The organism is Falsiroseomonas sp., assembly GCF_051860665.1.
Lineage (GTDB): Bacteria > Pseudomonadota > Alphaproteobacteria > Acetobacterales > Acetobacteraceae > Falsiroseomonas.
This window is the reverse complement of the sequence record NZ_JBHYDM010000020.1, coordinates 1-53,461: the sequence shown is the minus strand read 5'-3', so window position 1 is coordinate 53,461 and position 53,461 is coordinate 1. Positions and strand designations below refer to the sequence as shown.

At 71.4% G+C, this 53,461-nt stretch carries 58 protein-coding genes and 2 tRNA genes (1 of these 60 cut by a window edge); 33 read left to right on the top strand and 27 right to left on the bottom strand.

The window, feature by feature from the left end; translation table 11 throughout:
- Together ACTIF1_RS18370 and ACTIF1_RS18365 are read left to right on the top strand one after the other, a co-directional pair.
- On the top strand, positions 1 to 1,216 hold the 3' portion of the coding sequence (locus ACTIF1_RS18370; RefSeq protein WP_439597905.1) for a cytochrome P450. 185 nt of this gene lie to the left of the window's left edge; 1,216 of the gene's 1,401 nt are visible here — the last part of the coding sequence; its start codon lies beyond the left edge, outside the window; its stop codon occupies positions 1,214 to 1,216.
- Positions 1,209 to 2,174: a lysophospholipid acyltransferase family protein gene (locus tag ACTIF1_RS18365; RefSeq protein ID WP_439597904.1), complete on the top strand. Its 966-nt coding sequence runs from the start codon at positions 1,209 to 1,211 to the stop codon at positions 2,172 to 2,174. Before ACTIF1_RS18370 ends, ACTIF1_RS18365 begins: the two co-directional genes overlap by 8 nt.
- Here the strand turns inward: ACTIF1_RS18365 and ACTIF1_RS18360 are convergent, their stop codons facing one another.
- The 8 genes from ACTIF1_RS18360 to ACTIF1_RS18325 all read right to left on the bottom strand — a co-directional run bounded on the left by ACTIF1_RS18360 (position 2,175) and on the right by ACTIF1_RS18325 (position 7,918).
- Positions 2,175 to 2,681 (bottom strand): cupin domain-containing protein, encoded by a 507-nt coding sequence (locus ACTIF1_RS18360; RefSeq protein ID WP_439597903.1) that lies wholly within the window; start codon positions 2,679 to 2,681, stop codon positions 2,175 to 2,177. It lies immediately after the preceding gene.
- Positions 2,682 to 2,714: 33 nt separating this feature from the next.
- Complete coding sequence (locus ACTIF1_RS18355; RefSeq protein ID WP_439597902.1) at positions 2,715 to 3,644, bottom strand: CHAP domain-containing protein; 930 nt, start codon at positions 3,642 to 3,644, stop codon at positions 2,715 to 2,717.
- A 336-nt stretch (positions 3,645 to 3,980) separates the two neighbouring features.
- On the bottom strand, positions 3,981 to 4,331 hold the full coding sequence (locus ACTIF1_RS18350) for a RidA family protein (protein WP_439597901.1): 351 nt from the start codon (positions 4,329 to 4,331) through the stop codon (positions 3,981 to 3,983).
- 72 nt (positions 4,332 to 4,403) lie between these two features.
- Positions 4,404 to 4,727 carry a hypothetical protein gene (locus ACTIF1_RS18345; protein ID WP_439597900.1) on the bottom strand — a complete coding sequence of 108 codons (324 nt, stop codon included), beginning with the start codon at positions 4,725 to 4,727 and terminating at the stop codon, positions 4,404 to 4,406.
- A 29-nt stretch (positions 4,728 to 4,756) separates the two neighbouring features.
- A complete protein-coding gene (locus tag ACTIF1_RS18340; protein WP_439597899.1) occupies positions 4,757 to 5,746 on the bottom strand; it encodes a Gfo/Idh/MocA family protein in 990 nt (329 codons plus the stop codon).
- Between the two features lie 14 nt (positions 5,747 to 5,760).
- The gene (locus tag ACTIF1_RS18335; protein WP_439597898.1) at positions 5,761 to 7,014 is read right to left on the bottom strand and encodes an MFS transporter; all 1,254 of its coding nucleotides are present in this window, start codon (positions 7,012 to 7,014) and stop codon (positions 5,761 to 5,763) included.
- 6 nt (positions 7,015 to 7,020) lie between these two features.
- Positions 7,021 to 7,380, bottom strand: coding sequence for a hypothetical protein (locus ACTIF1_RS18330; protein ID WP_439597897.1), 360 nt, complete (start codon positions 7,378 to 7,380; stop codon positions 7,021 to 7,023).
- A gap of 22 nt (positions 7,381 to 7,402) precedes the next feature.
- The gene (locus ACTIF1_RS18325; protein WP_439597896.1) at positions 7,403 to 7,918 is read right to left on the bottom strand and encodes a hypothetical protein; all 516 of its coding nucleotides are present in this window, start codon (positions 7,916 to 7,918) and stop codon (positions 7,403 to 7,405) included.
- Positions 7,919 to 7,980: 62 nt separating this feature from the next.
- Here ACTIF1_RS18325 and ACTIF1_RS18320 point away from each other — a divergent pair, with 62 nt between their 5' ends.
- Positions 7,981 to 9,252: an amidase gene (locus ACTIF1_RS18320; RefSeq protein ID WP_439597895.1), complete on the top strand. Its 1,272-nt coding sequence runs from the start codon at positions 7,981 to 7,983 to the stop codon at positions 9,250 to 9,252.
- Between the two features lie 85 nt (positions 9,253 to 9,337).
- The gene (locus ACTIF1_RS18315; RefSeq protein ID WP_439597894.1) at positions 9,338 to 10,804 is read left to right on the top strand and encodes a methyl-accepting chemotaxis protein; all 1,467 of its coding nucleotides are present in this window, start codon (positions 9,338 to 9,340) and stop codon (positions 10,802 to 10,804) included.
- A gap of 3 nt (positions 10,805 to 10,807) precedes the next feature.
- Here ACTIF1_RS18315 and ACTIF1_RS18310 read toward each other — a convergent pair whose 3' ends face one another.
- A complete protein-coding gene (locus ACTIF1_RS18310) occupies positions 10,808 to 11,590 on the bottom strand; it encodes a helix-turn-helix domain-containing protein (RefSeq protein WP_439597893.1) in 783 nt (260 codons plus the stop codon).
- A 111-nt stretch (positions 11,591 to 11,701) separates the two neighbouring features.
- Here ACTIF1_RS18310 and ACTIF1_RS18305 point away from each other — a divergent pair, with 111 nt between their 5' ends.
- Entirely contained in the window at positions 11,702 to 12,085 is a 384-nt protein-coding gene (locus tag ACTIF1_RS18305; protein WP_439597892.1) for a hypothetical protein, read from the top strand.
- On the top strand, positions 12,082 to 12,882 hold the full coding sequence (locus ACTIF1_RS18300) for an alpha/beta fold hydrolase (RefSeq protein WP_439597891.1): 801 nt from the start codon (positions 12,082 to 12,084) through the stop codon (positions 12,880 to 12,882). Before ACTIF1_RS18305 ends, ACTIF1_RS18300 begins: the two co-directional genes overlap by 4 nt.
- Positions 12,883 to 12,884: 2 nt before the next feature.
- Here ACTIF1_RS18300 and ACTIF1_RS18295 read toward each other — a convergent pair whose 3' ends face one another.
- Complete coding sequence (locus tag ACTIF1_RS18295) at positions 12,885 to 13,820, bottom strand: LysR family transcriptional regulator (protein WP_439597890.1); 936 nt, start codon at positions 13,818 to 13,820, stop codon at positions 12,885 to 12,887.
- Positions 13,821 to 13,902: 82 nt separating this feature from the next.
- Between ACTIF1_RS18295 and ACTIF1_RS18290 the strand changes: the two genes are divergently transcribed.
- Both ACTIF1_RS18290 and ACTIF1_RS18285 read left to right on the top strand, forming a co-directional pair.
- Positions 13,903 to 14,547, top strand: coding sequence for a DsbA family protein (locus tag ACTIF1_RS18290; RefSeq protein WP_439597889.1), 645 nt, complete (start codon positions 13,903 to 13,905; stop codon positions 14,545 to 14,547).
- Between the two features lie 26 nt (positions 14,548 to 14,573).
- Positions 14,574 to 15,455: an MBL fold metallo-hydrolase gene (locus ACTIF1_RS18285; protein WP_439597888.1), complete on the top strand. Its 882-nt coding sequence runs from the start codon at positions 14,574 to 14,576 to the stop codon at positions 15,453 to 15,455.
- A 24-nt stretch (positions 15,456 to 15,479) separates the two neighbouring features.
- On the opposite strand, the gene ACTIF1_RS18280 is transcribed toward ACTIF1_RS18285, so the two are convergent.
- Genes ACTIF1_RS18280 through ACTIF1_RS18255 form a run of 6 tightly spaced genes read right to left on the bottom strand, consistent with a single transcriptional unit; the run spans position 15,480 to position 20,955 of the window.
- A complete protein-coding gene (locus ACTIF1_RS18280) occupies positions 15,480 to 17,141 on the bottom strand; it encodes an NTP transferase domain-containing protein (protein WP_439597887.1) in 1,662 nt (553 codons plus the stop codon).
- Positions 17,138 to 17,830, bottom strand: a complete 693-nt coding sequence (locus tag ACTIF1_RS18275) for an XdhC family protein (protein ID WP_439597886.1) — start codon at positions 17,828 to 17,830, stop codon at positions 17,138 to 17,140. Before ACTIF1_RS18275 ends, ACTIF1_RS18280 begins: the two co-directional genes overlap by 4 nt.
- Positions 17,827 to 18,150, bottom strand: coding sequence for an XdhC family protein (locus ACTIF1_RS18270; RefSeq protein ID WP_439597885.1), 324 nt, complete (start codon positions 18,148 to 18,150; stop codon positions 17,827 to 17,829). Before ACTIF1_RS18270 ends, ACTIF1_RS18275 begins: the two co-directional genes overlap by 4 nt.
- The gene (locus ACTIF1_RS18265) at positions 18,147 to 19,370 is read right to left on the bottom strand and encodes a vWA domain-containing protein (RefSeq protein ID WP_439597884.1); all 1,224 of its coding nucleotides are present in this window, start codon (positions 19,368 to 19,370) and stop codon (positions 18,147 to 18,149) included. Before ACTIF1_RS18265 ends, ACTIF1_RS18270 begins: the two co-directional genes overlap by 4 nt.
- The gene (locus ACTIF1_RS18260; RefSeq protein WP_439597883.1) at positions 19,367 to 20,266 is read right to left on the bottom strand and encodes an AAA family ATPase; all 900 of its coding nucleotides are present in this window, start codon (positions 20,264 to 20,266) and stop codon (positions 19,367 to 19,369) included. Before ACTIF1_RS18260 ends, ACTIF1_RS18265 begins: the two co-directional genes overlap by 4 nt.
- Complete coding sequence (locus tag ACTIF1_RS18255; RefSeq protein ID WP_439597882.1) at positions 20,263 to 20,955, bottom strand: CoxG family protein; 693 nt, start codon at positions 20,953 to 20,955, stop codon at positions 20,263 to 20,265. The genes ACTIF1_RS18260 and ACTIF1_RS18255 overlap by 4 nt, the downstream gene beginning before the upstream one ends.
- A gap of 187 nt (positions 20,956 to 21,142) precedes the next feature.
- On the opposite strand from ACTIF1_RS18255, the gene ACTIF1_RS18250 reads away from it, so the two are divergent.
- Genes ACTIF1_RS18250 through prpB form a run of 3 tightly spaced genes read left to right on the top strand, consistent with a single transcriptional unit; the run spans position 21,143 to position 23,956 of the window.
- On the top strand, positions 21,143 to 22,564 hold the full coding sequence (locus ACTIF1_RS18250) for a sodium:proton antiporter (protein ID WP_439597881.1): 1,422 nt from the start codon (positions 21,143 to 21,145) through the stop codon (positions 22,562 to 22,564).
- A complete protein-coding gene (locus ACTIF1_RS18245) occupies positions 22,564 to 23,007 on the top strand; it encodes a nucleoside deaminase (RefSeq protein ID WP_439597880.1) in 444 nt (147 codons plus the stop codon). Before ACTIF1_RS18250 ends, ACTIF1_RS18245 begins: the two co-directional genes overlap by 1 nt.
- A 31-nt stretch (positions 23,008 to 23,038) precedes the next feature.
- Positions 23,039 to 23,956, top strand: a complete 918-nt coding sequence (gene prpB, locus ACTIF1_RS18240) for a methylisocitrate lyase (protein WP_439597879.1) — start codon at positions 23,039 to 23,041, stop codon at positions 23,954 to 23,956.
- Positions 23,957 to 23,977: 21 nt separating this feature from the next.
- On the opposite strand, the gene ACTIF1_RS18235 is transcribed toward prpB, so the two are convergent.
- Together ACTIF1_RS18235 and ACTIF1_RS18230 are read right to left on the bottom strand one after the other, a co-directional pair.
- Positions 23,978 to 24,652, bottom strand: a complete 675-nt coding sequence (locus tag ACTIF1_RS18235) for an HAD hydrolase-like protein (RefSeq protein ID WP_439597878.1) — start codon at positions 24,650 to 24,652, stop codon at positions 23,978 to 23,980.
- A gap of 114 nt (positions 24,653 to 24,766) precedes the next feature.
- A complete protein-coding gene (locus ACTIF1_RS18230; RefSeq protein ID WP_439597877.1) occupies positions 24,767 to 25,645 on the bottom strand; it encodes an ABC transporter substrate-binding protein in 879 nt (292 codons plus the stop codon).
- Between the two features lie 149 nt (positions 25,646 to 25,794).
- Here ACTIF1_RS18230 and ACTIF1_RS18225 point away from each other — a divergent pair, with 149 nt between their 5' ends.
- Positions 25,795 to 26,775: a Bug family tripartite tricarboxylate transporter substrate binding protein gene (locus tag ACTIF1_RS18225; RefSeq protein WP_439597876.1), complete on the top strand. Its 981-nt coding sequence runs from the start codon at positions 25,795 to 25,797 to the stop codon at positions 26,773 to 26,775.
- Between the two features lie 36 nt (positions 26,776 to 26,811).
- Here the strand turns inward: ACTIF1_RS18225 and ACTIF1_RS18220 are convergent.
- A tRNA-Asn gene (locus ACTIF1_RS18220) sits at positions 26,812 to 26,886 on the bottom strand.
- A gap of 88 nt (positions 26,887 to 26,974) precedes the next feature.
- Positions 26,975 to 27,045 (bottom strand) — tRNA-Cys (locus ACTIF1_RS18215).
- A gap of 205 nt (positions 27,046 to 27,250) precedes the next feature.
- Here ACTIF1_RS18215 and ACTIF1_RS18210 point away from each other — a divergent pair.
- From ACTIF1_RS18210 to ACTIF1_RS18200, 3 genes are all read left to right on the top strand, one after another.
- Complete coding sequence (locus ACTIF1_RS18210) at positions 27,251 to 27,973, top strand: protein-L-isoaspartate O-methyltransferase family protein (protein WP_439597875.1); 723 nt, start codon at positions 27,251 to 27,253, stop codon at positions 27,971 to 27,973.
- Positions 27,974 to 28,136: 163 nt separating this feature from the next.
- Entirely contained in the window at positions 28,137 to 29,534 is a 1,398-nt protein-coding gene (locus ACTIF1_RS18205) for a TolC family outer membrane protein (protein ID WP_439597874.1), read from the top strand.
- 3 nt (positions 29,535 to 29,537) lie between these two features.
- Complete coding sequence (locus ACTIF1_RS18200; protein ID WP_439597873.1) at positions 29,538 to 30,143, top strand: DUF2497 domain-containing protein; 606 nt, start codon at positions 29,538 to 29,540, stop codon at positions 30,141 to 30,143.
- 9 nt (positions 30,144 to 30,152) lie between these two features.
- On the opposite strand, the gene ACTIF1_RS18195 is transcribed toward ACTIF1_RS18200, so the two are convergent.
- A complete protein-coding gene (locus tag ACTIF1_RS18195) occupies positions 30,153 to 31,127 on the bottom strand; it encodes a tripartite tricarboxylate transporter substrate-binding protein (protein WP_439597872.1) in 975 nt (324 codons plus the stop codon).
- 98 nt (positions 31,128 to 31,225) lie between these two features.
- Here ACTIF1_RS18195 and ACTIF1_RS18190 point away from each other — a divergent pair, with 98 nt between their 5' ends.
- Complete coding sequence (locus tag ACTIF1_RS18190; RefSeq protein ID WP_439597871.1) at positions 31,226 to 33,907, top strand: valine--tRNA ligase; 2,682 nt, start codon at positions 31,226 to 31,228, stop codon at positions 33,905 to 33,907.
- 2 nt (positions 33,908 to 33,909) lie between these two features.
- On the top strand, positions 33,910 to 34,098 hold the full coding sequence (locus ACTIF1_RS18185; RefSeq protein WP_439597870.1) for a hypothetical protein: 189 nt from the start codon (positions 33,910 to 33,912) through the stop codon (positions 34,096 to 34,098).
- Between the two features lie 2 nt (positions 34,099 to 34,100).
- Here ACTIF1_RS18185 and ACTIF1_RS18180 read toward each other — a convergent pair whose 3' ends face one another.
- Positions 34,101 to 34,619 (bottom strand): Uma2 family endonuclease, encoded by a 519-nt coding sequence (locus tag ACTIF1_RS18180; protein ID WP_439597869.1) that lies wholly within the window; start codon positions 34,617 to 34,619, stop codon positions 34,101 to 34,103.
- Between the two features lie 137 nt (positions 34,620 to 34,756).
- Here ACTIF1_RS18180 and ilvD point away from each other — a divergent pair, with 137 nt between their 5' ends.
- Both ilvD and ACTIF1_RS18170 read left to right on the top strand, forming a co-directional pair.
- Positions 34,757 to 36,475 carry a dihydroxy-acid dehydratase gene (gene ilvD / locus ACTIF1_RS18175; RefSeq protein WP_439597868.1) on the top strand — a complete coding sequence of 573 codons (1,719 nt, stop codon included), beginning with the start codon at positions 34,757 to 34,759 and terminating at the stop codon, positions 36,473 to 36,475.
- A gap of 139 nt (positions 36,476 to 36,614) precedes the next feature.
- Entirely contained in the window at positions 36,615 to 36,890 is a 276-nt protein-coding gene (locus tag ACTIF1_RS18170; protein ID WP_439597867.1) for a hypothetical protein, read from the top strand.
- A gap of 57 nt (positions 36,891 to 36,947) precedes the next feature.
- Here ACTIF1_RS18170 and ACTIF1_RS18165 read toward each other — a convergent pair whose 3' ends face one another.
- Both ACTIF1_RS18165 and ACTIF1_RS18160 read right to left on the bottom strand, forming a co-directional pair.
- The gene (locus ACTIF1_RS18165) at positions 36,948 to 37,724 is read right to left on the bottom strand and encodes an exodeoxyribonuclease III (protein ID WP_439597866.1); all 777 of its coding nucleotides are present in this window, start codon (positions 37,722 to 37,724) and stop codon (positions 36,948 to 36,950) included.
- A gap of 33 nt (positions 37,725 to 37,757) precedes the next feature.
- Entirely contained in the window at positions 37,758 to 38,093 is a 336-nt protein-coding gene (locus ACTIF1_RS18160) for a HesB/IscA family protein (protein ID WP_439597865.1), read from the bottom strand.
- A 124-nt stretch (positions 38,094 to 38,217) separates the two neighbouring features.
- Between ACTIF1_RS18160 and ACTIF1_RS18155 the strand changes: the two genes are divergently transcribed.
- The 11 genes from ACTIF1_RS18155 (at position 38,218) to serS (ending at position 49,097) form a co-directional block, all read left to right on the top strand.
- Positions 38,218 to 39,387 carry a deoxyguanosinetriphosphate triphosphohydrolase gene (locus ACTIF1_RS18155; protein WP_439597864.1) on the top strand — a complete coding sequence of 390 codons (1,170 nt, stop codon included), beginning with the start codon at positions 38,218 to 38,220 and terminating at the stop codon, positions 39,385 to 39,387.
- Positions 39,388 to 39,581: 194 nt separating this feature from the next.
- A complete protein-coding gene (gene argS, locus ACTIF1_RS18150; protein WP_439597863.1) occupies positions 39,582 to 41,357 on the top strand; it encodes an arginine--tRNA ligase in 1,776 nt (591 codons plus the stop codon).
- Positions 41,354 to 42,112 (top strand): SPOR domain-containing protein, encoded by a 759-nt coding sequence (locus ACTIF1_RS18145; RefSeq protein ID WP_439597862.1) that lies wholly within the window; start codon positions 41,354 to 41,356, stop codon positions 42,110 to 42,112. The genes argS and ACTIF1_RS18145 overlap by 4 nt, the downstream gene beginning before the upstream one ends.
- A gap of 7 nt (positions 42,113 to 42,119) precedes the next feature.
- Positions 42,120 to 43,136: a beta-N-acetylhexosaminidase gene (nagZ, locus tag ACTIF1_RS18140; protein ID WP_439597861.1), complete on the top strand. Its 1,017-nt coding sequence runs from the start codon at positions 42,120 to 42,122 to the stop codon at positions 43,134 to 43,136.
- On the top strand, positions 43,133 to 43,831 hold the full coding sequence (locus ACTIF1_RS18135) for a site-2 protease family protein (RefSeq protein ID WP_439597860.1): 699 nt from the start codon (positions 43,133 to 43,135) through the stop codon (positions 43,829 to 43,831). Before nagZ ends, ACTIF1_RS18135 begins: the two co-directional genes overlap by 4 nt.
- Complete coding sequence (locus tag ACTIF1_RS18130; protein ID WP_439597859.1) at positions 43,828 to 44,598, top strand: segregation and condensation protein A; 771 nt, start codon at positions 43,828 to 43,830, stop codon at positions 44,596 to 44,598. The genes ACTIF1_RS18135 and ACTIF1_RS18130 overlap by 4 nt, the downstream gene beginning before the upstream one ends.
- Positions 44,582 to 45,247, top strand: coding sequence for an SMC-Scp complex subunit ScpB (gene scpB, locus ACTIF1_RS18125; RefSeq protein ID WP_439597858.1), 666 nt, complete (start codon positions 44,582 to 44,584; stop codon positions 45,245 to 45,247). Before ACTIF1_RS18130 ends, scpB begins: the two co-directional genes overlap by 17 nt.
- Entirely contained in the window at positions 45,244 to 46,311 is a 1,068-nt protein-coding gene (locus ACTIF1_RS18120) for an ABC transporter ATP-binding protein (RefSeq protein ID WP_439597857.1), read from the top strand. The genes scpB and ACTIF1_RS18120 overlap by 4 nt, the downstream gene beginning before the upstream one ends.
- Before the next feature lie 87 nt (positions 46,312 to 46,398).
- Positions 46,399 to 46,941: a Sec-independent protein translocase protein TatB gene (gene tatB / locus ACTIF1_RS18115; RefSeq protein ID WP_439597856.1), complete on the top strand. Its 543-nt coding sequence runs from the start codon at positions 46,399 to 46,401 to the stop codon at positions 46,939 to 46,941.
- 57 nt (positions 46,942 to 46,998) lie between these two features.
- On the top strand, positions 46,999 to 47,751 hold the full coding sequence (gene tatC / locus ACTIF1_RS18110) for a twin-arginine translocase subunit TatC (RefSeq protein WP_439597938.1): 753 nt from the start codon (positions 46,999 to 47,001) through the stop codon (positions 47,749 to 47,751).
- Positions 47,752 to 47,825: 74 nt separating this feature from the next.
- Positions 47,826 to 49,097, top strand: coding sequence for a serine--tRNA ligase (serS, locus tag ACTIF1_RS18105; protein WP_439597855.1), 1,272 nt, complete (start codon positions 47,826 to 47,828; stop codon positions 49,095 to 49,097).
- Between the two features lie 39 nt (positions 49,098 to 49,136).
- On the opposite strand, the gene ACTIF1_RS18100 is transcribed toward serS, so the two are convergent.
- Both ACTIF1_RS18100 and ACTIF1_RS18095 read right to left on the bottom strand, forming a co-directional pair.
- A complete protein-coding gene (locus tag ACTIF1_RS18100) occupies positions 49,137 to 49,358 on the bottom strand; it encodes a hypothetical protein (RefSeq protein ID WP_439597854.1) in 222 nt (73 codons plus the stop codon).
- A gap of 169 nt (positions 49,359 to 49,527) precedes the next feature.
- Positions 49,528 to 50,388 (bottom strand): ATP-binding protein, encoded by an 861-nt coding sequence (locus ACTIF1_RS18095; protein WP_439597937.1) that lies wholly within the window; start codon positions 50,386 to 50,388, stop codon positions 49,528 to 49,530.
- Between the two features lie 132 nt (positions 50,389 to 50,520).
- Here ACTIF1_RS18095 and yajC point away from each other — a divergent pair, with 132 nt between their 5' ends.
- Positions 50,521 to 50,859: a preprotein translocase subunit YajC gene (gene yajC / locus ACTIF1_RS18090; protein WP_439597853.1), complete on the top strand. Its 339-nt coding sequence runs from the start codon at positions 50,521 to 50,523 to the stop codon at positions 50,857 to 50,859.
- Positions 50,860 to 50,990: 131 nt separating this feature from the next.
- Here yajC and ACTIF1_RS18085 read toward each other — a convergent pair whose 3' ends face one another.
- Positions 50,991 to 51,629, bottom strand: a complete 639-nt coding sequence (locus ACTIF1_RS18085; protein ID WP_439597852.1) for a superoxide dismutase — start codon at positions 51,627 to 51,629, stop codon at positions 50,991 to 50,993.
- Positions 51,630 to 51,772: 143 nt separating this feature from the next.
- Between ACTIF1_RS18085 and ACTIF1_RS18080 the strand changes: the two genes are divergently transcribed.
- Together ACTIF1_RS18080 and ACTIF1_RS18075 are read left to right on the top strand one after the other, a co-directional pair.
- Positions 51,773 to 52,591 (top strand): squalene/phytoene synthase family protein, encoded by an 819-nt coding sequence (locus ACTIF1_RS18080; RefSeq protein WP_439597851.1) that lies wholly within the window; start codon positions 51,773 to 51,775, stop codon positions 52,589 to 52,591.
- Positions 52,592 to 52,670: 79 nt separating this feature from the next.
- Complete coding sequence (locus tag ACTIF1_RS18075) at positions 52,671 to 53,375, top strand: molybdate ABC transporter substrate-binding protein (protein ID WP_439597850.1); 705 nt, start codon at positions 52,671 to 52,673, stop codon at positions 53,373 to 53,375.
- Positions 53,376 to 53,461 lie beyond the last annotated feature (86 nt).

The window sequence follows — 53,461 nt, the reverse complement described above, 5'->3', positions numbered from 1 at the left end:
TGTGGTGGTCTGCAACAGCCCGGACTCGGTGCACTACGTCTTCGTCGAGCGGCACGAGAATTTCCAGCGCAAGAGCCCGCAGCACCGCCACGCGCTGATCCCGCTGCTGGGCGACGGCCTCTTCGTCTCCGACGGGCCGCTCTGGCGCGAGCGCCGCCGCGTCGTCGCCCCGGTCACCCATGTCTCCCGCCTGGCGGAACTCGCACCCGCGATCACCGAGGCCGCGGCCGAACGCCGCAACGCCTGGCGCGCCTTGCCGCCCGACCGTCCGTTGGATGTGCTGGCGGAGATGGGGCACCTGACCGCCGAGATCATCTGCCGCACCATCTTCGGCCGCGCCCTGGGGCGCGATGCGGCGAAGGAGGTGGTCGCCGCCTTCGCGGACTATCAGGCCTGCATCGGCCAGACCGATCTCCTGTCGCTGCTCGGCCTGCCGGACTGGTTTCCGCGCTACCGCAGCGCCGCCGTGCGGGATTCGGCGCGGCGCATCCACCAGGTGGTGGACGGGCTGATCGCCGGCATTTTGGACGCGCCGGGGGAGGGTGAGGCCTCCCTGATCCGCGCCATGTCGGAGGCCAAGGTTCCCGGCACGGACCGCCCGATGGACCGCCGCGCCTTCCGCAATGAGGCGATCGTGCTGTTCATGGCCGGCCACGAGACCACGGCCAATACCCTCGCCTGGGCGCTGTTCATGCTCTCCCAGGACGCGCCGAGCGCGACCCGCCTGGTCGAGGAGGTGCGCGGTGCGCTGGGCGATCGCGTGGCGACGCTCGCCGACCTGCCCAACCTGCCCTTCACCCGCGCCGTGGTGGAGGAGACGCTGCGGCTCTACCCCCCCGTGCCGCTGCTGTCGCGGGAGGCGCTGGGGCCGGACCGGATCGGCGACCGCCCGGTGCGGAAGGGCACCATCATCCTGGTCAGCCCCTGGCTGCTGCACCGCAAGCCCGGCCTCTGGGACCAGCCGGATGCCTTCATCCCCGACCGCTTCCTGCCCGGCGCGCCGAAGCCGCCACGGCATGCCTATATCCCCTTCAGCACCGGGCCGCGCATCTGCACGGGCATGCATCTGGGCCTGGCCGAGGCGACCATCTGCCTGGCCGCGCTCGCCGGCCATTTCCGGCTGGCGCTGGAGCCGGGGACGCAGGTGATGCCGGTGGCGCGGCTGACGCTGCGCCCGGGCGAAACCCTGCCGATGCGGATCGCGCCGCTTGGTTGACCACCTCTACCCCGCACCGCCCTGGCGCTGGACCGAACGCCAGGCGCTGCTGCGCTACTGGGTTCGCGATCCCCTGCAGGGCCTGGCCGACTGGCTGCCGCACCAGGCGATGCGCGCCCTGCCCACCGAGGCCGCCTCCGCCTTCGGCGCCCGCATGGGGCTGCGGGCCGGGCGCAAGCGGCAGGTGGGCTCCGACCGCGTCCGCGCCCTGCTGCGGCTTCTGCGGCCGGAGGCGAGTGAGGCGGAAATCGAGGCGCTGCTCGCCGCCCATTGGGCGCATGTCGGCCGATGCTTCGGCGAATTCGCCGCCCTGTCCCGCTTCCGCGCCGAGGGCCGCATCGAGGTGGTGGGCGCCGAGCATGTGCTGGGCCCGCGCGAGGCCGGCCAGCCGCTGATCGTGGCCGGGCTGCATGTCGGGAATTGGGAGGTGGTGCATGCCGGCCTCGCCCAGCTCGGCATTCCCTTCCACGCCATCTACCAGCGCCTGCCCAACCGTTTTCGCATGCGCATCGCGGACCGGGCGCGGGGGCGCAGCCGCAGCGCCGCGGGGCCGCAGGCCGCCGTCGCCGTGGCGCCGACGCTGGGCGCGGTTTTCGAGGCGCATCGCGTGCTGGAGAGCCGGGAGGCGGCGCTGCTGTATTACGTGGACGAGTTCTGGGAGGGCAGGGTGCATGCCCCCGCCCTCGGCCGGCCGCTGCGCATGGACGGGAACATCATGCGCGCCGTGCGCCTGGCCTCCTCCACCGGCGCGGCGCTGGTGCCGGCCTATGCCGAGCGGTTGGGCGAGGCCGCCCGCTTCCGCCTGCATTTTCTTCCGCCCGTCCCGGTCGGCCCGCAAGGGCGCGGTCGCGCGGCGGTGCTGGAGGATATCGCGGCCTTGGACCGGGTGGTGGAGGCGGTTGTGCGCGCCCATCCCGAACAGTGGTTCATGGCGCATGTCTTCCAGCCGGACCGGTAGCTAACGGTAGGCGAGGCCCGTCACCGGATCGCAGGGCGGGTCGGGCGTGGCGGGAATCGCATGCAGCGCCCGCTCCCGCTCCCCGGGCCTGTTGGAAAACTGCTCGGGCGGGTCGCCGGGCGGATAGGCGCCGACCACCAGAAGGTCCTCCGACTGGCCGAGGTTGCGATGCGCCGTGCCGGCCGGCAGCACCACCACGTCGCCCGCCGCCAGATCCAGCGTCACCCCCGCCTCCGCCCCGAGCCGCACCCGCACATGGCCGCGGGCAACCGCCAGCGCCTCATGGGCGTTGGGGTGGTAATGGTCATGGTCGAAGATCCCGTTCCGCCAGGCCGGCGGCCAGCCATGCCGGGCAAACAGCGCCTCGGCGGCGGCCGGGTCGCCGGGCGGCGTCGCGCCGCAGTGCAGCAGCACCGGCAGGCGCGGATTGTTCGGGATCTGCCCCCCGAGGCTGGCGCTGTCGCCGAGCCTCAGCCGTTCCACGCCATCGGCGCCGCGTTCATGCATCCCCGGATCCTCGCCAGCCGCGAGGGGGACGCCTCACTGGCCGAAGAGTTGCGCGGCCAGGCGCTGGTGCTGCGCCGCATGCGGCGAGGCCTCGGCCACCTCGGTATAGCCGGCCGCCTCGGCCGTCATCATCCGGGTGCCGGTGGGGCGGTTGTAGATGAAGCCATGCGTGGAATAGGTGCGGCCGAAGCTGGAGGCATCGTGCCCGACCTGGACGCGCACCGCGGTCCAGTCATTGCGGTCCGAGACGTCCACCACCGTCACGCCGCGCATCACGCTGCCGCGACGGATGCCGGGGCCGGCCCAGTTGGAATGGTCGATATGGATGGTGCGCGGGTCCAGCACCCGGCTGACCACCGCCACATGACCGCGCGACATGCCGCCGGAAGCGGTGAAGGCGAGGATGGAGCCACGCTCCGGCGCATTGCCGCGGGCATAGCTGCCGGCGGCATTGTGCCACCACATGCGGGCATCGCCGCTGATGTTCATGCCGGTGGCCATGCGGGCGAAGGGCACGCAGGACAGGCCGCTGGTGGCGGCCACGGGCAGGATCGGCGTGCCGGCGCCCACCGCCAGGGCCGGGCGCATCACGCCGAGCGATGCGATGCGGGTGGCGGCCGGGGCCTGCTGCTGCGACAGGCGCTGGACCTCCTGCGCCTGGCTGGCGGAGGCGGCGGCCGGGCGGCGCGCGGCGGTGGCGGCGGGCCGATGGGCCGCGGTGCCGGTGGGCCGCTGCGCGGCCTGGCGCTGGGCCGCCGCCGCCTGGCGGGTGGCGCTGGCGCGTTGCGCGGCCTGCTGGCGCAGTTCGGCGGGGGAGGCTGGGCGGGGCGTCGCGGTGGACTGGGCGGGGCGGGACTGCTTCTGCGCGGTCCGGCCGCTGCGTTCGGCGGCCTCGGCCGGAAGATGTGTCAGCGCCGCGCCCATGAAGACACAGAGTGCTGCCAGCGTGCCTTTTGCCCGCATGTAGTATCCCCTGTTTCGCCACCGACGGAGCCCGGATGGCTCGCCTGGTGACTGCGGTAACCGTGGGCGCCGGGGCCGGGCAACCCGCTGTGATGATACACGGCGAAATATGCGCTGATTCGTTCAGCCTCGCTGTGGATGAGCTTCCAGGAAAAGATCATCTTCCTAGGATGAAACACGGCGAAACACGAAGCCACAGTGTTGCGGCATGAAAGCAACACTCGAAACACGGAATGGAGAGGTGCCAGGATCGAGTCACATGGCTGTCATGTCGATCCCGAATGGGTGAGATTCGGGCGGGTGCCCCCCGCGCCTGGCGCGGGGGGCGCGCGTGCCTCAGCGGCAGGCGGTGACCATGATCTCCACCAGGTGGCGCGGATCGGCCATATTGGCCTCGACGCAGGCGCGCACCGGGCGGCCGGCATCGCCCAGCCACTCGATCCAGACCTTGTTCATGGCATCGCGGTCGCGGATGTCCTTCAGCCAGATCTGCGCCTGCAGCAGGCGGGTGGTGTCGGTGCCATTGGCTTCCAGCGCGGCGGTGATCTTCGCGAGCACCTGGCGGGTCTGGCCCGTGATGTCCTGGGACAGGTCGTCGGCGGTCATGCCGGCCAGGTAGACGAAGTTGTGGTACTCCACCGAGGAGGACAGGATCTGGTTGCTGCCCTGGCGGGTGATCTTGGACATCGCGCTTTGCTCCTCGAGCGGTTTCGGCGCGCTTTTCCTAGGCTGGGTATGGCTGGGCGGCAAGCTGGCGGCTCAGCGCGCGGGCGCGGGCGCCTCGCCATGATCCGCGGCGCCGGCCACCGCGCAGCCGCAGAAGGGGCAGCGCGCCAGCCGGGCGAGCTCCGGCGCCAGGGCCGGCGGCAGCGGCCGGCCGTCCAGCAGCCGGTCCAGCTCCGCCTGCAGGGCCTCATGCGCCTGGGTTGCCGGGCAGCCGGTGCCATAATCCGCGGCGGTGGCGGCGGAAGGTGCCTCCAGCCTGAAGGCCCCGGCGGCGGCCGGCAGCAGGGCGCCGCCAATGGGCAAAGCTGCGGGCACAGCTGCGGGCAGGCAGGTCAGCAGGCGGCGGCGCGTCGTCATGACGCGCAGCCTAGCCGAGCTGCCGGCCGTTACGCCACCACGGCGTAGCTGCTGCCGGATGCGGCGGCGCCGATCATCGCCTCGAAGACCGCGACGCCATGGATCGCCTCCTCAACCGGCAGCGGATAGGCCGCGCCACCGGCGACGGCCGCGGCAAATGCTGCAAGTTCAGCGGCTTCGATATCGGTCTTCGGAAATTCCTTGACCCAGCCCTGACCCTCGCGCGGGATGAAGGACAGGTTCTCATGCCCTTGGAGAACAAGAATTCCCTCCGTCCCATACAGCGCGACCCGCCAGAAGGAGGGGCTCAGGGAGAGGGTGGCGAAATTCACCGTGGCGCCGCGCTCCAGCAGGCCGAGCATCGCCGTGGTATCGTCGATGGTCTGGCTGACCTGGGCGTGGCTCTGGACGGTCACCTGCCGGAAACGCCCGGCGAGGTGGATGATCATGTCGATCATATGGATCCCCATGCCACCCATGCCACCGAGCGGGCTTTCGGCCCGGTCGGCGCGCCACATGCCGGCCTGGTAGGCGCGCGCGCCGGGGCCGCTGAACTGGCCATCCACATGCAGCAGCGTGCCCAGCGCACCCTCCGCCAGCATCTGCTTCATCAGCGCGACGGCAGGCAGGAAGCGGCGGTTGTGGCCGAGCGCCATCACCACCCCCGCCTCCCGGCAGGCCGCCACCGCGGCGGCGGCGCTGGCGCGGTCCAGCGTGAAGGGTTTCTCGACGAAGACATGCTTACCGGCGCGGGCGGCGGCCACCACCTGGGCCGCGTGCTGGGCATGTGGCGTCGCCAGCGCCACGGCCTGCACCGCGGGGTCGGCCAGCACGGACTCGAAATCCGGCAGGATGCGGAGGCCCTGCGTCGCGGCCCAGTCCCGCGCCTTGTCCGGGCTGCGGGTGCTGCCGGCCACGAAGCGGATCGCCGCCCCCGGCTTCGGCTTGCCCTGGTCCTGCACGCTGTTCACCAGCACCTGGCCCCAGCGGCCCATGCCCACGATCGCCGCGTTCAGCATCCTCGATTCCTCTTTCAACGATTGTCCGGCGAGGCCGGATCACCTTCCAGCGCCTGTTCCATCCGGCGCAGGCGGCCCACCCCCCAGGCGAAGACGCCGAGGAAGACCGCCACCGCCACCAGCGTCGGCCATTGCAGTCCGAAGATCTCCCCCGCCGCGCCGAGCGAGAGCGCGCCGAGCGCCGGGAAGGCCCGGGTGATCAGGCCCCAGAGGCTCAGCATGCGGCCGCGATAGGTGGTGTCCGTGGCGCTCTGGATCAGGGTCTGCACGCTGATGCCGTGGATCGAGGCGGTGCCGCCGATCAGCGCCGCGCAGAGCATGCCGAAGGGGAAGAAGCTGGTGGCGACGAAGCCCACCGTGGCGGCGGCCTGGGCGAGGCCGGCGAAGACCGCCAGCCGCGTCGTCCCCTCCAGCCGCCCGCGGGAGGCGACCCAGAGGCCGGAGACCAGGGCGCCGATGCCGAAGCAGGCGGTCAGGATGGCCAGGCTTTCGGCGCCGCGGCCGAAAAGTCGCTCGACGAAGGGGGGCAGGATCTCCTGCACGCCCCGCAGCAGCAATGCGCCGAGGGCGGCATAGAGCAGGATCGGGCCGAGGCCCGGATGCCGCGCCGCATAGCGCAGCCCCTCCACCACCTCCCCGAACAGGCTTTTCGAGGCCGGATGGCCCTGGCGTTCCTTGGGATCGATCCGCAGCAGCCAGATCGAGAGGCAGGCGAAGAGATAGCCCACCGCATTGCCGGCAATGGCCGGCACCACGCCCCAGACGGCGATGACGGGGCCGGCGATGGCGGGCCCGATGAAGCGGGCGGTGGCGAAGCAGAGCGAATTGGCGGCGACGGCGGCCGGCAGGTCGGCGCGGGCCACGATGCCGGGCATCAGCGTCTGCCGCGCCGGCTGGGCGAAGCTGGCGGCCACGCCGCCACACAACTCCAGCACCAGCAGCAGGGTGATGGTCATCTGGCCGCTGAAGGTGAAGCCGGCGACCAGCGCCGATTGCAGGGCGATGGCCAGCTGTGTCCACATCGCCAGCTTCACCCGGTCCACCCGGTCCGCGATGGCACCCGCCACCGGGCTGATGAAGACCGCCGGCGCCAGGTCGCAGAAGGCGACCATGCCGACCCAGAAGGCGCTGCCCGTCAGCTCCCAGGCGAGCCAGGACACGGCGATGCGCTGCATCCAGAGCCCGGTCCAGGCGACCATGGAGCCGCTGAAGAACAGGCGGGAATCACGGGTGGAGAGGGCGCGCGCCAGCGCGCCGGAGGAAGCCACCCCCGCTCAGCGCCCCCGGCTGGCGGCGGCGGGTGCGGCGACGGGGGCGCGCTGCAGGCAATCGGCCACCAGCCGGTCGCGGTCGATCTGCGCCGCGCCACGGTCCGATTGCAGGCGGCTGAAGGGCGTGACGGAGAGGGTGCCGAGGCTCGACTCGGTCTCATCCGTGCGCATCTGCTGCCCGCGCTCCCGGTACTGCACGATGCGCGTCGCCTCCGCCCGGCAGGCCTCATAGGCCGCGTCGCGCTGGCCCGGGGCGGGCGGCGGCGGGGCGCTGATCGGCTGCGGCAGCGGCAGGTTGCAGGCCGCCAGGGGAAGGATGGTTGCGAGGAGGGTTGGCAGCGTCAGGGCGCGGAGCGGGGACATGGCGGGGCTTTCGGTCGGCGCGTCAGGCCGGGATCTCGGGGACCGCGACGCGGGAGGCGGGCAGGGCGCGGGACAATAGCGCGCGAATCCGCTCCGCGTCGAACCTGGCCGCCGCATCCAGCGGCATGGCGGCCGCGGCGCGCACCAAAGCGGGGTGCAGCTCCACCCCTTCGGCCGTCACGTTGAACAGCCCGGCCATCCAGGCGCTGCGGCCCATCACCTCGACCAGGGCGAGCAGCCGCAGGCACAGGGCCAGGCCGGGCAGGGTGGCGAGGTCGACGCGGCGGTCCACCGCCTCGGCCCAGGACCGCGCATCGCGGTCGGCGATCGCCAGCACGATGGCCGCCCCCTGCGGCCCGCGGAACAGCAGGCGGCGCACCGGGCCCCATTGGCCGGATTGCGCATGGGCGCGGGCCGCCTCCCAGGCATTCAGCAGCGCCGAAGGGGCAACCGGGGGCAGGGCCTCGGGGGAGAGCGGGATGGCATAGGACAGGCTGCCGTCTTCGGCGGCGCCCAGGGTGATGGCGGTATCGGGCATCATGTCCATTTGGCATCGCGCAGGCGCTTCGCAAACGCCCAAGGGCGTGGCGTGATGCCGATATGACCGAACCGAACCGCCTGACCGCCACCGAGGCCGCGCGCGCCATCGCCGCCGGCCGCCTTTCCGCGCCTGAGCTGATGGAGGCCTGCCTGGCCCGCGCCGCGGCGCGGGAGCCGGTGCTGCGCGCCTTCATCCACCTCGACCCCGGCCAGGCGCGGCGCAATGCCGCGCGCGCCCGCCCCGGGCCGCTCTCCGGCATCCCGCTCGGCGTGAAGGACGTGCTGGATACGGCGGATATGCCGACCGGCTATGGCTCTCCGATCTGGGCCGGACACCGGCCGCGCGGCGATGCGGCGGCGGTGGCGGCGGCGCGCGCCGCGGGCGGCGTGGTGATGGGCAAGACGGTCACCACGGAATTCGCCACGCGCCACCCGGGCGCCACCACCAATCCGCACAATCCCGCGCATACGCCGGGCGGCTCCTCCTCCGGCTCCGCCGCCGCGGTGGCGGATTTCCTGGTGCCCCTGGCCTTCGGCACGCAGACCGCGGGCAGCATCGTGCGGCCGGCCGCCTTTTGCGGCGTGGTCGGCTTCAAGCCGAGCTTCGGCACCTTCCATCGCGGCGGCATGAAGGTGTGCTCCGAAAGCCTGGATACGATCGGGATCATGGCGCGCAGCCTGGCCGATTGCGCCCTGGCCATGGGCGCCATGACCGGCCGCGACCATCCCGACCCGGAGGCGAAGCGCGACCGCGCGCCGCGGCTGCTGCTCAGCCTGGGCCAGGCGCCGGAGGCGGCGCGGCCGGAGACGGTGGCGCTGCTGCAAGGCGCGGCGGCAGCCGCCCGCCGCGCGGGGGCGGAGGTGGTGGAGGCGCCGCTGCCGCCCGCGCTGTCCGAGGCTGCCGAGCTGCACCCCTTCCTGATGAACATGGAGACCCGCCAGGGTCTCGCCTGGGAATATGCCGAGGCGCGGGCCCAGATCTCCCCCGTGCTGCTGGACCGGCTGGACTGGGCCGGCGGTTTTGCGCCCGCCAAGCTGGATGAGGCGCGCCGCGCGGCAATGGCGGCGCGCGCCGCCTTCCTGGACTGGACCGCCGGTTTCGACGCGGTGCTCACCCCCTCCGCGCCCGGGGAGGCGCCGGAGGGCCTGGCCCATACCGGGGAGGCCACCTTCAACCTGCTCTGGACGCTGCTCCATGGCCCGAACGTGACCATCCCCGCGGGCACCGGGCCGGGCGGGCTGCCGCTGGGCGTCCAGCTGGTGGGCCGCATCGCGGAGGATCCGGCGCTGCTGGCCACCGCCCGCTGGCTGCAGGCGGCGCTGGAGGGGTGAGAATTCCCTAGTGGGAAGGTCGGGAAATTAAGGGCCGCGAAACACAGGGCGCGTATACCCCGGGCTCCCATCCCAGGAGCGCGAGATGTTCCTTCGACCCCACCGCCCCGACCGCTCGCTGGAGCGTCTTGCCGCGCTGGATTGCGTGCGCGCCAAGATCATGATCGCCGATCCCGACCTGAACATCATCTATATGAACCAGGCCGTCACCACGATGATGGCGGAGGCGGAGGAGGAGCTGCGCCGCGAATTGCCGCGCTTCAGCATGGCGACGCTGCTGGGCAGCAATATCGACGTCTTCCACAAGAATCCGGACCACCAGCGCCGCATGCTGGCCGTGCTGGACAAGCCGCATTCGGCCACCATCCGCATCGGCCAACGCGCCTTCGACCTGCTGGTCTCGCCGATCGGCCAGGGCGGCCGCCGCGCCGGCTTCGTGGTGGAGTGGGAGGATGCGCATCACCGGCTGCTGAACCTGGACTATGCCGCGCAGATCGCCGCCATCGGCCGTGCCCAGGCGGTCATCGAATTCACGATGGACGGCACCATCGTCACCGCCAACGAGAACTTCCTGAAGACCATGGACTACCGGCTGGAGGAGATCCGCGGCAAGCAGCACAGCATGTTTGTCGAGCCGGCCTACGCCCGCTCCGCCGACTACAAGGCCTTCTGGGAGGCGCTGCGTTCCGGCAAGCCGATGTCGGCCCAATACAAGCGGCTGTCCAAATCCGGCCGGCCGGTCTGGATCGAGGGGTCCTACAACCCGATCCTCGACCATAACGGCCAGGTGACGAAGGTGGTGAAGTTCGCCACCGACATCACCGCGCAGATGGATCTGCTGGAAAAGCTGCGGGAGAATATCGAGGAGGTGGACCGCGAGGTCGGCCGCTCCAATACCGGCGCGCTGACCGCGAAGCAGGCCGCGGCCACCGCGACGGCCAATGTCGCCTCCGTCGCCGAGAATGCGGAGCAGCTGGCCGGCTCCATCCGGGTGATCTCGGGCAGCATGGTGGCCTCCCAGACCGCGACGGATGCGGTCTTCCAGCAGGCGGCGCGCGTCGCCACGGAGACGGAGGGCCTGGCCAGCGCCACCCAGGCGATGAGCGGCATCGTCGCCCTGATCCGCAGCATCGCCAGCCAGATCAACCTGCTGTCGCTGAACGCGACCATCGAGGCGGCCCGCGCGGGGGAGGCCGGCAAGGGCTTCTCCGTCGTCGCCTCCGAGGTGAAGAACCTGGCGGTGCAGGCGGCCCAGGCGACGGAACAGATCACCAAGGAGATCGACAGCCTGCAGACCCGCTCCGCCAGCGTGGCGCAGGCCGTCATCAGCATCCGGGAGCAGGCGACCACGGTGCGCGACCAGGTGAACCACGCCGCCGGCGCGGTGGAGGAACAGGCCAGCGTCACCCAGGGCATGTCCAGCAGCGCCCAGGGCGCCGCCGCCGCGGTCGGCGCGGTGCTGGACAGCGTCGGCGAGATGGAGGCCGCCGTCGGCAGCGTTTCCACCGCCGTGCGCAAGACCACGGATGCGGCGCAGGTGCTGGCGCGCTGACGGTCAGGCCAGGCGGCGCAGGCGTTCCGCCGTCTGCGGGTCCGCCGGGTAGAAGGCCTCGATCGCGACTTCGGAGAGCGTCACCTCCACCGGCGTGCCGAAGACGGTGGTGGTGGAAAGCAGCGCCAAGGGCCCGGCCGGGCTGTCCAGCAGCAGGGGCACGGCGAGGCCGCCCGGTGGCAGCGCCGGCGTGCTCGGCGCGGCCTGCGGCGGGGCGGGCAGGGCGCGCAGTTCCGCCAGCAGATCGGCGAGGGTGGCATCGCCGCTGGCCTCCACCTGCCGGTGCAGCCGCTCCAGCACATGGGCGCGCCATTCGGCCAGATTGCCGATGCGGGGGGCGAGGCCACCGGGGGCCAGGCTCAGGCGCAGCACATTGACGGGCGGCGCCAGCAGCGCGGGCTCCGCAAGGCCCTCCAGCAGCCTGGGCACCACCGCATTCGCCGCCACCAGCCGCCAGTGCCGGTCCACCGCGAGCGCCGGGTTCGGCGCCTGGGCGTCCAGGATCAGCTGCACCGCCGCCCGCACCCCATCCATCGCCGCCTCCTCGCGATAGGCGGGGGCGAAGCCTGCGGCCAGCAGCAGCGTATTGCGGGCGCGCAGCGGCACATCGAGCTGGGCGGCGAGGCGCAGCACCATCTCCCGGCTCGGCCGGGCGCGGCCGGATTCCAGGTAGCTCAGGTGCCGGGTCGAGATCTCGGCATCGAGCGCGAGGTCGAGCTGGCTGCGGCGGCGGCGCTGGCGCCAGTCGCGGAGCAGGCTGCCGATGGGGGGATAGGGCGCGGACATGCGGCCATCCTAGGCGCGTCCGTGGCGGGCTTCCCATGACCTCCGAGGTTATCGCGCGGCGGCGGCGGGCGGGTCTTGGGTGCGGGTCTCGGAAGCCGAAGGAGAGACCCGATGAGGATGCTGAAACTGGCGCTGCTGGGCGATGCTGCGGCCTGCGCCGGCTCCGGCCTGCTGCTGGCGCTCGGCGCCGGATGGCTGGCCGCGCCGCTGAACCTGCCCGAGCCGCTGCTGCGCGGCGCCGGGCTTTTCCTGATACCCTGGGCCGGCCTCGTGGCGCTGCTCGGCCTTGCCGCCGCGCCGCGGCGGGGCGCGGTGCTGGCCATCATCGCGCTGAATACGCTCTGGGTGCTGGAAAGCCTTGGCCTGGCCATCGGCGCCTTCGGCCTGGCGCCCAGCCCCCTCGGGCAGGCCTTCGTGCTGGCCCAGGCGGCGGTGGCCGCGGCTTTCACCCTGTTGCAGGTCCTGGCACTGCCGGCGCGGCAGGTGCCGGCATGATCCGCACGCGGGATGGCGTCGGCCTGTTCCATCGCGAGGCCGGGCAGGGCGCGCCGGTGGTCTTCCTCGCCAGCTGGTCCCTGCCCAGCGACAGCTGGCACCAGGCCATGCAGGCCATGGCGGCGGCCGGGCTGCGCGCCGTGGCCTATGACCGGCGCGGCCATGGCCGCTCCGAGGACCCCGGGCGTGGCTGGGACTACGACACCCTCGCCGACGACCTCGCCGATGTCCTGGCGGCGCTCGATCTGCGGGATGTTACGCTGGTCGCCATGTCCGGCGCGGCCGGGGAGGCGGTGCGCACCCTGACCCGGCATGGGCGGGACCGGGTGGCGCGGCTGGCGCTGATCGGCCCGACCACGCCGCTGCTGGTGCAGCGCCCGGACAACCCGGCGGGCATTCCGGAGGCGGCGCTGGAGGCCCTGCGCGCGGAGCTGCGGCGGGACTTTCCGGACTGGCTTTCGCGCAATGCCCGCGCCTTCGGCGGACCGGGGCCCAGCCAGGCCATGCTGGACTGGATCTGCGGCCTCGCCCGCCAGGCCAGCCTGCCCTTCCTGCTGGGTTTTCACCGAAGCCTGGCGGAGACCGATTTCCGGGCCGAGCTGCGCGCTTTGGACCTGCCGGTGGTGGTGATCCAGGGCGATGCCGATGCGACCTGCCCGATCGAGCTGACCGGCCGGGCCACGGCCGCGCTGGTGCCCGGCGCGCGGCTGCTGGTGCGGCCGGGCGCGCCCCATGGCCTGATCGTCAGCGATCCGGACTGGCTGGCAGCAGAGCTTGTGGGCTTCGCGAAGGGCTGAACTCAGCCTGCTGCCGCGGCCCGCCGCTCGGCCTCCACCAGCAGGGCCAGGAAGCTGGTGACCTTGGCGGGCCGGAAGCGGGCCGCCGGCAGCACGGCGTGGATGCCGCCCGAGGGCAGCTCCCACTCCGGCAGGGCCTGCAGCAGCTGCCCGGCGGCCAGTGGCGCAGCCACCAGGAAGTCCGGCAGCACCGCCAGCCCCGCCCCGGCCTGCACCGCCGCCAGCACGCCCGGCGTGGTATCGATCGCCAGCGCGGCCTCGAGCCGCACCGTCCGGCGTTCCAGCGCGCCACGCGCGAAGTGCCAGGCCAGCGGCTCGCGCAGCCCGGCATGGGCGATGAAGGGCAGCCGGGCCAGGTCCTCCGGTGCCTGCAGCGCGGCGATACCCTCGGCGAGGGCGGGGCTGGCCACCAGAAGCTGCCGGAAGCCGCCGATCCGCCGCGCCTGCAGGCTGGAATCGCTCAGCCAGCCAACGCGGATGGCGAGGTCCAGCGCGCCGGAGACCAGGTCCACGGTCGCATCGCCCAGCGTCAGCTCCACCCGCATGGCGGGGTGGCGTGCCAGATAATCGGTGACCACCGGCACCAGCCGCGCCACGCCATAGTCGTTCGGCGCCGTCACCCGCAGCGTGCCGCTGGGCTCCGCCACCGCCTGGGCCAGCTCGTCATAGGCATCCTCGGCCTCCCGCAGCAGCAGGGTGCAGCGGGCATGGAACAGGCGGCCGGCCTCGGTCGGGTTCACCCGGCGGGTGGTGCGGACCAGCAGGGTGGTGCCGGTCTCCCGCTCCAGCTGCTGGACCTGCTGGCTGACCACCGCCTTGGTGATGCCCAGCCGCGCCGCGGCGCGGGTGAAGGAGCCGGTGTCCACGACGGCGGCGAAATAGGCGAGGCGGTTCAGGTTCATGCGCGGCAGCAGGCCGGGCTGCCGCCTGACTGTCAACCATAACCATACAGTGTGTCCGATGTGTCGGTCTTATCGCGCCAGTGCCCGGATGGCATCTGGAGCGGGCAGGAGATCCGACATGACCGCCTCACCCCCCATCACCTATCTTTTCGATCCGCTCTGCGGCTGGTGCTACGGCGCGAGCCCGGTGCTGGACCGGCTGGCCGCGCTGCCGGGCGTGGCGCTGGAGCTGGCGCCGACCGGGCTCTTCTCGGGCCCCGGCGCGCGGCCGATGGATGCGGGCATGGCGGCCCATGCCTGGTCCAACGACCAGCGCATCGCCCGCCTGACCGGCCAGACCTTCAGCGAGGCCTATCGCCGCCAGGTGCTGGGCGATGCCACGCGCCGCTTCGATTCCGGCCCGGCGACCTTGGCCCTGGTCGCGGTGGCCGAGACGGCGCCGGGGCAGGAGCACGCCGCGCTGAAGGCGATCCAGCAGGCGCGCTATGTGGACGCCGCCGATATCACCGATGTTTCGGTCCTCACCCGCCTGCTGGCCGCGCTGGACCTGCCGGAAGCGGCCGCCCGCCTGGCCGCGCCGGATGCGGCGCTGCTGGATGCGATGCGCCGCCGTACCGCCGGAAGCCAGGCGCTGATGCAGGCGATGGGCGCGCAGGGCGTGCCGGCGCTGGTCGTCGGCCGTGGCGCCCACCGCCGCCTGATGCCCGCGAGCCTGCTGTTCGGCGGGGCGGATGCCCTGCTCGCCAGCCTTGCCGCCACCTGACCGCCACCCGAGAGGAGACCCCCCCGATGACCACCCGTAGACGGCTGATGACCGCTTCCCTCGCCGCCCCTGCCGCCGCGGCCATGCCCGCCCGCGCCGCCGGCCTGACGCTCCGCGCCCTGCCGGCCGGCCCGACCGGCTTCTTCCGCGCCCCCGTGCTGATCTCCGGCGCGACGGAGGCCGTGCTGGTGGATGGCGGCTTCACCCTGTCCGATGGCCGCGCGATGGTCGAGGCGGTGCGCGCCAGCGGCCGCCGCCTGACCACCATCTATGTCAGCCAGAGCGACCCCGACTACTATTTCGGCCTGCGCCCGCTGCGGGACGCCTTCCCGGAGGCCCGCATCCTGGCGGCGCCCGAGACCATCGCGGCGATCCAGGGCAATGTGGAGAAGAAGCTGGCCACCTGGGGCCCGCAGCTGCGCGAGAACGGCCCGGCCAGCCTGGCGGATGTGGTGATCCCGGCGCCCTTCACAGGCCGCGCGCTGCAGGTGGATGGTGCGGCGATCGAGATCGTCGCCGCCGAGGGCATGGGGAACCGCCGCTATCTCTGGGTGCCGGAGCTGCGGGCGGTGGTCGGCGGCGTGCTGGTCTTCGCCGGCGTGCATGTCTGGACCGCCGATACCCAGACGCCGGCCCTGCGCGCCGCCTGGCGGGCGAACCTGGAGCGGATCGCCGCGCGCGGCCCCGCCGTCGTCGTGCCCGGCCACATGACGCCGGCGGCGGCCATGGACGTCTCGGCCGTGGCGCATACGCTGGCCTATCTCACGGCCTTCGAGGAGGAGCTGGCGAAAGCCGCCAATGGCGCGGCGCTGAACGCGGCGATGAAAGCGCGCTTCCTCGGCCTCGGCATGGAAGTGGCGATCGACATCGGCGCCCGGGTCGCCACCGGCGAGATGCCCTGGGGCTGAGCCCGCGCGGCCTCCGGCAAACGCTCAGCGCTTCGCCGCGAATTCCGGCAGGCCCTTCAGGCTTTCCGTCGTGTCGAAGTCGCGCAGCACCGCGTCGCTCGCCATCTCCACCGCCACCATGCGGTCGGCATGCTTGGCGGCCAGGTGGCGGGCGCCGATATCGCCAGTGATGGCCAGCATCTCGCCCAGGAATTCGCGCGACCAGAGCATCGGATTGCCCTGCTTGCCTCGGAAGGTCGGCTGCACGATGGCGCGGCCCTCCTCCGGGTCGAAGGCGGTCAGCAGCCGGTCCAGCATCGGCGCGGTGACCAGCGGCATGTCGCCGAGACACACCATGATGCCCTCCGCCTCCGCCGGCACCGCGGCGAGACCGGCCTTGAGCGAGGCGGAGAGCCCATCGGCATAGTTGTCCGCATGGGCGAAGAGCACCGGCCGGCCCGCCAGCGCCTCCTCGATCCGCTCCCGCTCATGCCCCGTCACGACGATGACCGGCGCGGCGTGGGAGGCCAGGACATTGTCGACGACCCGCAGAATCATCGGCACGCCCTTGGCATCCGGCACCAGCAGCTTGTTCAGCGGTGCCATGCGGCGGGACCGGCCAGCGGCCAGCACCAGGGCGCAGACCGTCCGCGCCCGGCGCGGGGCATTGGTGGAGGGCGGGGTGCGCGGCGCCTCGGCGCGGGGCAGGGGGCGCTGCTCGATCTCCTTCAGCAGCCCGCCGACGCCCATGCCCATCACGTCCCGCGCCGTGACCTTCCTTCCGGCGAAGATGCGGGCGAGGATCCAGTCGAAGCCGTTCAGCTTCGGGCTGCGGGCGCAGCCGGGCAGCACGAGCGCCGGCACATCGCCGACGCGCCCGAGGCAGATCAGGTTGCCCGGATCCACCGGCATGCCGAAATGCTCGATCACGCCGCCGGCCCGCACGATGGCGCTGGGCCCGATATCGCGCCGGTCCACCACGGCGGAGGCGCCGGCGATCAGCAGCAACTCGGCGCCGGCCCGCTTCAGCCGGGTCAGCGCCTCTGCCACCGGGCCTTCCTCATGCCGCACGCGTTCCACCGGCAGCAGCGTGCCGAGCAGGGCGCGGATGCGCGTCTCGGTCGCCTCCACCGCGCCTTCCATGACGCTTTCCTTGATGCCCGGCAGTTCCGTCAGCACCAGGCCGACGCTGAGCGACTGGAAGGGCTGCACCGTCAGCGCCTGCGCCTGGCCCGGCCTGCGGCCGCGCGCGATCGCCTCCACCACCGCCAGCACCCGTCCGGGCACGGCGAAGGGGATGATCTTGATGGTGGCCAGCATCTCCCGCGTATCGACCACGCTGTGGTTCGGCAGGGTGGCGATGGTGATGCTCTCATCCACCGCATTGATCCGCTCGATCAGCGCGGCATCGAGGGTGAAGAGGCCCGGACTCTCGGCGAAGAGGTTCACCCGGCCGGTGGCGGCGCGGGAGCGGGCGATGAGGGGGGCCATCAGCGCCTCGGCAATGCGGTCCGCCGCCTCATCCTCCGGCACGTCGCCGGATTCCAGGCGGGCGGTGATCACGTCGCGCCGCCCGGCCTCGCGCAGTGCCGCGATCGCCTCCTCGTCCAGCACGGTGCCCTTCTTGATCACCTTGCCCGTCAGGCGGACGGTATGGGCGAGGATGGCGCCGCGCGCCTCCTCCAGCGGGGTGGGGCCGAAGTTCATTGTTTTTCCAGTTTCGGTCCGCGCCGGCTGGCGACGATTTCGGCAAGGATGGAAACGGCGATCTCGGGCGCCGTCACCGCCCCGATGTCAAGGCCGACCGGCGCGTGGATTTTTCCGAGCTCCGCCTCGCTGAGGCCGGCCTCCCGAAGTCTTTCCAGGCGCTTGGCATGCGTCCTTCGACTGCCGAGGCAGCCGATATAGAAGGCCGGGCTGCGCAGCGCCACTTCCAGCGCCGGGTCGTCCAGCTTCGGGTCGTGCGTCAGGGTGACCACGGCGGTGCGGGTATCGGGGGCAAGGGCCGTCATCGCCTCATCGGGCCAATCGGAGGAGATGGCGACCTCCGCGCCCAGGCGTTCCTCGGTGGCGAAGGCGCGGCGCGGGTCGACCACGGTCACGGCATAGCCGAGGCGGGCGGCCATCGGCACCAGCGCCTGGGCGATATGCACCGCGCCCACCACGATCAGCCGCAGCGGCGGGTTTTGGGGCTGGATGAACCAGGCGGCTCCGTCCTGCTCCACATTGCGGGCCTTGTCGGCGCGCAGCGCGGCCGCAGCCTCGGCGGCCAGCGCCTCCGGCACCTGGTCATCGGGGAAGAGCAGCTGCGCGCCGCTGTCCAGCCGGGTCAGCAGTGCCACCGGGCGCTTGGCGGCGCGCGCCGCGGTCAGCCGGGCGAGAAGCTCGGGCGTCATCCGACCTTCTCGACAAAGACCTTCAGCTTGCCGCCGCAGGCCAGGCCGACTTCCCAGGCGCGATCGTCCGAAATGCCGAAATCCAGCAGCTGCGGCGTCCCGGTCTGCATGGTCTGCTTTGCGGCATCCGCCACGGCCCCCTCGATGCAGCCCCCCGAAACGCTGCCCTCCATGCGGCCGGAGGCAGTGACCACCAGGCGAGAGCCCGCCGGTCGCGGCGAGGAGCCCCAGGTCTCCACCACCGTGGCGATCGCCACGTCTTCGCCCGCCGCGCGCCAGGCGGCGGCGGTTGCGAGAATGTCTTCGGAATCGGCGCTCATGCCGCGCTCCTCATTCGGCCTCCGCGCGGGTCGGACAGGGTGGAGACCAGGTCGCGCAGGCTCGTCAGATTATGGACCGGCCGGAACTCATCCACATGCGGAAGCATCGCCCGGATGCCCTGAGATTTGGGCTGGAAGGCGGCGTAACGCAACAGCGGGTTCAGCCAGATCAGCCGGCGGCAGCTTTTCTGCAGGCGGTCGGTGGCCTCGGACAGGCCGCGCGCCCCCTCGCGGTCCAGCCCATCGGTGATTAGCAGCACCACCGCGCCCTGGCCGAGCACCCGGCGTGACCAGAGGCGGTTGAACAGGTCGAGCGAATCGCCGATGCGGGTGCCGCCGGACCAGTCCGGCACCGCCTTGGCCACCGCCTCGAAGGCCACCTCGGCATCCCGGTGGCGCAGCTGGCGGGTGACATTGGTCAGCCGGGTGCCGAAGAGGAAGGTGTGCACGCGGTCGCGGTCATTGGCGATGGCGTGCAGGAAATGGATCAGGATCTGCGCATAGCGGGCCATGGAGCCCGAGATGTCGCACAGCGCCACCAGCGGCGGTGGCCGCACCACGCGGCGGCGGCGCGCGATGTCCAGGATCTCGCCGCCGGTGCGCAGGCTTTTCCGGGTTGTGGCGCGCATATCGGCCATCGGGCCGCCGGTGTCGGTGCGGAAGCGGCGGGTGGGGCGGGCGTCGAGCGGCAGGACAAGTCTAGAGATTTCGCGCTTGGCGGCGGCCAGTTCGGCGGCGGACATGGCCTCGAAGTCCATGGACTGCAGCCGCTCGCGCTCGCTGACCGTGAAGGTCATGTCGACGCGATCCTCGGGCGGCTCCTCCGGCGGTTTCGGAGGCTTGGGCCGGTCGCCCTGCATCGCTTCCGCCAGGCGGCGGTCGGCTGGCTTCGGCTTGGCGGGTTCGGTGACGCCCTCCATCAGCGCCATGGTGGCGGCGTGCCGGCCCGCCTCGGGGTCCCGCCAGAACAAGGAAAAGGCCTGGTCGAACAGGAAGAAATGTTCGTGCCGGTGGACCATGGTGGCGCGCAGCGCGGCGTGCAGCTGGGCGCGGTCGCCGATCTCGATCGCGGTCAGGGCGGCGGCGCCGGCCAGCATTTCGGTCGGCCCGACCGGGACACCGGCGCGGCGCAGCAGCCGGCCGAAGGCGAGCAGATTGCCGGCCAGCGCGCCGCCCGGCCCGGCCTGCGGCAGCAGCAGCGCGCTTTTCGGCGGGATCACGCCGCCGCCGCCCCCCTGGCCTCGGCCACCAGCCGCGCCGCCTCCGCGCCGCGGATGCGTGCGATGTCGTCCTGGTATTTCAGCAGGGCGCCGAGCGTCTCATCCACCAGAGCGGGCTCCAGTTCCCGCGCATCCAGCGCGGAGAGCGCCGCGGCCCAGTCGATGGTCTCGGCGACGCCGGGCGGCTTGAAGGTATCGGCGCCGCGCACGGCCTGGACGAAGGCGACCACCTGGGCGGAGAGCGTCTCGCCCACCTGCGGCGCGCGGATCTTCAGGATGGCACGCTCGCGGGCGGCGTCGGGATAGTCCACCCAATGGTAGAGGCAGCGCCGGCGGATCGCGTCATGCACTTCGCGGGTTCGGTTCGAGGTGATGACCACCACTGGCGGTGTCGCGGCCTTCACCACGCCAAGCTCCGGGATGCTGATCTGGAAATCGGCCAGGATTTCCAGAAGGAAGGCCTCGAAGGGCTCGTCGGCGCGGTCCAGCTCGTCGATCAGCAGGACGGCGGGTTCGCCCTCCAGCGCATCCAGCAGCGGGCGGGATTGCAGGAAGCGGCGGTCGTAGATGCCGGCCTCCAGCGCCGCGCGGTCGGTCGCCGCGCCGCTGGCCTCCGCCAGGCGGATCGCCATGAGCTGCCTGGCGTGGTTCCACTCATAGGCGGCCGAGGCCAGGTCCATGCCGTCATAGCATTGCAGCCGCACCAGACGGCGCGGCAGCTGGGCGGCCAGGACCTTGGCGATCTCCGTCTTGCCGGTGCCGGGCTCCCCTTCCAGGAAGATCGGCCGGCCCATGCGCAGCGCCAGGTGGATGGTCGTCGCCAGCTGGCGGTCGGCGACATAGCCGCCTTCCGCCAGCAGGCGCTGCGTCGCAGCGACGTCGGCCGGTACGCTCACGTCAGGAAGATGAGCGCGAGGACGACGATCATCGCCGCCCCGCCGAGCCAGACCTGCGCCGGGAATCCGAGAAAATCCTGGGTGAGCAGGCGCAGCGGCAGCGGCATCTGCGCCGGTGCCGGATTCGGCCGCTGCACGGCACCGCCCGGGGAGACGCCATCGGCGCCATGCTGGGTGATCGGGCCAGGCGCGCCGGGCTCGGCCAGGTATTCGGTATCGGTGCCGGCGACGGCCGCCACCGGCTCCGCCGGCTGCAGCTGCGCCGCGAAACGGTCGAAGAATTGGTCGGCCATGGACTTGGCCGTGCTGTCGATCAGCCTGGCGCCGAGCTGCGCCATCTTGCCGCCGACCTGCGCCTTCACGTTGTAGCGCAGCAGCGTGTCGGAGGGGCCCAGCTCCTCCAGCGCCACATCGGCGCCGCCCTTGGCGAAGCCCATGGCGCCGCCCTGGCCCTCACCGGAAATCGTATAGGATTCCGGCGGCACGATATTGGACAGCAGCACTTTGCCGCCGAACTTGGCGGACATCGGGCCGAGCTTCATCGAGACCTTGGCCTGGAACTGGTCGTCCCCGATCCGCTCGACGCTTTCGCAGCCGGGAATCGCCGCCTGCAGGACGGCGGGATCGTTCAGCGCCTCCCAGACCTTTTCCCGAGGTGCGCCGATGCGCCGTTCGCCGGACATTTCCATGCGTGAGGTCTCCGCTTTGCAGCCGCGGAAGTTAGGCGCGGGAAGCCGGCGCGGAAAGGGCGGGCGTGACGGAAGGTGAAGCCGCGGCGCTTTTCCGGCCTGGCGGGGCTGGGCCACGGGATCGTGACGCGCGGCGCCTTAGGGGTTAAGCCTGAGGCCAGGGATGGCCAAAACGGGGGAGTGGGGGATGAGCGGGATGATGGCGCGCGGCCTGGGGATGACGGCCGGCCTGGCGCTCGGCACCCTGGCCCCGATGCCCGCCCTGGCCGCAGGCGTGCCGGGGGCGGAGCTGTCGCTGGCCTGGGGCATTCCCTTCGTCGGCATCCTGCTCTCCATCGCGCTGATGCCGCTGGTGGCCGGCCATCTCTGGCACCACCACTACGGCAAGATCGCCGCCCTCTGGGCCGCGCTGTTCCTGCTGCCCTTCGCCGCGGTCTTCGGCCCGGGGGCCGCCTGGTACCAGTTCGCGCATGTGATGGTGCTGGAATACGTGCCCTTCATCGCGCTGCTGACCGCGCTCTACACCGCCGGAGGCGGGGTGCTGCTGAAGGGGTCGCTGGTCGGCACGCCCACGGTGAACACCGCGCTGCTGGCCATCGGCACCATCCTGGCCAGCATGATGGGCACCACGGGCGCGGCCATGCTGCTGATCCGCCCGGTGCTGCGGGCCAATGCCTTCCGCACCCGCAAGACCCATACCTTCGTCTTCTTCATCTTCCTGGTGGCCAATATCGGCGGCAGCCTGACGCCGGTGGGCGATCCGCCGCTTTACCTGGGCTTCCTGCGCGGCGTGTCCTTCTTCTGGCCGACCACGCATCTCTTCGCCGAATTCGCCACCTGCGTGGTGATCCTGCTCGCGGTCTACTGGGTGCTGGATACGCTGGCCTGGAACCGGGAGAAGCCGGTGCCGCCGGTCGCCGCCAAGGAGGCGGTGGGGCTGGAGGGCTGGCTGAACGTGGCCCTGGTGGTCGCCATCGTCGGCGTGGTCATCGGCATGGGCTATGTGAAGCTGGGCAGCATGAACGTGCTGGGCCAGCAGATGGAGGTGGAGCGGGTGGTCGGCATCCTGCTGTTCGCGGCCATCACCGTCATCTCCGTCGCCTTCACCAGCAACGCGCTGCGGGAGGCGAATGGCTTCGCCTGGGGCGCGATCCTGGAGGTGGCGAAGCTTTTCGCCGCGATCTTCATCTGCATGGCGCCGGTGCTGGCCATTTTGCAGGCCGGCAGCCAGGGCGCGGCGGCGGGCTTGGTCGCGCTGACCTCGACCCCCGAGGGCGCGCCGATCCCCTGGGTGTATTTCTGGATGAGCGGCGTGCTCTCCAGCTTCCTCGACAATGCGCCCACCTACATCGTCTTCTTCGAGCTTGCGGGCGGCGATCCGGTGATGCTGATGGGGCAGGGGGCGCTGACTCTGGCGGCGATTTCCTGCGGCGCGGTCTTCATGGGCGCCAACAGCTATATCGGCAATGCGCCGAACTTCATGGTGAAGGCGATCGTCGAGGAGAATGGCGTGCGCATGCCCTCCTTCTTCGCCTATTGCGGCTGGGCGCTGGTCTTCCTGGTGCCGCTCTTCGTGCTGATCACCTTCATCTTCTTCCGGGGCGCCTGATGGACGATGCCGGCTTCATGGCCCTGGCGCTCGACCAGGCGCAGACGGGGTTTGCGGAGGGCGGCGTGCCGGTGGGCGCGGTGCTGGTCGGCGTGCAGGGGCGGCTGCTGGGCGCCGGGCGGAACCGCCGGGTGCAGCAGAACGACCCGATCGCGCATGGGGAGATGGACTGCCTGCGCCAGGTCGGGCGGCTGCGCAGCTATGCGGGCACCACCCTCTACACCACCCTGACCCCCTGCATGATGTGCACCGGCACCATCCTGCAATTCGGCATCCCCCGGGTTGTCATCGGCGAGAACCGCAGTTTTGCCGGGAACGAGGACTTCTTGCGCGCCCACGGCGTGCAGGTGACGGTACTGGACGACCCGGCCTGCCACGCCCTGATGCAGCGCTTCCAGCGAGAGAGGCCGGCGGTCTGGGCGGAGGATATCGGGCAGGCGTAGTATGGGGACCAAGCCCTTCGGAGAGCCCGCCATGCCCTATGTGATCGCCGACGACCTGCCCGATGCCCCCGCGGGGGTGCGCTTCCGCGCCCTGCTGGACCGGCCGCAGATCCTGCAGATGCCGGGCGCGCATCTCGGCATCGCCGCCCTGCTGGCCAAGCAGGCGGGGTTCGAGGCGCTCTACATGTCGGGTGCCGCCATGTCCGCCACCATGGGGCTGCCGGACCTCGGCATGATCACGGTGGACGAGGTCGCCTTCCACATCCGCCAGGTCTCCCGCGCCGCCGGCCTGCCCATCCTGGTGGATGGCGACACCGGCTATGGGGAGGCGCTGAACGTGATGCACATGGTCCGCGTCTTCGAGGAGGCGGGCGCCGGCGCGGTGCATCTGGAGGACCAACTGCTGCCGAAGAAGTGCGGCCATCTGAACGACAAGAAGCTGGCCGATGCGCGGGACATGGCGGCCAAGGTCGCCGCCGCCCGCAAGGCGCGCCGCCACCTGACCATCATCGCCCGCACCGATGCGGTGGCGAGCGAGGGCATGGATGCCGCCGTCGCCCGCGCGAAGCTGTATCTGGAGGCCGGCGCCGACGCGATCTTCCCCGAGGCGCTGGTCACCCGCGACATGTTCGCCGAGTTCGCCCGCCGCATGCCCGGCGTGAAGCTGCTGGCCAATATGACGGAGTTCGGCCGCACGCCCTTCTTCACGGCGCAGGAATTCCAGGATCTCGGCTATGCGATGGTGATCTGGCCGGTCAGCCACCTGCGGGTCGCCGCCAAGGCCATGGAGGAGCTCTATGCCGCCATCAATCGCGACGGTGGCACGATGAAGATGCTGGACCGCATGCAGACCCGTGCCCAGCTCTACGCCACCATCGGCTATCACGAGTATGAGGCGCTGGATTCCTCCCTGATCGCTACGGTGATCCCGGAGGGGATGCCCCAGTAGAAACCCAGTAGAAGGGGCGGTTCACACGCCGAGGAAGGCCGGGATATCCGCCATGCTGTCGAACAGGATATCCGGCCCCGCGGCGGCCAGCGCGGAGGGCAGGGCATAGCCCCAGGCGACGGCGCCGGCAGCCAGCCCGGCGCTGCGCGCCGCGGCGATGTCGCGCAGCTCGTCGCCGATGGCCATCGCCTCCGCCGGCACCCTGCCGGTGCGGCGCAGCACCTGGCGGAAGCGGGAGGCCTTGCCGAAGAGCGTGGCATCGCAGGCCCAATGGGCGATGCAGGCAGCCTCCGCGCCCAGGGCGCGGCGCGCATTCGCCTCGGAATTGGAGGAGACCAGCGCCAGCGTCATCCCCGCCGCCTGCAGCCGCGCCAGCATGGCGCCGGCACCGGGGAATAGCGGCGGCGGCGGTGCCGTGCCGGCCAGGGCCTTGATATGGGCCGCGATGCGCGGCAGGCGCCACAAGGGCACTTCCAGGGCCCGCAGAATGCTGCGCGCATCGCGGTCGCGCAGCGCCTCGGCCTCCGCCTGGTCGATGCGGCGGAAGCCGAAATGCCGGGCCGCATGGTCCAGCATCTCGAACATTAGGGCGCGGCTATCGGCCAGCGTGCCGTCGAGGTCGAAAAGGACGAGGCTGGGGCGGGCCGCGCCGCGCTGCGTGGCGGCGCCGAGCCTGAACGCGATCTGCCCGTCCACCCCTGGTCTGCATCCTGCGTTAAGGGAACCCCTTGCCTCCATGCCGCGTCGCCACCGCCTCCGCAATGGAAGGCGGAGGCTGTGCGGATCACGATCCGGCGGGGTCGGCCGCCCTCACGCCGCGGCGCGGGGCGCGGCCACCAGGTCGCCGAACCCATGCTGGCCCTCGGTCAGCCCCCATCCGCGCATCCACTCATAGACATAGGTGAAGCGCGCCTCGTCCAGCGGGCGGGAGGGGGCATAGTGGACGAAATGGTCCGCCAGCTCCTCCGGCTTCAGCCGGTCCTGCACCGGGGCGGCGATATAGTGCTTGTAGCGGGCGAAATCGGCGGTGATCAGCGCCGCGGCCTCATCCACCGCCCTGGTATAGCCCTCCACCGCCGCCGGCGGCAGTTCGGGGGAGACGACCTGGGAACCACGATAGAAAATCGTGGAAACCAGATGCGCGCCCTCCTTCAGCGCCAGGCTCAGGAAGGGCTCCATCAGCATCGCCGCGCGGACGCGGCCCTCCTTCAGCGCGGCATAGCGCGCCTTGGGGGAGCCCAGATGCTCCAGCACGATCTCCTCCCGCGCCAGCGGGCCTTCCAGCAGTTGCAGCGCGGTATAGTGGGACCCGGTGCGGTCGTTGATGGCCACGGCCACGCCGGCCAGGTCGCGCGGCTCGCGCAGCGCCGTGTCGAAGGTCACCAGCCCCTGGGCGGCCACCGCCGGGCGCAGCGAGGCGACGCGGGAGGTGCGGCTGCCGCGCTCCGACCGATCGAGCCCCGCCCATTCGCAGAGATTGTAGGCGCTGGCACCGCCGGCCTCGAACAACGCCTCCTTCTGCCGGGCGAAGGCATCGGCATCGCTGAGATCGGGGTCGTAGGTGCTGGCGAGCACCACCTCGACGCCATGCTTGCGGAACAGGCCGTGCTCGAGGGCGACGAGGATGGGCAGGTCGAAGACCGGGCCATTGGGGGCGATACGGATCACCGGCAGGGCAGCATCGGACATGGGCTTCCTCCATACATCAGGGCCGGTCGTGGAATAACACGAAAGCACGTCTTGTAAACGCGTGTTCTGTGAAATACGAAAGTTAGACGCGTTATTCCACGCGCAGGGATCGCGGAACAGCCGCGCCCCGGCGGTCAAGGAGCCTGTCCATGTCCCGAGACGATCTTCCGCGCCTGCGGCGCCGCGCCCTGCTCGGCGCCGGCCTGGCCGCCGCCCTGCCGCTGGCCGCCCGCGCCGCCACGGACTGGCCGAGCCAGACGATCCGCATCATCGCCCCCTTTCCGGCCGGCGCGGTCAGCGATGCCATCACCCGCGCCATCGCCCAGTCGCTGCAGCAGACCCTCGGCGTTTCGGTGGTGGTGGAGAACCGGCCCGGGGTGGGTGGCGGGATCGGCACGCAGCAGGTGATCGCGGCGCGGCCGGATGGCCATGCGCTGCTGATCGCCAATAATGCGACGCTCTCCATGGTGCCGCGCGTCTCGCAGCTGCGCTTCGATCCGCGGCGGGACCTGGCCGGGGTGGCCTTCCTGGGCGATGCCTACAACCTGCTGGCGATCGACCGGACGCTTCCGGTGACGACGCTGGCGGATTTCGCGGCCCTGGCGCGGCAGCGGCCGGGGGAGCTGGTCTATGCCTCGCCTGGCGTGGGGTCCTACGGGCATATCGCCGGGGCGCTGCTGCAGCGGCGGCTGGGAATCGAGCTGCTGCACGCGCCCTTCGCCGGCATCGTGCCCGCCATCAATGCGGTGCTGGGCGGCCAGGCGCATGCGGTGATGGGGCCGAATGCGCTGAGCTTCGTGCAGAGCGGCCAGATGCGGGGGCTGGTGGCGGTGTCCGAGACGCGCTGGCCGGCGCTGCCGGACCTGCCGACCTTGGCCGAGTCGGGCGTCACCGACTGGCCGCTTTCCTTCTGGTACGGCTTCCTGGCGCCGGCCGGCACGCCGGCGCCGGTGCGGGCGCGGCTGCATGCGGCGATCGGGGAGGCGGCGGCGCAGCCGGCGGTGGCAACGCTGATCGATCGGCTGGGCCTGCGCCCGCGGCCCCTGGCGCCGGCGGCGCTGGATGCGCTGGTGGCGCGGGACTGGCAGGCGGTCGGGGACACGCTGGAGGCGACGCAGATCCTCGGTTGAGGAACAGCGGATATCGCATCTGCGGGGAAGGGGAATTGGCTCCGGCGGTTGGATTCGAACCAACGACCAACGGATTAACAGTCCGCTGCGCTACCGCTGCGCCACGCCGGATCAGCCAGGGGGCGGGCTATAGCAAGCACCCGGTCCCCGGTAAACCCGCCCTGCCGCAGAAGCTGCAGGATGGGGTCGAAAAATCGAAAGGCCGCGGCCGGAATCGAACCGGCATATACGGATTTGCAGTCCGCTGCATCACCACTCTGCCACGCGGCCCCAAGGTGCCGCGACGCGGCACCGTGAAGCTCACCTCAAGGTGCCGCGACGCGGCACCGTGAAGCGGCGCCTCTATCCGGCAGGGCGCGGCGGCGGTCAAGCGCCGCCTCAAGCCTTCCTCAATATCTTGGCCGGATGGTGCGCCCGATGCTGCGTCGCCGAAGCGGTGCTTGGCCGCCGGCGGGCGGACCCCTATAAGCGCGGCATGGATAAGGCGGCGATGATGGACCTGGATCGCGCGGCGGCGACCGCCCCGATGGATGCGGCAGACGGCATGGCGGCGGCGCGCCGCTTCATGGTCGATGGCCAGTTGCGGCCGAACAAGGTGACCGATCCGGCGCTGCTGGCTGCCATGGGCCGCCTGCCGCGGGAGGCCTTCCTGCCGCCGCAGCTCGCCCCGCTGGCCTATGCGGATGAGGATGTGCGCCTGGCCAACGGCCGCGCGCTGATCGAGCCGATGGTGATCGCCCGCCTGCTGCAGCTGCTGCGGGTGCGGGAGGGCGACCGCATGCTCGTGCTCGGTGCCGGCACCGGCTATGCGGCCGCCGTCGCCGCCGACTGCGGGGCGCGAGTCGTCGCGGTCGAATCGGATGCGGCGCTGCTGGGCATCGCCCGGCGGGCGCTGGCAGGCCTGCCGGCCGGCGCGGTGACGCTGGTGGAGGCGGATCCGGCGCAGGGCCATGCCGCCGGCGCGCCCTATGATGCCATCCTGATCGAGGGCGAGGTGCCCGCGGTGCCCGATTCCATCGCGGCGCAGCTCGCCGAGGGTGGCCGCCTGGCCACGGTGCTGGCCGCCGCCGAGCGTGGCCTGTCCTCGCGCGCCGTCTGGGGCCTGCGGCAGGGTGGCAGCTTCAGCGTGACGGATGCCTTCGATTGCGCCACGCTGCCCCTGCCGCAATTCCAGCCGGCGCCGGGCTTCGTCTTCTGATGTGCAGGCTGCCGATGCAGAGCCCGCTGGGCCCTGGCTTCGGCGGCGGTGCAGGGCAGGGCGGCCGGCGCGCGGTGGGGACCGCGCCTTCGACCGATACCGACCTGGGCCATGAATGCTGGTCTACCCGCCCCGCCACGCGGGAAGTAGGAGCCGCCGACAGATGATCTTCTCCCGTCCCGCTCTCGCGCTGTCCGCGCTGCTGATGGCGCCCGCCGCCCTGGTGGCCAGCCACCGCCCCGCCGCCGCCCAGTCGCTGCAGGAGGCGCTGGCGCTCGCCTATTCCAACAACCCGACGCTGCAGGCCGCCCGCGCCCAGCTGCGCGCGGTGGATGAGAATGTGCCCCAGGCGCTGGCCGGCTGGCGGCCCACGGTGCAGATCACGACCGGCGTCGGCCAGGCCACCACCTCGACCAATTCGGCCGACCGGGTCGTCGCTCCCTGGCGGGCGCGGGACATCGTCTCGAACCAGGCCTCCGTCACCCAGCCGATCTATCGCGGCGGGCGCACCACCGCCTCCACCCGCCGGGCGGAGAACCAGGTGCTGGCGCAGCGCGCCCGGCTGCTGGCGACCGAGCAGCAGGTGCTGTCGGATACGGTGAATGCCTATGTCGCCGTGATCCGGGACCAGGAGGAGGTTCGCCTCAATATCAACAACGAGCAGGTGCTGACCCGCCAGCTGCAGGCGACGAATGAGCGCTTCCGCGTGGGCGAGATCACCCGCACCGACGTGGCCCAGGCGGAAAGCCGGCTGGCCGGCACCCGCGCCTCCCGCGCCGATGCGGAAGGGCGGCTGCAGCAGTCCCGCGCCACCTTCTCCCGCCTCGTCGGCCAGGCGCCGCGCGCGCTGGTGGCACCGCAGCCGCTGCGCGTGCCGCTGGCCACGGCGGCCGAGGCCGGCACGCTGGCCGGGCAGAACAACCCGAATGTGGTCGCCGCCCTGTTCGACGAGGCCGCGGCACGCGACCTGGTGGATGTGAACTTCGCCAGCCTGCTGCCGCAGGTCAGCGTCACCGGCTCCACCTTCCGCAACGACAATTCCACCTCCACCACCGATACGCGGCTGAACGGCACGCAGGTGACGGCGAACCTGACCGTGCCGCTGTACCAGGGCGGCGCCGAATACGCCCAGGTGCGCCAGGCGCGGCAGAGCGCGCAGCAGGCCCGCCAGGTGGTGGACGACCAGCGCCGCCTGGCCACCCAGCAGGCGACCTCGGCCTGGGAGACGCTGACCGCGGCCCGCGCCCAGGTGGACAGCGTGCGCGCCCAGATCCGCGCCGCCGAGATCGCCCTCGACGGCGTGCAGCGGGAGGCCATCGTCGGCAGCCGCACCACGCTGGATGTGCTGAATGCGGAGCAGGAACTGCTGAATGCCCGCGTCAGCCTGGTGCGGGCGCTGGCCAATGTCATCACCGCCTCGCACAGCCTGGCCGCCTCGGTCGGGCGTCTCACGGCGCGCGATCTCGGCCTGCCGGTGCAGGTCTATGACATGGAGGCCTATTACCGCGAGGTGCGGAACCGCTGGGTCGGCTTCGGCGACTATGCCGACCGGGGGCGCTGAGGCATGAGCGGCGCGGGCCAGCCCGGCCGGCCGGGCGGTGGCAGCGATCCGGCGATGGATGACATCCTCGCCTCGATCCGCCGCATCCTGAACGAGGACGAGGCGCAGGAGGGGGCGGGCAAGCCCGCCGACCCCAATGCCGAGTTCGAGCCCCTGGACCTGACGGAGGCAATGCTCGTCGCCGCCCCGCCGGCGCCGGAGCCGCCGGCGGAGATGGAAGACGAGCCGGAACCGGAGCCCGAGCCCGAGCCGGAACCCGCGCCGCCGCAGGCCCTGGCGCCCGAGCCGCCGCCTGTCTCGCCACCTGGCCCGCCGCCCCCGCCGGAGCCCGAACCGCCGATGACGGTCGCCAATGTGATGTCCGCGGCGGAGGGGCTGATCGCCCCCGCCGTCGCCGCCGCCACCACGGCGACGCTCGCCACCCTGCTGCGCAGCGTGGCGGAGGAGCGTGCCGCCACCGTCACCCGCGGCGGACCCTCCATCGAGGATGTGGTGCGGGAGGAGATACGCCCGCTGCTGAAGGCCTGGCTCGACCAGCACCTGCCGCCGCTGGTGGAGCGGCTGGTGCGGGTCGAGATCGAGCGCGTGATCGGCCGCGCCGCGCCCTGAGGGGCGCGCTCAGTCCGGCTTGATCTGGTTGTCGCGGATCACCGCCGACCAGGTCTCCATCTGCGTATCGAGGAAGCGGCCGAAATCCTCGGGCGTGGAGGCGACGATCTCCACCCCCATCGGTTCGGCCAGCCGGGCGCGCACCTCCGGCACCTCCAGCGCCTTGGCCAGCGCGGCGTGGAAGCGGCGCAGAATCGGCTCCGGCGTGCCGGCGCGGCCGAGCACCGCCCACCAGGCCTGGGCATCGATGCCGGGCACGCCCGATTCGGCCACCGTCGGCAGGTCCGGAAACAGGGTCGATCGGCGGCCGCCGGTCTGCGCCAGCGGGCGGAGGGACTGGCCGACCTGGCCGCCGAGGCCGGCATTGCTCGCCATCGGCAGGTCGAGCTCCCCGGCCGCGGCCGCCGCACTCATCGGGCCGCCGCCGCGATAGGGCACATGCACCATCTTGAAGCCGCCGCGCTGCTGCATGAGCGACATGGTCAGGTGCGAGAGGCTGCCGACGCCAATGCTGCCATAGGTGATGGTGTCGGGCGCCGCCTTGGCCGCCGCGATCACCTCCTCCAGCTTCCGCCAGGGGCGGGAATTGTGGGTGGTGATGAGCATGGGCGCGGCGCCGATCTGCATCACCGGCACCAGGTCCCGCTTCGCATCGAAGCCGAGATTGCTGATGAAGGAGGGATTCACGGAATGGCTGTCGAAGACCGTGACCCAGGTATTGCCATCGGGCGCCGCGCGGGCGGCGGCGGCGGTGCCGAGCGCGCCGGAGGCGCCGGGGCGGTTCTCGATCACCACCGGCTGGCCGAGCTCGGCGCTCAGGCGCGGCTGCAGCAGGCGGGTGATGGTGTCGACGGAGCCGCCGGGCGGGAAGGGGACGATGATCCGGATGGGGCCGTTCGGCCAGGCCGGCTGGCCGAGCGCGGGGGCGGCGAGGGTGGCGCCCGCGAGGCCCGCCAGCAGCGGACGGCGACCGATCTTGTGCATGGCTTTGTCTCCCATCCCGTCTGAGACCTATGGCGCGCGGGGCAGGCTGCGTCCAGCCGGGCCTTGACGGAAGCGGGAAGGCGGGGAAGGGATGCCGCATGCTCGACAAGACCTTCGACCACGCCGCCATCGAACCCCGCCTCTACCAGGGCTGGGAGGATTCAGGCGCCTTCGCGGCGCATCCCGAAACTGCGGCCAAGCCGTTCACCATCATGATCCCGCCGCCCAATGTCACGGGCAGCCTGCATATCGGCCACGCCCTGACCATGACGGTGCAGGACATCCTGACCCGCTTCCGGCGGATGCAGGGTCGCGACGCGCTGTGGCAGCCGGGCACGGACCATGCGGGCATCGCGACTCAGATGGTGGTGGAGCGGCTGCTCGCCTCGCAGGGGCTGAAGCGCCGCGAGATGGGGCGCGAGGCTTTTCTCGCCAATGTCTGGGAGTGGAAGCGGGAATCGGGCGGTACCATCACGCGCCAGCTGCGCCGCCTGGGCGCGAGCCTCGATTGGCCGCGTGAGCGCTTCACCATGGATGAGGGCCTGTCGGAGGCGGTGCGGGAGGTCTTCGTCACCCTCTACCAGCAGGGCCTGCTCTATCGCGACAAGCGGCTGGTGAACTGGGACCCGGTGTTCCAGACGGCGATCTCGGACCTGGAGGTCGAGAGCCGGGAGGTGAAGGGCCACATCTGGCACCTGCGCTACCCGGTCGACGGCGAGCCGGGCCGCTTTGTCACCGTGGCGACGACGCGGCCGGAGACCATGCTGGGCGATACGGCGGTGGCGGTGCATCCCGAGGATGCGCGCTATGCCGACCTGGTGGGCAAGCACCTGGTGCTGCCGCTGACCGGCCGGCGCATTCCGGTGGTGGCGGATGCCTATTCGGACCCCGAGAAGGGCACCGGCGCGGTGAAGATCACCCCGGCGCATGATTTCAACGACTTCGAGGTCGGCAAGCGGCACGGCCTGGCCAGCCCCTCTGTGCTCGATGCCGATGCCAAGGTGACGCTGGCCGAAATCCCTGGCCCCTGGGCGGAGGACGCCTTCGTCCGCAGCCTGGAGGGCCAGGACCGCTTCGCCGCCCGGAAGGCCATCATCGCCAAGCTGGAGGAGATGGAGCTGCTGGCGGCGGTGGAGCCGCATGTGAACCAGGTCCCCCATGGCGACCGCTCCGGCGTGCCGATCGAGCCGCGGCTGACCATGCAGTGGTATGTGGATGCCAAGACCCTGGCGCAGCCCGCCATCAAGGCGGTGGAGACCGGCCAGACCGTCTTCGTGCCGCGCCAATGGGAGAACACCTTCTTCGCCTGGATGCGCGACATCCAGCCCTGGTGCGTGTCCCGCCAGCTCTGGTGGGGCCACCAGATCCCCGCCTGGTACGCGCCGGATGGCGAGGTGTTCGTTGCCAAGACCGAGGAGGAAGCCCGCGCCGCCGCACGCCAAAAGTTCGGCCGCGATGTGGAGCTGGTGCGCGACCCGGACGTGCTGGACACCTGGTTCAGCTCGGCACTCTGGCCCTTCTCGACCCTCGGCTGGCCGAACCAGACGCCGGAACTGGCGAAGTATTACCCCGGCGACGTGCTGGTGACGGGCTTCGACATCATCTTCTTCTGGGTCGCCCGCATGATGATGATGGGCCTGCATTTCATGGACGGCCGCGTGCCGTTCGAAAAAGTCTACATCCACGGCCTGGTCCGGGATGAGAAGGGCCAGAAGATGTCGAAGTCCAAGGGGAACGTCATGGATCCCCTGGAGCTGATCGAGGCCTATGGCACCGACGCCCTGCGCTTCACCATCGCCTCCCTGACCGGTCCCGGCCGCGACGTGAAGCTCGGCCGCAAGCGCGTCGAGGATTTCCGCTCGTTCGGCACGAAGATCTGGAACGCCGCGCGCTTCCTGGAGATGAACGGGATCAAGGCCGATCCGGCTTTCGATCCCGCCAGCGCAAAGACGCCGCTGGCGCGTTGGATCCTGGATGGGTCCAACCGGGCAGTGGCGGAGGCGACGGCGGCGCTCGAGGCTTTCCGCTTCGACGAATATGCCGGCGCCGCCTACCGCTTCGTCTGGGGCAGTTTTTGCGATTGGTTCCTTGAGTTTGCCAAGCCGGTGCTGAACGGGCCGGACGGCCCCGCCAAGGACGAGGTGAAGGGCGCCGCCCAGCATGTCTTCGGCACCATCCTGAAACTGCTGCACCCGGCGATGCCCTTCATGACCGAGGCGCTGCACGCCGAATTCGGCTACGGCGCCGAATGCACCCTGATCCGCGCCGAATGGCCCGGCGCTGTGCCGGTGACGGATGCCGAGGCGGCGCGGGAGGAGTTGGACTGGCTGGTGCGCCTGATCGGGGAGGTGCGCGGCGTGCGCTCCGAGATGAACGTGCCACCCTCCATCACCGTGCCGCTGCTGCTCTCCGGCGCCTCCGGCACCACGCTCGCCCGCGCCGAGGCCTGGATCGAGGTGATCCGCCGCATGGCCCGGGCCACCGAGGTGCGGCCGCTGGAGGGCGCCGTGCCCAAGGGCGTGGCGCAGGTGGTGGTGGGGGAGGCGACGGTGATGCTGCCGCTGGCCGATGTCATCGATCTCTCGGCCGAACGCGCCCGCCTCGGCCAGGCCCGCGCCAAGGCGGAGGCCGAGGCGGCCAAGGTGCTGGCCAAGCTCGGCAATGCCGATTTCGTCGCCCGCGCCAAGGAGGAGGTGGTGGAGGAGAACCGCGAACGCCTGGCCGCCTTCCAGGCGGAGATGGCACGGCTGGACGCGGCCTTGGCGCGGATCGCGGGCTGATCATGCTGGAACCCGGCACGCTGAAGCTGCTGGCCGCGATCCTGGTCTTCTCGGTGCCCGTCTGGCTCTTCGCCGCGGTGCTGCCGGGGCGGGTGGTGGCGGGGCTGCGGCTGAACCGGGCCCAGGCGCAGGGGCTGGGCGCCGTGGTGGGGCTGGTGCTGGGCGTGGGGTTTTTGTTGGCGGTCGGCTGAGGTCAGGCCTTCGGGAACAGCGCGTCCACCATCACCGTCAGGCCGGGCGGGTCCAGGGTGAGGGGGCCCTCGCGCAGGATGGCCGAGTGGATCGTGCCATCCTCCGCCCGGCGGTGATGGATCAGGGTCCGGGTTTCGACCGACAGAAGCAGGAAGTGGCGGATCGAGGGTGCGCTCAGGTAGTCGACCAGCTTTCTCAGCAGGTCGGTTCGGCCTTCCGTGGCGATCTCCACCACCACGACGGGCTGCGGCACGGCGATGGCATCGCCCGACAGCGGCGGTCCGGCCGAGACCACCAGGTCAGGCACATGCACAGTGGCCTCGCCGATCTCCACCGCAGAGCCCATCAGCGCCTCGGCCATGGATCCGGATGAGTCGATGGCCTCCGCCAGGGCGCGCCAGCACGCGGCGCGGCTGCGGGCATGGCCCACCCTGCGGCGCGGCATCGCCTGGACGCGACCTTCAACCAGCTCATGCCGCCCGCGACCCTCGGCCCAGGCGTAGAAGGCCGAAGGGGTCATCGAGGGGGTGGATGGGTCCGCTTCGTGCTGCATGGGAAGTCAGCCTAACCTGCTCCCATCGTCGGAAACCACGATCTTCCCCTGGCCGCGCCCGAAAAGCTGTGGCACGCCAATCCCAAACCGCCGGGAAACGCGCCATGACCAAGTGGGACAAGTCCAAGCTGCCGAGCCGCCACACCACCGTGGGGCCGGAGCGTGCGCCGCATCGCAGCTACTACTACGCCATGGGCCTGACCCAGGCGGAGATCGACCAGCCCTTCGTCGGCGTCGCCACCTGCTGGAACGAGGCCGCGCCCTGCAATATCGCGCTGTCCCGCCAGGCGCAGTCCGTGAAGGTGGGCGTGAAGGAGGCCGGCGCGACGCCGCGCGAATTCACCACCATCACGGTGACGGATGGCATCGCCATGGGCCACCAGTCCATGAAGTCGTCCCTGGCATCGCGCGACGTCATCGCCGATTCCATCGAGCTGACCATGCGCGGCCATTGCTATGATGCGCTGGTGGGCGTGGCGGGCTGCGACAAGTCGCTGCCGGGCGTGATGATGGCGATGGTGCGGCTGAACGTGCCCTCCGTCTTCATGTATGGCGGCTCGATCCGCCCCGGCCGCTTCAAGGGCCGCGACGTCACGGTGGTGGATGTCTTCGAGGCGGTCGGCCAGCACGCCGCCGGCAATATGTCGGATGCCGACCTGCTGGAGCTGGAACAGCATGCCTGCCCGGGCGCCGGCGCCTGCGGCGGCCAGTTCACCGCCAATACCATGGCCTGCATTTCCGAAGTCATCGGCCTCGCCCTGCCGGGCTCCGCCGGCGCGCCCGCGCCGGATGAATCGCGCGACTTCTACGCCGTGCAGTCCGGCCGCGCCGTGGTGGAGCTCATCCGGAAAAACCTGCGGCCGCGGGACATCGTGACGCGGGATGCGCTGTTCAACGCGGCCGCCATCGTCGGCGCCACCGGCGGGTCCACCAATGCGGCGCTGCACCTGCCGGCCATCGCGCATGAATGCGGCATCAGGTTCGACCTGCATGACGTGGCGGAGATCATGCGCGCCACGCCGCATATCGCGGACCTGAAGCCCGGCGGCCGCTATGTGGCGCAGGACGTGTTCAACATCGGCGGCGTGCCGGTGATCATCAAGGCGCTGCTGGAGGGCGGCTACCTCCGCGGCGATGCCATGACCGTCAGCGGCAGGACGCTGGCCGAGAACCATGCCGAGGTGATCGTCCCCAAGGACCAGGACGTGGTCCGCCCGACCAGCGACCCGATCTCGCCCATCGGCGGCGTGGTCTCCCTCAAGGGCTCGCTCGCCCCGGAAGGCGCCATCGTGAAGATCGCCGGCATGAAGAACCTCCGCTTCGAGGGCACGGCGCTCTGCTTCGATTGCGAGGAGGATGCCTTCAAGGCGGTGGAGATGCGCGCCTACAAGCCGGGCGATGTCATCATCATTCGCTACGAGGGCCCGAAGGGCGGCCCCGGGATGCGGGAGATGCTGTCGACCACCAGCGCCATCTACGGCCAGGGCATGGGCGACAAGGTGGCCCTGATCACCGATGGCCGCTTCTCCGGCGCCACGCGCGGCTTCTGCATCGGCCATGTGGGGCCGGAGGCGGCGGTGGGCGGGCCCATCGCGCTGCTGAAGAATGGCGACCCGATCGTCATCGATGCCGAGGCCGGCACCATCGACGTGATGCTGCCCGAGGCCGAGCTGGCCGCCCGCCGCGCCGCCTGGACCCCGCGCAAGACGCTCTATACCTCCGGCGCGCTGTGGAAATACGCCCAGACGGTGGGCCCGGCGGCGCAGGGCGCGGTGACGCATCCGGGCGCGGCGGAGGAGGGCCACATCTACGCCGACCAGTAGCGATTCAAGGCGCCGCCGCCGCAATCGGCCTTGGCGGCGCCGCGATCGCGCCCGAACCGGGACATGGCCGGCGGGTTAACTCCCCATCAAGCGGCAGGGCCTCCAGACGAAACCGGCCCGCCGCAGGGGAGACCCCGCCATGCGCCGCCTCCGTGCCCTGTTCCTGCTGCTGCCGGTGCTGCTGTTTGCGCCCGGCTGCGTGGTTGCCGCCGATGTCACGCCGGTGGGCGGCTATGGTTATGGCTACGGCTATGCCCAGCCCTATTACGCGCCGCCGCCGCCGCGCTACTACGCGCCGCGCCCGGTCTACCGCCCCTACTACCCGCCGCCGCGCTACTACGCGCCCCCGCGCCATCATGGCCACTGGGACCGCGGGCGGCATCATGGGCATCACCGCGGCCATCACTGGCGGTGAGGTTCTGCGAGACGCATTGTCCGAGTCGCCAGTCGGGGCCGCCTGGCTTGAAGATGCTCAGCCCATCAGGTCGATGACGAGCGGCGTATGGTCCGAGGGCTGTTCCTCCGCCCTCGGATCCACATCCACGATGCAGGCTTCCAGCCGCTCCGCCAGCTCCGCGCTCAGCAGCGCATGGTCGATGCGCAGCCCGGCATTGCGCTCGAAGGCGGAGCCATAGTCCCAGTAGGTGTAGATCCGCTCCGGCGCCGGGTGCAGCGCGCGCAGCGCATCGGTCAGGCCGAGATGCTCCAATGCCCGCCATTCGGCCCGGGTCTCCGGCCGCACCAGCGCATCGGTCGGCGGCAGGGCGCCCGGCGCCAGGTCGTGCTCGGTCGGGCAGACATTGAAGTCGCCCAGGATGGCGAAGGGGGTGAAGGCATCCAGCCGCGCCTGGGCCTGGCGCCGCAGCCGCTCCATCCAGGCGAGCTTGTACAGGTAGCCCTCGTCGCCGCCGGAATTGCCATTCGGCAGGTAGATGCCCGCCACCTGCATCCCCGCGGCCGAGACCTCGATATAGCGGGCCTGGCTATCGGCATCGTCGCCGGGCAGGCGTTCGGCCACCACCTCGAAGGGAATGCGGGAGATCACGGCCACGCCGTTGCGCCCGCCCGTCTGCCCCACCGCATGCACGCGGTAGCCGGCGGAGGTGAAGTCCAGCGCCGGGAATTCCTCCGTCCTGCACTTCAGCTCCTGCAGGAACAGCAGGTCCGGCTGCTGCCGCGCCAGGAAGCGCAGGATATGCGGCGCCCGCTTGCGGACGGAGTTCACGTTGAAGCTGGCGAGGCGGGTCATGCGGCGGAGACTGCCCGCGCCCGCGCCCTTTGGCTACCCGACCGAGAAGCTGGTGCCGCAGCCGCAGGCGCTGACCGCCTGGGGGTTCTTGACCGCGAAATGGGCCCCGATCAGCGCCTCCGTCCAATCCAGCTCGGCGCCGGCCAGCAGCTCCAGGCTCACGGGATCGACGAAGACGCGGCCGGGGCCTTCCGCCACCACCAGGTCGTCCTCGGCCGGGGCCTCCTCCAGGTCGAAGCGGTACTGGAAGCCGGAACAGCCGCCGGCATCCACCGCGAGCCGCAGGCCGGCGCCGGGCTTGCCCTGGCGGGCCGCGATCTCCGCCACCTGGGCGGCCGCACGGGGGGTGACGCGGAAGGGTGCGGTCATGGTTTCCATAGCGGCAAGATAGGATGGAAGCGGCCCCGCTTCCAGGCTTCGCTGGGCGGGCAGACGGGCGCGCCCTGGGGCGCGACACTTCCAGCCGGGGCAGGCGGGTGCTAGGCCGGGGACAATGGATCCGAAGCGCCTCCCGGATGGGCTGGCCCCCTGGGCCGTTCGCACCGAAACCTCCCGCGGGCGGCTGCATGCCGAGCCCGGCGGCGGCGCGCGCTCGCCCTACCAGCGGGACCGCGACCGCATCATCCACGCCACCGCCTTCCGGCGCCTGCAATACAAGACCCAGGTCTTCGTCTATCACGAAGGCGACCACTTCCGGACCCGGCTGACGCATAGCCTGGAGGTGGCGCAGATCGCGCGCTCCATCGCCCGCGAACTTGCGCTGGAGGAAGACCTGGCGGAGGCGCTGGCCCTGGCCCACGACCTCGGCCACCCGCCCTTCGGCCATGGCGGGGAGGATGCGCTGGATGCGATGATGAAGCCCTATGGCGGCTTCGACCACAACGCGCAGTCGCTGAAGGCCGTGACCCGGCTTGAGACGCGCTATGCCGGCTTCGACGGGCTGAACCTGACCTGGGAGACGCTGGAGGGCCTGGCCAAGCACAATGGCCCGCTGCGCCGGCCCAGCCCCTATATCGTCGAATACGACCGGCTGCACCCGCTGGAACTCACCACCCATTCCAGCGCGGAGGCGCAGGTGGCGGCGCTGGCGGATGACATCGCCTACAACAATCACGACCTGGACGACGGCATCCGCGCCGGCCTCTTCACGCTGGAGGAGGCGGCAACCCTGCCTCTGGTGCGGGAGGCGCATGCCGAGGCGCTGAAGGCCAACCCGAACCTGCCGCGGGACCGCGCGGTGGCGGAGGTGGTGCGCCGGGTGATCAATGCCATGGTGAACGACACGGTGGCCGAGACCCGCCGCCGCATCGCCGCTTTGGCGCCGGCCAGCGCGGCGGATATCCGCGCCCATGACCGGCCGGTGGTCGCCTTCTCGGACGGGATGATGGAGGCGAACAACGCGCTGCGCGCCTTCCTCTTCCAGCGCATGTACCGCCACTGGCGCGTCAACCGCACCACCCAGAAGTGCAAGCGGGCGCTGCAATTGCTCTTCACCCTGCTGCATGGCGAGCCGCGCCAGCTGCCGCCCTGGTGGCAGGAGAAGGCCGGGGAAGCCGGCAGCACCGCGGCCGCCCAGGCGGTCTGCGACTACCTGGCCGGCATGACCGACCGTTTCGCGCTGGAGGAGCATCGGCGCCTGACCGATCCCTCCATCCCGGGCTAGAAGGCTGTCGAGATTCGCTGACCAAACCCTCTCCCACCCGAAGGGGGGAGAGGGTTTGGATGAGGGGGGCGTGAAGCCATCAGGCCGCTTCGGATGCTTGCGCGTCCCCCTCAGCCAACCCTCTCCCCCATAAGCAGGGGGAATGGGCTTCCCACAGAATTCCAGACCACCCCCACCGTTTCGGATTCGCCTGCATGATCCCGACCGCCGACCTCTTTGCCACGATGCGCGCCCATGTGGTCGACGCCCTGACGCAGATCCTGCCGGAACTGCCGCCCGAGGCTTTTGCGCGCGTGCTGGTGGAGCCGCCGAAGGACGCCGCGCATGGCGACATGGCGACCAATGGCGCCATGGTGGTGGCGAAGCTCGCCAAGATGCCGCCGCCGAAGCTGGCGGCGCTGCTCTGCGAGAAGCTGCGCGCGCTGCCCGTGGTGGTCGAGGCGACGCCGGCCGGGCCGGGCTTCGTCAACCTCCGTCTGGATGAGGCTTTTGTTCGTGCTGTGGTGCCGGCGGTGCTGGCGGCAGGGCCTTCCTATGGCGACGGGCCGGCGCGGGATGGCGGGCCGGTGAATGTCGAATATGTCTCGGCCAATCCGACCGGACCGATGCATGTCGGCCATTGCCGCGGCGCCGTGGTGGGGGACGCGCTGGCGCTGCTGCTGCGCAAGGCGGGCTATGACGTCACTCGCGAGTATTATGTGAACGACGCCGGCGCGCAGGTTCTGGCGCTCGCCTATGCCACCTACTGGCGCTACCTCCAGGCCCTCGGCACGCCGCTGACCGAGGAGGACTATGCCCAATCGGTGCCGGGCGGGCTGCAATACAAGGGCGAATACCTGGTGCCGGTCGGCATCGCCCTGCGCCAGATTTTCCGCGAATCCCTGGCCGAGCCGGGCGGCATGCCGGCGCCGGCGACGCTCTGGCTGGACACGGTGCGGGACTTCACCGTGGAAGCCATGATGTCCGCGATCCGCGAGGACCTGGCAGCCCTCGGCGTGCAGCACGACGTCTTCATCAGCGAGCGCGCCATCGTGGCCGAGGGCTGGCTGGAGAAGGCGGAGGCGGCGCTCGCCGCCAAGGACCTGATCTATACCGGCGTGCTGGAGCCGCCGAAGGGCAAGACGCCGGAGGACTGGGAGCCCCGCCCGCAGGTGCTGTTCCGCGCCACGGCCTTCGGCGACGACGTCGACCGGCCGCTGCGCAAGTCCGACGGCAGCGGCACCTACTTTGCCAATGACGTGGCCAATCACCTGGCCAAGATCGAGCGCGGCTTTCCGCAGCTGGTGCAGGTCTGGGGCGCCGACCATGGTGGCTACGTCAAGCGCATGCAGGCGGCCGTCGCCGCGCTCTCGGACCGCAAGGTCAGCCTGGACGTGGTGCTGACCCAGATCGTGCATGTGATGAAGGACGGCGAGCCGGTCCGCATGTCCAAGCGCGCCGGCACCTACGTCACCCTGCGCGACCTGATCGACGAGGTCGGCAAGGACGCCGTCCGCTTCACCATGCTGACGCGCAAGGCCGATGCGCAGATGGAATTCGACCTGAACAAGGTCATCGAGCAGACGCGGGAGAACCCGGTCTTCTACGTGCAATACGCCCATGCCCGCTGCCGCTCCGTCCTGCGCTCCGCCGGCGATCCGGCCCAGGCGGAACTGGCGCAGGCGCCGCTGGACAGCCTGACCGACCCCGCCGAGCTCGCGCTGATCCGCCGCATGGCCGCCTGGCCGCGCACGGTGGAGGCCGCTGCTGCGGCGCGAGAGCCGCATCGAATCGCGTTCTTTCTCCAAGACTTGGCCAGCGACTTTCATGTATTGTGGAACAGGGGGCGCGATGATGCGACGTTGCGCTTCATCCGGGCGGAGGAGCCGGAGGCCACGCGGGCGCGCCTCGCGCTCGTGGCGGCCACCACGGTGGTCCTGCGCTCTGGCCTCGCGGTGATGGGGGTCGAACCCGTCGAGGAGATGCGATGAGCGATATGATGGTGCCATCCTATCGCGTGCAGCGGGAACCCTCCGGGGTTCCGTGGCGCATGCTGGCGGTGGCAGGCGGCATGCTGGCGGTGGTCGCGGTGGGGGCAGGGGCCTATTGGGCCTTCACGGGTTCGGGCGGCGGCGGCGTGCCGGTGGTGGAGGCCGATCCGCGGCCCTTCAAGGTGCGGCCCGAGGATCCCGGCGGGCTGCGCGTGCCGAACCAGAATGCCTTGGTCCTGGAACGCCCCGGCAACCGCCAGGCGGCCCAGCAGCCCGGCCGCAATGGCAGCATGGTGCCGGAGCCGGAGGCGCCGAATCTGGACCTGCTGCGCGCCGCCGTGGCGCCGCCGCCAGTGGTCGCCCCCCGACCCCTGCCGCGCCCGGCGGAGCCCGCCGCCCCGCAGGCCGAGCCCGCCGCTGCCCGCACCGGCGCGCCAGCCCCGGCACCTGCGGCCCCCGCCACCCCCACGCCTGCCGCCGCACCGGCCGTGCCGCGCGTGGTTGCCGGTGGCCGGGTGATGGTGCAGCTCGCCGCCGTGGCGAGCGAGGAGGCGGCGCGATCGGAATTCGAACGCATCTCCCGCCGCGCGCCGGAGCTTTTCGAGGGCCGCAGCCCGGTGGTCCAGCGGCTGGAGCGGGAGGGGCAATCACCGCTCTTCCGCCTGCGCACCGCCGGCTTCGCGGACCAGGACGGCGCCCGCCAATTCTGCGAGGCGCTGCGCGCCCGCAGCCTCGCCTGCATCCCCGTTCGCTGAGCATTCGATGACTCCCAAGGCCGCCATCATCGGCATCGCCGGCACGACCCTGTCGGCGGAGGAGGCGGCGCTGTTCCGTCGCCACCGCCCGGCCGGCGCCATCCTGTTCCGGCGCAATGTCGAGAACCCTGCCCAGGTGGCGGCGCTGACCGCCGCGCTGCGGGAGGAGCTGGGGGAGGCGGCGCCGATCCTGGTGGACCAGGAAGGCGGCCGCGTCGCCCGGCTGCGCCCGCCGCATTGGCCGGACTACCCGGCCGCCGCGCGCTTCGAGGGCGCGCCCGCCATGGCGGCGGAGGCCAATGCCACGCGGCTCGGCCTGGATTGCGCCGCACTCGGCCTGGACGTGGTCTGCGCCCCGGTGCTGGACCTGCGGCTGCCCGGCGCGCATGGCGTGATCGGCGATCGTGCCTTCTCCGAGGACCCGGCGGAGGTGGCGCGGCTCGGCGCCGCCTGGGTGCGCGGGCTGCAGCAGGCGGGCTGCATCCCCGTCATCAAGCATATCCCCGGCCATGGCCGTGCGGAGGTCGACAGCCACGAATCGCTGCCCCGCGTCACCGCGGACCGCGCCACGCTCGCCGCCGATTTCGCGCCCTTCCGGGCGCTGTCCGCGGCCGATGGCGGGGCGGGGCTTTGGGCGATGACGGCGCATATCCTCTACACCGCGCTGGATGCCGCCCTGCCGGCCACCCTCTCGCCCGGGCTGATCCGCGACGTGATTCGCGGCGAGATTGGCTTCGATGGGGTTCTGGTCTCGGACGATCTCGCCATGGGTGCCATGGCGGGGCTTTCCAACGACCTGGCCGGCGCCACCATGGCGGCGGGCTGCGACCTGGCGCTGCATTGCACCGGCGTGCTGGCCGAGACGGCGGCGCTGCTCGCCTCCTGCCCGCCCTTGGCCGAATCCGGCGCCCGGCGCATGCAGGCGGCGCGGGACGCCATGCTGGCCGCCCGCCGCGCCATCGACCCCGGGCTGCTGGCGCAGATCCGCGACGGCCTGCTGGCGCCCCGGCCTGCCTTCGCGTGATCGCCGAGATCGCGGCCGTCGCCCTGGCGGCCATCCTCGCCATCACCCTGCATGAGGCGGCGCATGGCTTTGCGGCCCGCGCGCTGGGCGATGACACGGCCTGGCTGCTCGGCCGGGTCAGCCTGAACCCGCTGCGCCATGTGGACCCGGTCGGCACCATCCTGCTGCCGGGCCTGCTGCTGGCCACGCAACTGCTGACCATCGGGCGGGTGGAGGCGATGTTCGGCTGGGCCAAGCCGGTGCCGGTCGATATCTGGCGGCTGCGCGACCCGCGCTGGGGCATGGTGCTGGTGGCCGCCGCGGGACCGGCCATCAACTTCGCCCTGGCCTTCGGCTTCGGCCTTCTGGCGCATCTGGCCACGGCGGCCGGCGGGGTGCTGCCGGAAGACCTGCTGGACTGGGTGCTGCGCTTCTTCGCGCTGTCGATGCTCTACAATGTCATTCTCGCCTGCTTCAACCTGCTGCCGATCCCGCCCCTGGATGGCGGGCGCATCCTGGTGGGCATCCTGCCGGCCCCGGCCGCGCGGGCCGTGGCCAGGCTGGAGCGGTTCGGGCTTTTCATTGTCATCGGGCTGGTGTTCCTGGTGCCCTATCTGGTGCCCGGATTCGACCCTTTGCGGATGCTCCTGCAATCCGTGGCACTGCCGGTGCTGGAGGCGATCTTCGCCTTGACCGGCCATGGAGGGGCGAGATGACCGACCCGGTGCTGCATCTCAGGCTCGATGGCTATGAAGGCCCGCTGGACCTGCTGCTGGACCTGGCGCGGGCCCAGAAGCTGGACCTGGCCGGCATTTCCATCGTCGCGCTGGTCGACCAGTACCTGGCGGTGATCGAGCGCGCGCGCGGCATGCGGCTGGAACTGCAGGCCGAATGGCTGGTGATGGCCGCTTGGCTCGCCTGGCTGAAATCCCGCCTGCTGCTGCCGAAGGAGGAAGCCGGGCCGGAGGAGGATCCGGAGGCTTTGGCCAGCCGCCTGACCGATCGGCTGGCGGAGCTGGAGGCGATGCGCGCCGGCGCCGCCTGGCTCGGCCAGCGCCCGCAGCTCGGCCGCGATGTCTTCGGGCGCGGCGCGCCGGAGAACCTGACCGTCGAGGACCGCTCCGGCCTGCGCGCCGATCTCGCCGCCCTCTGCCAGGCCTATGTCGCCGGCCGTCGTCGCGCGCTGGCGCTGCGCCCCTATCGGCCCAAACCCCGGAAACTCTGGAGCGTGCAGGAGGCGCTGGGCCGCCTGGCGCAGATGCTGGGCGACATGCCCAGCTGGGCCGTGCTGCAGCGCTTCCTGCCGGAGGGGGCGGAGCTGGATACGGTGGAACGCCGCGCCGCGCTGGCCAGCACGCTGATCGCCAGCCTGGAGATGGCGCGCGGCGGCGGGCTCGACCTGCGCCAGGACCGCGCCTTCGGGCCGATCCTGCTGCGCAAGGCGGAAGCGGCCGGGAAGGCGGAAGATGTCCGAGCCGCCTGAGGACCTGCCCGAGGCAGCACACGAGGCAGCGCCCGAGGCTGCGCCCGAGCCGCCCGTCGTCAGCGCCGCCGCGCTGCGGCTGGCGGAGGCGCTGCTCTTCGCCTCCGACCGTCCCGTGACGCCCGCCCGCCTGCAGGCGCTGCTGGGCGAGGGGGAGGAGGCCGCGGCCGTGCTCGCCGCGCTGGGCCAGGCGCTGGAGGGCCGCGGCGTGATGCTGGCCGAAAGCGCCGGCGGCTTCGTGCTGCGCACCGCCCCCGATCTCGCCGCCGCCCTGACCCGGGTGGTGGAGGTGCCGCGCCGGCTGCCGCGCGCGGCGATGGAGGCGCTGGCCGTGATCGCCTGGCACCAGCCGGTGACGCGGGCCGAGATCGAGGAGATCCGCGGCGCCAGCATGGCCCAGTCCACCCTCGAATCCCTGCTGGAACACGGGCTGGTGGCGCCGCGCGGGCATAAGGAGGTGCCGGGCCGCCCGACCCTCTGGGGCACCACCTCCCGCTTCCTGGAGCAGTTCGGCCTGAAGTCGCTCCGCGACCTGCCGCGGCGGGAGGAGCTCGTGAGCGGCGAGACGGCGCCGCTGCTCGACGGGCTGCGGGTGCTGACGCCGGAGGCGGAGGCCGCGCCGCCCGCCGGGGACGAGACGCCGCCTTGAGCATCCGCTTCGAAGGCGTCTCCCACCACTACCCCGAACGCGGGATGGTGCTGCGGGACCTGGACCTGGAGGTGGGTCCGGGCGAGATCCTCTGCCTGCTCGGCCCCTCCGGCTGCGGCAAGACCACGCTGCTGCGCCTGGCCTCGGGGCTGGAGCCCTTGCAGCAGGGCCGCATCACCCTGGACGGCCAGCTGATCGCCGAGCCGGGGCGGGAGACGCCGCCCGAGGCCCGCGGCGTCGGCTTCGTCTTCCAGGACTATGCGCTGTTTCCCCATCTGACGGTGGAGGAGAACGTCGCCTTCGGCCTGCGCGCCGTGCCGCGCGGCCAGCGCAAGTGGCGCATCATGGATGCGCTGGCGCGGGTGGGCCTCGAGGCTTTCGCCACCGCCTGGCCGCATATGCTCTCGGGCGGGCAGCAGCAGCGCGTGGCACTCGCCCGCGCGCTGGCACCAAGGCCGGCCGTGTTGCTGCTGGATGAAGCTTTCGCCAGCCTCGATGCCCGGCTGCGGGAACAGGTGCGCGACGACACGCTGCATGTGCTGCAGGAAGCCGGCATCGCCACCCTGATCGTGACGCATGACGCGGAGGAGGCGATGTTCATGGCCGACCGCATCGCGCTGATGAATGCCGGGCGGATCGAGCAGCTCGGCCCGCCCTCCGCCCTCTACCTGGCGCCGATGACCCGCTTCGTGGCGACCTTCCTCGGCGAGGTGAACCGGCTGCCCGGCGTCATGCGGGACGGGCTGGCCGAAACCCCGATCGGCGCGGCCAGGCCGCGCGAGCCCGCCCCGGCGGCGGAGGGCGGCGCTGTGGAGGTGCTGCTGCGGCCGGAGGGGCTGCGCGTGCTGCCGGCGGAGTCCAACAGCGGCACGAGCGCGGAGGTGGAGGCCTGCCGCCTGCTGGGCGCCACCACGCTGGTGCATCTGGCGGTGGCGGACGGGCAGGGCGGGCTGCTGCATCTGCATGCGCGCCTGCCGCCCGGGGCCTGGCTGAGCCGCGGCGACCGCGTTGCGGTGGCGATGGACACCGAACGGGCCTTCGTATTCCCGCCCGAGGCTCCCTAGATAGGTGCGAGCCGTCGGCCGCTTGGATTGGCGGGGGGCGGCGATCCTGCTAACGGATGGGCCCCGCTGGGTCGGGGATGAGGATTCATGCTGGGTCTCGATTGGACCGAACTGGCGCTGATTGCCGTGGTCGCTGTGGTCGTCATCGGCCCCAAGGACCTGCCCGATGCCGTGCGCAGCATCGCCAAGGGCATCCAGAAGCTGCGTCGCATGGCCGGGGAATTCCAGGGCCAGGTGGATGAGGTGGTGCGCGAGGCGAAGCTCGAGGACGTCCGCAACCAGATCAACGAGATCCGCAGCTTTAACGTGCGCGATATCGTCGAGAAGGAAATCGACAAGGACGGCTCGATCCGGAAAACCTTCACCGAGGACCCGATCGGCAATCCGTTGCGCGATGCCTTCGCGCCGGATGCCCCGGCGCATGGCGCGACGGTGACCCCGCCGCCGGTGCAGCCGGAAGCGCCGATTGCCGGGGCCGGGCCAGCCGTGCCACCCGCGCCGACCCTGGTGCCGCCCGCCTTCATCCCGCCGGGCGCCACGCCGCCGCCCGCGCCCCTGGCGGCCAGCCAGCCCGCCCCGCCTCCTGCGCCGCCGGCCTTCGTGCCGCCCAGCGGCACCTCCGCCTCCTGACATACGGATCCCCCCACCGTGCCGCGTGATCCGAACGACGAAATCAACGACAAGCCGATGCCGTTGATCGAGCATCTGATGGAGCTGCGCACGCGGCTTCTCTGGTCTGTCGGCGCCTTCATCATCGCCTTCGCGGTCTGCTACTATTTCTCCCGGCAGATCTACGGCTTCCTGGCCGCGCCGCTGGCGGACATCCTGCAGGCGCAGGGCATGGGCGAGCGGCGGATGATCTTCACCGCGCTCTACGAGGCCTTCTTCACCTACCTGAAGGTCGCCTTCTTCGGCGCCACCTTCTTCAGCTTCCCGATGTGGGCGACGCAGCTCTGGCTGTTCATCGCCCCCGGCCTCTACAAGAGCGAGAAGAACGCGATCACGCCCTTCCTGGTGGTCTCGCCCTTCCTCTTCGTCCTGGGCGCGGCGCTGGCCTATTACTTCATCTTCCCCCTGGCCTGGAGCTTCTTCATCAGCTTCGAGACGCCGGCCGAGGCGGGTACGGTGCCGATCCAGCTGGAGGCGAAGGTCAGCGAATATCTCTCGCTGGTCATGCACATGATCCTGGCCTTCGGCATCGCCTTCCAGCTGCCGGTGCTGCTGACCCTGCTGGCCCGCGTCGGCATCGTCTCGGTGGAGGGGCTGCGCAAGGGCCGGCGCTACGCCATCGTCGGCATGTTCGTGGTGGCCGCCGTCATCACGCCGCCGGATATCATCAGCCAGATCGGCCTCGCCGTGCCGCTGATCCTGCTCTACGAGATCTCGATCCTCGCCGCGGTCTGGATGGGGCGGAAGAAGAAGGCGGCGGAGGAGGCGTGAGAGGGACGGGCTCGATTGACGGGCCCGCTGCTCTGGCCTAGCCGCTGAGCGCCACACCACGCGCTCAGGTCCCCATGCACGACATCAAGGCGGTTCGCGCCAATCCCGAAGCCTTCGACGCGGCGCTCGCCCGGCGGTCCCTGCCGCCGGCGGCGGCCGAGGCGCTGCGCCTCGACGACCTGCGGATCGAGGCGGTGCGCCTGGTGCAGGCCGCGCAGACCACGCGCAACGAACTGTCCCGCCAGATCGGCGCCGCCATGAAGGCGGGCGATACGGCGCTGGCGGAGCGGCTGAAGGCCGAGGTGAAGGCCGCCATGGATGCCGCCGCCGCCGCGACGCCCGAGGCGCATGAGGCGGCGCGGGACGCGCTGCTGGCAGCCCTGCCCAACCTGCTGGCGGGCGACGTGCCGGATGGCGCGGATGAGAGCGCCAATGTCGTGCTCCAGACCCATGGCAGCCCGCGCAACTATCCCTTCACGCCGCGCCAGCACTTCGAGCTGGGCGAGGCCTTCGGCATGGACTTCTCCACCGCCACGAAACTGGCCGGCGCGCGCTTCACCGTGCTGCGCGGGAAGCTGGCGCGGCTGGAACGCGCACTGGGCCAGTGGATGCTGAACCTGCATGTGGACGCGCATGGCTATACCGAGGCCAGCGTGCCGCTGCTGGTGAACGACGCCACCATGTACGGCACCGGCCAACTGCCGAAGTTCAAGGAGGACCTCTTCGCCACCACGGATGGCCGCTGGCTGATCCCGACGGCGGAGGTGCCGCTGACCAACTTCGTCCGTGGCGAAATTCTTGCGGAATCGGCGCTGCCGATGCGGCTGGCCGCGCTGTCGCCCTGCTTCCGCTCGGAAGCCGGCTCCGCCGGCCGGGACACGCGCGGCATGCTGCGCCAGCACCAGTTCCCCAAGGTGGAGCTGGTCTCCATCACCCTGCCGGAGCAGTCGGAAGCCGAGCATGAGCGGATGACGGCCTGCGCGGAGCGGGTGCTGACCGAGCTCGGCCTGGTCTGGCGGCGCATCGTGCTGGCTTCCGGCGATACCGGCTTCGGCGCCGCCAAGACCTATGACCTGGAGGTCTGGCTGCCCGGCCAGCAGGCCTGGCGGGAGATTTCCTCCTGCTCCAACTGCCGGGATTTCCAGGCGCGCCGCATGGATGCGCGCTACCGCCCCGCGGCGGGCAAGGGCACGGAATTCCTGCATACGCTGAACGGCAGCGGCGTGGCCGTGGGCCGCGCGCTGATCGCGGTGCTGGAGACGCACCAGGAGGAGGATGGCAGCGTCACCATCCCCGAGGTGCTGCGCCCCTATCTGGGCGGGATGGAGCGGCTCAGCCCCGGCTGAGCCAGCACGGGGCGCCCTTCGCGGGGCGCCCGGAAGCTGTCAGTCGCCCGCGACCGCGCCCTGCTCCGGGCGAACGATGGTGGCCTCGCTCATCCAGATCAGCACGAAGCCAACGAACATCACCATCATGGAGGCCCAGGCCTCGTGATGCGTCAGGATGGCGAGCACGCCCAGCGCGAGGCCCGCGATGATGGACAGCTTCGGATTGCGCGAGACCAGGCTGCAGAAGGCGTAGAGCGGCGAGAGCAGGGTGGAGAACAAGGCAGGGCTCCTCGGGAAAGCCGCAGGCGGCTCTCCGCCGGGATGGCGGCCTCGCTGTGGCGCGCGGAGCTTCGGGGCAGGCGACCCGCCCCCGCAAGAAGGATGCGCGTTTGCGTCCGCGAATTCACATCCGCGTCACCGGGCGCCGCGTTTTTGCAATCTTGGGACCTCAGCCGGGGGTCCGCACCCCCAGACGCCCGGCCATGTCCTGCACGAACTGCCAGGCGACGCGGCCCGATCGGGCGCCGCGAGTCACGCTCCATTCCACCGCCGCGCGGCGCAGTTCCTCGGTCGTGGCGGGCAGGCCGAAGCTGGCGGCATAGCCCTCGACCATGGCGAAGAAGGTGTCCTGGTCGCAATTGTGGAAGCCGATCCAGAGGCCGAAGCGGTCGGAAAGCGAGACCTTCTCCTCGATCGCCTCGGAAGGGTTGATGGCGGTGCTGCGCTCGTTCTCGATCATGTCGCGCGGCATCAGGTGGCGGCGGTTGGAGGTGGCGTAGAACAGCACATTGGCCGGGCGCCCCTCGATGCCGCCGTCCAGCACGGATTTCAGCGCCTTGTAGTCCGCATCCTCCCGCTCGAAGGAGAGGTCGTCGCAGAAGACCAGGCAGCGGCGGTCACTTGCGCGCAGCACGTTCAGCAGATCGGGCAGGGTGCGGATATCCTCCCGCTGGATCTCGATCAGGGCGAGGGCGCCGGGCGCCTCGGCATTGGCCGCGGCGTGCGCCGCCTTCACCAGGCTCGACTTGCCCATGCCGCGGGCGCCCCAGAGCATGGCGTTGTTGGCGGGCAGGCCGCGGGCGAAGCGCAGCGTGTTTTCCAGGATCAGCGCCTTCTGGCGCTCCACGCCCTGCAGCAGCGTGATCTCCACGGCCGAGACCTTCGGCACGGGGTCAAGCCGCGCGGGCGGGCCGGGGTGCCAGACGAAGGCATCCGCCGCGCCGAGGTCGGGCCTGGCCAGGGCCGGCGGGGCCAGGCGCTCCAGCGCCTCGGCGATGCGGGCCAAGATGGGATGAAGGGATGTCGGCAGCAGGGCGTGGGGGTCGGACAAGGTGGCGGCACCCGCATCATGTATTGACGGAAAGGTCGCGGAAGCTAGGTTGCGCGCCGGTGCCCCGCAAGCCTGGGGCCACGACCCACCTGGAAAGCCGGACCCCGACACATGTTCATCTCCCCTGCCTATGCCCAGGATGCCGCCGGTGGCACCGGTGCCGTCGTCATGCAGCTGCTGCCGCTGATCTTGATCTTCGCCGTCTTCTATTTCCTGCTGATCCGCCCGCAGCAGAAGAAGATGAAGGAGCACCGCGCGATGCTCGGCGGGCTGAAGCGCAACGACAAGATCATCACCGGCGGCGGCCTGGTCGGCACCGTGACCAAGGTGCGCGACGACAGCGACGAGGTGGAGGTGGAGCTTTCGCCGAATGTCCGCGTGACGGTCGTGCGCGGCACCATCGCCAGCGTGGTGAAGCCGCCGGCGCCGGCGAATGATGTGAAGAGCTGAACTAGGCCGCATCCGTGCCGAGGCCCTCTCCCCCAACGGGGGGAAAGGGCTTCAGCAGAGACCAGCACCGACATGAAAAAGGCGCCGGGGGTTGCCCCCGGCGCCTTCGTCGTCTCCGCAGGGCGCAAGGATCAAGCCGACTGGCCGGTGGTCAGGCCGCCCTTGTCCAGCAGGCCGCCCACGACTTCCCAATCGACCAGCTTGTTCAGGAAGTTGTCGAGGTAGTTCGGGCGGACATTGCGGAAGTCCAGGTAATAGGCGTGCTCCCAGACATCGCAGCCGAGGATCGGCTGGCCTTCGCCGGTCGAGATCGGGTTGGCGCCGTTCGGGGTCTTGGTGACCTTCAGCTTGCCGTCGCTGCCGATGATCAGCCAGGCCCAGCCGCTGCCGAACTGCGTCACGCCGGCCTGCTTGAAGGCCTCCTTGAAGGCGGCCAGGCCGCCCAGGTCGCTGTCGATCTTCGCCGCCAGCTTGCCCGGAAGCTTGTCGCCACCGCCATTCGGCGACATCACCTGCCAGAACAGCGCATGGTTCCAATGCTGGCCGGCCTGGTTCAGCACGGGAAGGCCATCGGCGCCGGCCTTGCCGGCCTCGGCCACGATGGTCTCCAGCGACTTGCCGGCCAGGCCCTTGGACTCGATCAGCCCGTTCAGCGCCGTGACATAGGCGTTGTGGTGCTTGCCGTGGTGCAGCTCCAGCGTCTCCTGGCACATGCCCTGGGCGGCGAGGGCGGAGGTCGAATAGGGCAGGGGCGGCAGGGTAAAGGGCATGGATCTCTCCCGTTTGGGGGCTTTGGCCGGCTTGCGGGCCCAACTTGCGAGGATGGTCCCCGCGACCGGTGAAAGACCTAGGCGTGGCCTCGGGAAGCGTCAACCGCACTTGCGGGCCGCGCCGCGGACCGTCATCAGGCGGCATGGCCAGCCCCCCGCTTTCCCCGCTCGGCGCCTTCGCGCGGCAGCATGACCCGGACCGATTCCTGGCCGCGCTCTTCGCGCCCGCGGCACGGCGGGAGGCCCTTTTTGCGCTGATCGCCTTCAACCACGAGCTGGCCCGGGCGCGGGAGGTGACGAGCACCCCGATCGCCACGCTGATCCGCCTGCAATGGTGGCGCGACGCGGTGGCGGAGGCCGCGGAGGGCCGCCCCGCGCGCCGGCACGAGGTGGCCGGCCCGCTGCACCAGGCCATCGCCGAAGGCGCGCTGGAGGCCTCGGCGCTTGCCGCCCTGATCGATGCGCGGGAGGCGGAGGCGGAGCCCGAGGGCATCCCGACGCGCGAGGCCTTCGGCGCCTATCTCCGCGCCGGGCCGGGCGGCTTCGCGGTGGCGGCGGGGCGTCTGCTGGGCGTGGCGGATGCGGCGCTGCCGGCCTTGCAGCGGCTGGGTGCCCTGCAGGGCCTGGCCGGCGTGCTGCGCAGCGTGCCGGCGCATGCCGCCCAGGGCCGCTGCCTGCTGCCGCGCGATGCGCTGGCCGAGGCCGGGCTGGCGGCGGAGCAGGTGGTAGCCGACCCTGCGGTGGCCGAGCCGCTGCGCCGGGCCCTGGCCGAGGAGGGAGCGGCGCAACTGGCCAAGGCCCGCACGGGGTCCCTGCCGCGACAGGCCCTTCCGGCCGTGCTGCCCGCGGTGCTGGCGGCGCGCGACCTGGCCCGGCTGGCCGCCGGCCGACCGATTCCCGCCCCGCGCGGGCTGGGCGATCGGATCGCAACCATTTGGGCAGGCTTTCGCGGCAGGCTCTAGGCATGTCACGCTCCCGGAAAGACCGGGGAGGAGCATCGCCATGCCGTCACGCCGCCTGTTTCTGGGTCTGCCTGTGTTGATGACGACCGCCGCCCGCGCCCAGCCCGCCACGCCGCCCATCTTCGCCGCTGGCGCGGTGAAGCATGCGGTGGAGGAGATCCTGGGGCCGCTCGGCACCGCGGCCCCGGCGGCGGCCTTCGACACCGTGGGCGCGTTGCGCGACCGCATCCTGGGGGGCGAGCGGCCGCAGGTCACCCTGCTGAGCGCGGAGGCCATCGCGGCGCTGTCCGCCCGCGGACTGGTGCCGGCGGATGGGGTGGCGGAGATCGGCCGCACCGGGGTCGCGCTCGGCGCGCCGGCGGGCCGCCCGGTGCCGGATATCGCAACCCCCGAGGCTTTCCGGAGCGCATTGCTGGCCGCCGAGACCATCGCCTATGCCGACCCGGCTCGTGGGGCCACGGCGGGGCGGCATGTGGCGGCGGTGATCGAGCGCCTCGGCCTGACCGAGGCGCTGCGCCCAAAGCTGCGGCTGGTGTCCTTCGGGGTGGAGGGGGTGACCATGGCCAGCCGCGGCGAGGTGTCGCTCGCCTTCAGCCAGGCCACCGAGATCATCGACCGGCCCGGGGTGCAGCTGGTGGGGCTGCTGCCGGATGCGCTGCAGCTCTGGACCGTCTATCGCGCCGCCGTGGTGCAGGACGGCCCGGCGGCGCGGCAGCTGCTGGCCACCTTCCAGACGGAGGCCGCCCGGGCGGCCTTTGCCCGGATCGGCTTCCGGCCGGGCTGAGCTAGAGCGTTTTCACATCAGGCGTGGATATCCTGAGTTGGCGAGGTAGTTGGCGCACTCGGCTGCGGGGAAGCGGCCGAGGCACT

Coding starts and splice junctions, on each gene's coding strand:
- ACTIF1_RS18360 (WP_439597903.1), bottom strand. CDS start 2,681: ATGCATGAACGCGGCGCCGATGGCGTGGAACGGCTGAGGCTCGGCGAC.
- ACTIF1_RS18355 (WP_439597902.1), bottom strand. CDS start 3,644: ATGCGGGCAAAAGGCACGCTGGCAGCACTCTGTGTCTTCATGGGCGCG.
- ACTIF1_RS18350 (WP_439597901.1), bottom strand. CDS start 4,331: ATGTCCAAGATCACCCGCCAGGGCAGCAACCAGATCCTGTCCTCCTCG.
- ACTIF1_RS18345 (WP_439597900.1), bottom strand. CDS start 4,727: ATGACGACGCGCCGCCGCCTGCTGACCTGCCTGCCCGCAGCTGTGCCC.
- ACTIF1_RS18340 (WP_439597899.1), bottom strand. CDS start 5,746: ATGCTGAACGCGGCGATCGTGGGCATGGGCCGCTGGGGCCAGGTGCTG.
- ACTIF1_RS18330 (WP_439597897.1), bottom strand. CDS start 7,380: ATGTCCCCGCTCCGCGCCCTGACGCTGCCAACCCTCCTCGCAACCATC.
- ACTIF1_RS18325 (WP_439597896.1), bottom strand. CDS start 7,918: ATGCCCGATACCGCCATCACCCTGGGCGCCGCCGAAGACGGCAGCCTG.
- ACTIF1_RS18320 (WP_439597895.1), top strand. CDS start 7,981: ATGACCGAACCGAACCGCCTGACCGCCACCGAGGCCGCGCGCGCCATC.
- ACTIF1_RS18315 (WP_439597894.1), top strand. CDS start 9,338: ATGTTCCTTCGACCCCACCGCCCCGACCGCTCGCTGGAGCGTCTTGCC.
- ACTIF1_RS18310 (WP_439597893.1), bottom strand. CDS start 11,590: ATGTCCGCGCCCTATCCCCCCATCGGCAGCCTGCTCCGCGACTGGCGC.
- ACTIF1_RS18305 (WP_439597892.1), top strand. CDS start 11,702: ATGAGGATGCTGAAACTGGCGCTGCTGGGCGATGCTGCGGCCTGCGCC.
- ACTIF1_RS18300 (WP_439597891.1), top strand. CDS start 12,082: ATGATCCGCACGCGGGATGGCGTCGGCCTGTTCCATCGCGAGGCCGGG.
- ACTIF1_RS18290 (WP_439597889.1), top strand. CDS start 13,903: ATGACCGCCTCACCCCCCATCACCTATCTTTTCGATCCGCTCTGCGGC.
- ACTIF1_RS18285 (WP_439597888.1), top strand. CDS start 14,574: ATGACCACCCGTAGACGGCTGATGACCGCTTCCCTCGCCGCCCCTGCC.
- ACTIF1_RS18280 (WP_439597887.1), bottom strand. CDS start 17,141: ATGAACTTCGGCCCCACCCCGCTGGAGGAGGCGCGCGGCGCCATCCTC.
- ACTIF1_RS18275 (WP_439597886.1), bottom strand. CDS start 17,830: ATGACGCCCGAGCTTCTCGCCCGGCTGACCGCGGCGCGCGCCGCCAAG.
- ACTIF1_RS18270 (WP_439597885.1), bottom strand. CDS start 18,150: ATGAGCGCCGATTCCGAAGACATTCTCGCAACCGCCGCCGCCTGGCGC.
- ACTIF1_RS18255 (WP_439597882.1), bottom strand. CDS start 20,955: ATGGAAATGTCCGGCGAACGGCGCATCGGCGCACCTCGGGAAAAGGTC.
- ACTIF1_RS18250 (WP_439597881.1), top strand. CDS start 21,143: ATGAGCGGGATGATGGCGCGCGGCCTGGGGATGACGGCCGGCCTGGCG.
- ACTIF1_RS18245 (WP_439597880.1), top strand. CDS start 22,564: ATGGACGATGCCGGCTTCATGGCCCTGGCGCTCGACCAGGCGCAGACG.
- prpB (WP_439597879.1), top strand. CDS start 23,039: ATGCCCTATGTGATCGCCGACGACCTGCCCGATGCCCCCGCGGGGGTG.
- ACTIF1_RS18230 (WP_439597877.1), bottom strand. CDS start 25,645: ATGTCCGATGCTGCCCTGCCGGTGATCCGTATCGCCCCCAATGGCCCG.
- ACTIF1_RS18225 (WP_439597876.1), top strand. CDS start 25,795: ATGTCCCGAGACGATCTTCCGCGCCTGCGGCGCCGCGCCCTGCTCGGC.
- ACTIF1_RS18210 (WP_439597875.1), top strand. CDS start 27,251: ATGGATAAGGCGGCGATGATGGACCTGGATCGCGCGGCGGCGACCGCC.
- ACTIF1_RS18205 (WP_439597874.1), top strand. CDS start 28,137: ATGATCTTCTCCCGTCCCGCTCTCGCGCTGTCCGCGCTGCTGATGGCG.
- ACTIF1_RS18200 (WP_439597873.1), top strand. CDS start 29,538: ATGAGCGGCGCGGGCCAGCCCGGCCGGCCGGGCGGTGGCAGCGATCCG.
- ACTIF1_RS18195 (WP_439597872.1), bottom strand. CDS start 31,127: ATGCACAAGATCGGTCGCCGTCCGCTGCTGGCGGGCCTCGCGGGCGCC.
- ACTIF1_RS18190 (WP_439597871.1), top strand. CDS start 31,226: ATGCTCGACAAGACCTTCGACCACGCCGCCATCGAACCCCGCCTCTAC.
- ACTIF1_RS18185 (WP_439597870.1), top strand. CDS start 33,910: ATGCTGGAACCCGGCACGCTGAAGCTGCTGGCCGCGATCCTGGTCTTC.
- ACTIF1_RS18180 (WP_439597869.1), bottom strand. CDS start 34,619: ATGACCCCTTCGGCCTTCTACGCCTGGGCCGAGGGTCGCGGGCGGCAT.
- ilvD (WP_439597868.1), top strand. CDS start 34,757: ATGACCAAGTGGGACAAGTCCAAGCTGCCGAGCCGCCACACCACCGTG.
- ACTIF1_RS18170 (WP_439597867.1), top strand. CDS start 36,615: ATGCGCCGCCTCCGTGCCCTGTTCCTGCTGCTGCCGGTGCTGCTGTTT.
- ACTIF1_RS18165 (WP_439597866.1), bottom strand. CDS start 37,724: ATGACCCGCCTCGCCAGCTTCAACGTGAACTCCGTCCGCAAGCGGGCG.
- ACTIF1_RS18160 (WP_439597865.1), bottom strand. CDS start 38,093: ATGACCGCACCCTTCCGCGTCACCCCCCGTGCGGCCGCCCAGGTGGCG.
- ACTIF1_RS18155 (WP_439597864.1), top strand. CDS start 38,218: ATGGATCCGAAGCGCCTCCCGGATGGGCTGGCCCCCTGGGCCGTTCGC.
- argS (WP_439597863.1), top strand. CDS start 39,582: ATGATCCCGACCGCCGACCTCTTTGCCACGATGCGCGCCCATGTGGTC.
- ACTIF1_RS18145 (WP_439597862.1), top strand. CDS start 41,354: ATGAGCGATATGATGGTGCCATCCTATCGCGTGCAGCGGGAACCCTCC.
- nagZ (WP_439597861.1), top strand. CDS start 42,120: ATGACTCCCAAGGCCGCCATCATCGGCATCGCCGGCACGACCCTGTCG.
- ACTIF1_RS18130 (WP_439597859.1), top strand. CDS start 43,828: ATGACCGACCCGGTGCTGCATCTCAGGCTCGATGGCTATGAAGGCCCG.
- scpB (WP_439597858.1), top strand. CDS start 44,582: ATGTCCGAGCCGCCTGAGGACCTGCCCGAGGCAGCACACGAGGCAGCG.
- tatB (WP_439597856.1), top strand. CDS start 46,399: ATGCTGGGTCTCGATTGGACCGAACTGGCGCTGATTGCCGTGGTCGCT.
- tatC (WP_439597938.1), top strand. CDS start 46,999: ATGCCGTTGATCGAGCATCTGATGGAGCTGCGCACGCGGCTTCTCTGG.
- serS (WP_439597855.1), top strand. CDS start 47,826: ATGCACGACATCAAGGCGGTTCGCGCCAATCCCGAAGCCTTCGACGCG.
- yajC (WP_439597853.1), top strand. CDS start 50,521: ATGTTCATCTCCCCTGCCTATGCCCAGGATGCCGCCGGTGGCACCGGT.
- ACTIF1_RS18085 (WP_439597852.1), bottom strand. CDS start 51,629: ATGCCCTTTACCCTGCCGCCCCTGCCCTATTCGACCTCCGCCCTCGCC.
- ACTIF1_RS18080 (WP_439597851.1), top strand. CDS start 51,773: ATGGCCAGCCCCCCGCTTTCCCCGCTCGGCGCCTTCGCGCGGCAGCAT.
- ACTIF1_RS18075 (WP_439597850.1), top strand. CDS start 52,671: ATGACGACCGCCGCCCGCGCCCAGCCCGCCACGCCGCCCATCTTCGCC.